Raw genomic sequence first — 55,092 nt, 5'->3', positions numbered from 1 at the left:
AAATTATCTCAAAAAGATTTTCTTAGCTCGCGCAGGATTAGAAGTAAGCGAAGCGGTTCGACATCCCGAGCAACGCGGGGGTGAACGTGCTTTAGCACGGCCCGCAGGGTGAGGCTGTGAAGCAGGCGAATCATCCAGCACGACAATCATCATCGTCTAGTTGGTGGGCAAACTTTCAGGAAGGGGACTGCGTACCTACAGCTCATACGCCGCTCTTGAAATATTACACTTTACCCCTATTTCAAAAGCATGAAATTTTTATGACAGTGGGGTATACTTCGTCCCCCGTTTTAGCTGTCGTTTATCCAGGTCAGTACGTTATGACAGTCGCATTTCGCGTAGAACAAGTAGATTATCCATTTCCTGCCAAACCTGCTCAGTTATCAGAGCAGCGTAAATCTGAGTTAAAAACAAAGATTAAAGCGCTGCTGAAGGAACAAAACGCAGTGATGGTCGCGCACTATTATACCGACCCCGAAATTCAGGCCTTAGCAGAAGAGACGGGCGGTTGTGTAGCTGATTCGCTGGAAATGGCAAGATTTGGCCGCGACGCTGATGAGCAAAAGCTTATCGTTGCCGGCGTAAAGTTCATGGGCGAAACGGCAAAGATTCTCAGCCCTGAGAAAACAGTGTTTATGCCCACGCTTGAAGCGACGTGCTCATTGGACTTAGGCTGTCCTGTAGACGAGTTTTCAGCGTTTTGCGATGCGCACCCTGACCACACCGTAGTGGTGTATGCAAATACCTCTGCAGCGGTTAAGGCACGCGCTGATTGGGTAGTTACCTCAAGCATCGCGCTGGAAATTGTTGAGCATCTGGACGAGCAGGGTAAACCAATCATCTGGGGGCCGGATCGTCACCTGGGGTCGTATATTGCCAAACAAACCGGCGCAGATATGCTGATGTGGCAGGGTGAGTGTATTGTGCACGACGAATTTTCCGCGCAGAAGCTTCAGGATATGAAGGCCATCTACCCTGATGCTGCAGTTTTGGTCCATCCAGAGTCACCCGCCTCAGTGGTTGAGATGGCAGATGCAGTAGGCTCAACCAGCCAACTAATCAAAGCTTCGCAGGAGATGAGCAACGACACGTTTATTGTTGCTACTGACAAAGGCATTTTTTATAAAATGCAGCAACTGACACCGGGCAAGACATTTATTGAAGCGCCAACGGGTGGAAATGGCGCAACGTGTAAGAGCTGCGCGCATTGCCCGTGGATGGCAATGAACGGTCTGGAAGCGATATATAATTCACTGACACAAGGCACAGACGAGCACGAAATTTTTGTCGATGATGCGTTACGGGAAAAAGCATTGATTCCACTGGATCGTATGCTGGACTTTTCTGCGTCACTAAAAGCCAAACAGGCTTCTGCGTAATAAATCACCTGTCAGGGCTTTTTTTCTTAAGAAGCCTTGATTCATCAGGCAACATTACCTACTATACGCGCGCTTTGAGTAAATATTTAAAGCATTTTGGAGAGATGGCTGAGTGGCTGAAGGCGCACGCCTGGAAAGTGTGTATACGTTTATAGCGTATCGAGGGTTCGAATCCCTCTCTCTCCGCCAGATTCAAATAAAAAAGCCCTGCCTCGTGCAGGGCTTTTTTATTTGTGTTTAACAGAGTAGGGATGAAAACCCCGGGTTCGACAAAACGGCAGGACAGCCGTTTTGCACAGCCGCAGGCTGCCCGCAGGGCGAGCGCCATGGAAGGCACGAGTGAATCCCTCTCTCCGCCAGATACAAAGGAACCGCCCTAGAGGCGGTTCCTTTGTGTCTGTTGAGTAAGTAAGAATGAGAAGCCGAGTCTAAGGGTTCGACAAAACGGCAGGACAGCCGTTTTGCACAGCCGCAGGCTGCCCACAGAGCGAGCACCGTGAAAGGCGCCAGTGAAACCCTCTCTTCGCCAGATACAAAAGGCAGCGATAGCCTTCACCGCAAAATCTGAAACGCGAAAACGATAGTTGCCGTTACATGATTCACCCAACCAGATGTCACGTGCTTGTAAGATGAAGTAATCGCTGCTGGTTAGTTCGGCCGCGTGTTTCGAATACTCGGGTCAAGTAAATAGGTGGTGCCGTTGACAGTGAATCGTATGATGTAATCGTGCAGAACACCTTCCGGGGTACCATCCACATTTTTATTACGCACGACCAATAATTTGCTGGCTACAGAGTGCACCTGAAATTCTCTGGCATTTTGCGCACTGGATGCGTGCCCTCGCCAGAGCGAATTAAAAGATTCGATACCCGCTTGGACATTGTCAGCATACGCTTTCATAATTTCTTGCTTTTGTGCGACTTCGTTTTGCTCAAATACTTTCAAATCAAAGTCAGCGTAGCCGTCAGGAAAATGAAAGCGTATAAACTTTTTGTCTTCTGTAAACTCAATAATATCGATAGGCTGGTTATCCCGGTACAATGTGAGCTTATCCGGTGCATCCTCATCAGCTTTAAATTCAACGTCAACAGCATTAGGATTGGCGTGCGCTGCAGTAGCTAATAGCACACCGGCGAATACCAGAAAGGCCCATGCATAGGTAAGTTTCATTGATTATTCCTCTGAGTTTGTAGTTAAGCCGTAAAAATTTCTTCGTTTTGTTAAAGCTTATTGTGTTGGTCTATCGTTCACGCCCCTGTGTGGGTTGCCCCGCGTGTTAGCTACCGGCGTGCGCAGTTATACCCTCGTCAGGTGGTAGAATAGTAAGTGCATCAACTGACATAGTGTGGTCTCCATGTCATAGTGAGTTAAGCGCCAGCGCGGTTTGTATATCCGTTTGCAGCGCAGCAAGTTCCGGATACTGCCAGATAAGCTCCGGTGTTTTTGAAACCAGTTTCTCCAATTGTTGGTGATCTTGCTCTGATAATGCTTTTTCAAATAAGGCTATTAATGCGCCCGGACCCTGCAAATTATCCGGTATATCAACGTCCGGCAGCTTAAGAAAACTGCCAACTCGAAAGCGCCAGAGTCTGGCCGCCGGATCACTGGCTGATAACAGCACTTTTTCAAACGGTTGCGCTTTTGAATGTTTACCCTGTGCCCTGAGTAAGCGCCAGTACCAGTAATGGCGATGGTAATAGGTTGCTGTCCAGTAGTTACCTCCCTGTTCAGGGTGTCGTGCATCAACAGTAAAACTGTCGTTGAAGCTTTGCTCGGCAAGGGCTAACTGGTTGCCAAGCAAATACACCTCGCCCAGATAAGCGTGGATAGAGGCTAAAATTTCTCTCCAACGCGTATTGTCCTGATCGTGGCGCACCAACTCCTCAACGGTTTCTCTTTGTGCCTGGAAAATGGTAACGGCGCTATCAAGGTTGCCACTGTAAACTTCTACTTTCGCCAGGCGGTTGTTCGCCAACACGACATTGATGCGGGCACGGTAACTTTTTTCCAGACGCGCAATTTGCTCAAAAAGCTGCTTTTCACTGCGGTAAAAGCTTAGTGCCTGCGTTAATTTGAGTTGTTTTTGGTGGGCAGACCCGAGCCAGGAGTAAACATCGGCAAGGGTTGCGATGGCATCAAGGTTTTCAGGCGCTATCGATACAACCTGCACGGTAACTTCTGCGGCTTTAAGAAAATACGCGATAGCGCCATCAATATCGCCGCGGCTGTCTGCCAGCGTACCGAGGTTAGAATTTGCATAGGCGACCTCCATTAAGGCGGTAGTGCGCGATGGGGCAAGATCCCTGAGCCTGAGTGCGGCGTCGCGGTATGCCAGAAACTGCTGTTCTGCCTTATCCAGATCATTTGCCACCCAGTTTGCATAACCTAACCAGAACTCTGCCTGCGCTTGTTCATAAATATAATCAAACGTATCCGGCGATTGTGCGGTCAGTTTTCTGGCCTGGACCAGGCTTTGTTCAAATGCCTGAGTGGCTTTATCATATTGCGCGCTATCCATGTACACACTGCCTATCTGATACAGCGCTTTAGTTCGGTTTAATAAACTTGCGTCGCTGGTCTGTGTCTCCTCCAGCTCAGCAAAATAGGTCAGGGCTTTTTCACCGACCGATTGCATCACATCCAGCCGCCCCAGTTTGTCCAGCTCGGTATGAAGATCACCAATTAAAAACTCAATGAGATCCTGGCTTTTGGCCAGACTGCGCTCAGCGGATTGCTGACTTTGTCTGGCGGAAAAGGACGCGCTTGTGGCGTATAAGGTGGTGGCAATAAGGGCACCGATTGCCGCGTAACGAGCTATTCGGGCGCGTCGGGCGCGACGCTCAGAGGCCTTGATAAAATCGATCTGGTCAGTGGTCAGGGTCAGGTCGCTGTTAAGCAGGGTTTTACTGTCATCAAGCGGTTTGCCGGCGTTGAGCAGCAGGGCAGGGTCACGATTAGCCTTACGCCAGCGCGTTACCTGATCGGACATCTGATTGCGAAGATTAAGCAGCCACCGGTTAACCTGCAGCCAGCGGGCCAGTCTGGGCCAATGAATATACAAGGATTCGTGAGCCAGTGTAACGATCTCTATTCCATCGGGATTTCTTTCGCTTACTAGTAGTCTGGCTTGCAAAAACGTATCCACTAACTGGCGTGACTTCGCATCGTTTCGTAGTTGGTCACAGGTTGCCCATTTTCTCAAATAGCGCCCGTCTTGGTCACAGCTGGTCAGTTGATTGAACACATGAGCAAAGCGTTTTTGCACCGGCTTGCTGAGCCTTCTGAAAACGGCCTCAGCATGGCTGGCTATCGCTCCTTCAATGCCCCCCAGTAACTTATAATGTTGAAATGTCAGCATCCCGCCGGGTGTGCGCATGTCATAAAGCTGAGTAAGAGTAAACTCAAGCAGCGGCAGGCTTTCAGGCGACTGCGCGGCACGATCCGCGATGACTTCATCCAGCGGGGGCTGACCTTTTCCACCTTCTTCAAAGTGTAAGTGCGCGGCCATTGCCGGCGTGGTAATCATCTGGCGAATGTTGTAGAGCGCCGGCGGCGACAAGTCGTACTGACCACCATGTTGCTTCAGACGAAGAAAATCCGGGGTGGCGCCAAGGTGGTGATAACAGTCACTGCGCAATGTAGCGATAACAAAAATATCTAATTCTTCCACCAGTGCGGCAATCAGCTCGGCAAAGCGCTTCTGATGAGCGTCGCAAATAGCCGCTGATGTATAAAGCTCTTCCAGTTGATCAATGAGAATAACCAGTGTGCAAGAAGGGTGATGTGTATTCAGTGCGTCGCGGATTTGCGCAATGAACGCCGCCTTGTTGTCTCTGGACAGTGTTGCGGTGGCACTTATCTGATTTTTGGGAACAAGTTGTTGTGCGCTATTGGCAGCTAATGCTGATACCAGAGCACGAAAAGGATCCCCCTCAATATCCGCCGGACGCATCACACCGCGAAGTACTGGTCCGCTACCCGGTAACAGATCAGGATTATAAAACGCCGGTAAAATGCCGGCTCGGGCCAGACTTGATTTTCCCGCACCACTCATGCCGACAATCAGCAGAAACGGCTGGTGCATGGCTGCTTTAAACTTAAGCTTTTCCAGCGACTCTGCTATTGCATCATCGCGTCCGCAAAACACATTCGCATGTTCAAAGCGAAAGGCTTTAAGCCCCTGGAACGGGTTACCGCTGTACCATCCCCGTGCATTGAGCATTTCTGTTTCGGTGGGCGTGGGCAGAAAATCATCAAGCCAGCGATGCAGGTGTTTTTCCAGTAAACATTCAAATTCACCGATGGTTTTATACTGATGATACGCGTTACTCAAGCGCTGCTCATTGTCAGTGAAGTGTCGATTAAAAAACGCATTCACTGGGGTTGCATTCTGACCAGCACGGTCGGTGCGGCGATACACCATCATTGCCGGTTTGCCCTGAGTTTGCTGGGCGTTACGGGCTGATACAAACTCATACTCAGTGCCGGTTAACGGGCCTTTTAATGGCGCAGGAATGGCTGAGTCAGGTAACAATGTACCTGTGCGTTGCCATAAGATAAGTATAAATAAATCAACATTGGCGGGGTCGGGCAGTTGCGGCTGAAATGATTCTCTGGCCTCCAGTGGCTGCTCTTCCCACAGCATCAGATTGAGCTTGCTGCGATGACCGAATATTTTTCGTAGCCGCTCAACGACCCGTGCTGTTAAAGCGCGCTCGAGCACCACGTCCCCTGGCGAGGATACAAAAATATTGCAGGTGGGCATAGGAGGTATATTCGACTATGATAATATTTACAGTCTAGTTCAAAAATCAACCAGTCACATGGGCTTTCGCGCTTAACAGGCGTTTGTCATCTGGCAGTATGGCTGTGACTACTAGCTGTCAGTCCACGCCTCTTCGACCAGTGAGCGGAAAATCTTTTTATGAACACTGATTATGTCTGATCGTGCTGTCACTTCTGTTTATCAACAGTTTGTTGATTCGCCTCTAGTGCCGATGACCTTGAGAGTAGGCGTTGCCGGCCATCGCGAACATGCCAGTATCAGCCAGGATAACGATATCCTGATCAGGCAAATTACAACGCTTTATAGCCTGATCAACACACAGCTGAAGCGCTGCCATACGCATGCCCATGCACAGACACTATACGCAAAAGCAGAGCCTGTACTCAGGCTTATCTCTTCCATGGCCGATGGCGCTGACCGACTGTTACTGGAGCCTTCGCTGGTCAAAGAGGATTACGAACTCGCCTGCGTATTACCCTTTGATGCCCGTGAATATGCCAAAGACTTTGATGCCGATAGTCAGCGTATCTATTTTGAGTTGTTGCAAAAAGCGCATTACGGGACACCTGAATCGAAAGTGCTCGAGTTAGACGGAAGACGCGAAGAGGCTGATATCGCTTATCGGGACTGCGCTGAGGTGCTGGTAAAAAATTGTGACGTACTGATCGCGCTATACGATGGCAAGGACAAGGCAGGCTATGGTACTGCCTGGACAACTACACTCGCATTATCTGAAAAGATACCCGTCATCTGGATTGATACTGAGTATGCTTGCCAGCTGTATTTTATGCATCGGGAAAATGGCAAAACCATCACTGAACCTTTTACCGAGACCGCTCTGCATAAATGGCTGGGCCATATTCTGCTATTTGATACATTGCTCTGCGCGCCTGACGACGTGCGAAAAAATGACCTTACCTGGCGAATTTTACAGCGCTTTAATGTATTTGCCAGCGAACCGGGCTTATCGCTAAGGCCTGAAATAGTGCCAGATTTTAATGATCGCGGCCCTGTGACTATGACACGTGGCCGCAAAAGCCTTCTCCATAATGGTTTTGCATGTTTGAGGCGCATGCTCATTTCATCAGACAGTATTAAGCAAGAAGTCCGTCGACACGAAGCGCAATTACCGCAATCAGCAAAGCTGGCCGACGATGGCGATTCACCTCAGGCCGAAAACTTTCACACACCCGCCAGCCACGCTTATTTTGCGGCCTATTTGCGTGCAGATCGCCTTGCCAGTTTTTATGCTTCCATGCACCGCAGCACATTTCTGTATATTTATCTTTTCGGTGCGGCAGCGTTAATGGTGGCAGCACTGGCTATCGCTTTTTCCGATCCGGTGCTATACGGACAGACCGCGCTTATCTGTGCACTGATAGAAATGGTGCTATTACTACTGATTTATATCCTTTATAAACGTGACCACTACACCCGGTTACACGACCGCTGGCTTGAATACCGCTGTATTGCCGAGTTTCTGCGACCGACATTATTCTTGTCACTTTTCAGCAGTCACTTTCCCATGCGCCGGTTCAGGGACAGTGAAGAGGTATTAGGGAGAAACCTTCTTGGCCACGGTGGGCCTGAGCGCTGTTGGGCATACCTTTACACAGAAACCGTTTTACGCTGGACAGGTTTCTCCGGACGCAAGATGGAGCAGACATATTTGTCTGATGCGTTGAGGTTTACACAGAAGCACTGGATACACGAGCAGTATCACTACCATACACGCAATGCTATCGCTACAAAGCAAATGGGCAGGCGACTGGCTAAAATCAGTGAAGGCATGTTTGTCGCAACCATCATCGTTGTCGCCACGAAGATTTTGCTAACATACTACTTGCCGGAATATTACACCATCTCGAAACTGTGTGGTTTGCTGGCCGCCTGGTTGCCTGTGATTGGTACCACGGCATTTGCAATTCGTAATCACGCTGAATTTGAAATATCCGCGCAGCGAAGCCTCAGCGCCCGGGAGGTGTTGCTTGGTTACCATTGCAACATCTCTGCACTGGGCAGCGGGGCATTCACCGCTAAAGAGATTGAGACTTTGCTGCGTGAGTTGACCGCACAATCGATAACCGAAACTGCCGACTGGCTGGAAATTTATGAGGTAAAAGATACAGAAACCGCATAAACCGTCTTTAGCCGGGCTGGGTAGTTTAGTTGTAGGATGGGTCGTGACGAAGGGTAAGGCTGAACGTTTGTGCGGTTTTCCTTCATGCTGATCGGCATTACCGCCGGCCACACCAGACAGTGATGCAGCGCCCTAATTCACGCCAAACCGGAAGTTAGTAAAACGGATAGTTGTCATTGCTGTTTAGCACTGTTATTTGCATACCGCTAATGGTTTAGGCTCGTCGTTATCCTGTACCCTGAATTTAAATGCCGCGTGTTTTTTTACGCTTTTATCTGTGGCAAACATTGCGACAACCGGACAGGTTTGATGCTTACCGGTAAGCGAAATATCACCGTTTTCAGCATTTTCTCTGACGATATCAATAGAAGGTACATCCGGTGTTCGATCGCTGCCCGTCATATACGCCTCAGCCAGCTTAACTGCGTCATCGACACAAAGTAACTTACTTTTAAATTCATCTGAGTTGTCTTGTCTGAGTACAAGATTCAGGGAAGGGGACTGCTCACCATACGGACCGAACAGTAAAAATGTAGAAGGGGCCAAATCCACATTTTTAAAGCCGGATGATTGTTCTTTGTCGAGTTTGCCCAGCAGGGTTTTCCTATCGGGCTGACCCAGTTCCGAGATGACTTTTCCCGAACAAAAGTCTATCGCGGCGCTAAACCCTTCTGCTATTTTTTCCATAAATCGCTGCTCACCCTTTTTAGCCAGCTTTTCATCGGCTATTGTGTCAGGAGACTGGCCAATCAGGGTTGCGGCCCCAGCCAGCGCTGAGCCCCACATACTATCCTTGTCGATGTCCACATCACCTGCTGCCTTAAAATTTACCTTCGGTGGTTGTTGTGGTTTGAACCATAAAGCCAGGCGTTTTGTCTGGGGCGCGTAGTGCGTAATGACCTTGCCGGTCAAATCAACATCAACCTTGAATCTGGCGAATTCATCGGTGCTGAAATCGGCGCCCAGCACCTCTTTTTTTCTGTCCAGCCAGCGCCAGCCATTAATGCCAAGTGACAATGTCATGCTGTTTTGCTGGCTATCATCATAGCTGACCTGACATGAATGTATCCAAAGCGTGCCGCTATAAACCTTTTCCTCATTTTGGTTTTTTTGTTGTAAGCCCCGAAACCGATTCTGCAAACGATCACATATCTTTTTGCCTGCAACGTCTGTCACTGCAGCAGATAAGTTGCTGGTATCGGCCTGAGCCGTGTGCGCATATATACCAGACAATGATACGCATAATATTGAAACGAAAAATTTCATTTATTCACCTGACGCTTCAAGCGTGTAATAGCCTGATAGCCGTTAGAGTTATGAGGAGTCAGCGCAAGAGCAAACAGCGGGTTTCTTATGCCTACGGTGAAAGGCGTGTTGAAAGTTCAGACGTAACTGTCAAATACGCCTGTCATATTGAAAATGAAAGGTAAAAACACCTCGTGTAACCTCTGAGCGATGAAACAGCTGGCAAAGGCCTGATGCGGTGGCTTTGCCAGACAGAGAGCGTTTCATTGGTCAAAAACAAACAACGTTTTACTGTGTTGTGATGACCATCCCACCTTGTGGGCGAAGCGTAAATGTGTAATTACCATCGTTACTGATGGTCGCTTTTTGTAGTTTGGTATCGCCTTTGGCGGTATCGTAATATACCGTTACAGGCTTGCCTGACAGCATTGGCAAATTGACATCAATCGATTTCTTTTTGTCTTCACCGTTAACAGCTGCAATATACCAGGTATCGTTTTTCTTACGTGCTAGTACCGCGTAGTCCCCGGGGGTGCCGGCTATAAATTTAGTTTCATCCCACACAGTTGGCATTTTTTTCAGTAGCTCAAGCACGTAATCGGGTTGCTCATGATAATTATTAGGCGTTAAGCCAAAATGCTGAACCGGAGAGAAATAAAGAATTCCCGTAGCGAGTTCAAAGGTATCGGTGGTTTTCCTGATAGTCCCTGACTTCTGTTCCTTAGAAAGCCGGTCATTGAGAAAGACAGGCGCGAAATCCATTGATGCGACGGTATTACGTGTAAAGGGCAGGATGGTCGCATTAAACGCATGCTTATCCAGTGCATCCTGTTCAAACACCAAGTTTTCAGATGCCAACACCGCTTCCGATGTGACAAAATTGGGATACATTCTTTCCCAACCACGTGGCAATGTACTACCGTGGACGGTTATCGTCAGGCCATAATCATTGGCGTCGGTGAAAATATCTTCGTATAACTGAATGGTTTGTTGTTTGTCGCCGCCAAAAAAATCGACCTTAAGCCCTTTTACGCCAATCGCTTTCAACCATGCCATTTCTTCTCTTCTGGCCGGGCTGGTATTCATCTTATCCTGTGGAGTTTGGGGGGCATCATTCCACCATCCGTTCGAGTTGTACCAGAGAATAATGCCAACGCCCTTATCACTGGCGTAATCCACAAGCTTCTCTATCTTATCCCGACCGATTCGCTGGTCCCACCAATTGTCAATCAGTACATATTCAAAATTCAGTTTGGCGGCAAGGTCGATATACTTGAGCTGATCCTGATAATTTATGCTGTCATCCTGCCAGACAATCCAACTCCAGGTTGCTCTGCCCATCTCATAATCCTGAGAGGCGGCATAGCGCGGCTCGACCAAATCATATGACACCGTCGTTTCTACGATTGGGGCAAGTGTACTGCCCAGTGTAATAGTACGCCATGGCGTCACAGCAGGCATCGACATAGCAGCATACGTGCCTCCGATACCGGAATTTTCCCCCTCCTGAGGAAAGGCAAGTGGAAATACACCTTGCTTGTTACTCTCGCCCAGGCGCGAACCCACATAGGTACTGTCCACACCCGTCTCCGAGATTAAAAGCCAGCCATGTTGTGCGTTCTTAAACAGGGCCGGAAATGTATATCCTACGCCGTTTGCAGAAGAATCAGTGACGGGCGCGTCAAAGGTATAAGGCTCTTCATAGCTGGGTTTTGTTTGCATCCAGCCGGTCTCGGGTAAAGCTTGTGGTGTGATAAAGGTGGTCGCTTCATCGGGCAGATTAAAGGTGGTTGCCTCGCCCAGCACTTTGACCCTCGTCAGCGTCTCCGGACCGGATAATCTGTACCGAAACGCCACGTCCCGATTACTGACCCGGTATTCAATCTCTAACTGGATATCATCTTTACCAGTGAAAGTTATCACTGCACCGTTTGCCTGATAATGCACGTTACTCACCTTGCCGTGCATTAGCTCGTAATGCTCATCTTGCTGCGTGTTTTGGTGGGAAACGTAGGTCAGATTGTCTGAGAAATCACCTAACGATGTCTTCAGCCCCAGTGATGATGGCTCCAAAAAAGTGTGGTTATCCAGTTTTACCGTATAATGTGGTCCGTCACCGGCGTTGTCTATTACCACCTCAATATTGCCGTCCGGACTGGTCACGATAACGGGCAGAGCCGCCTGAACACCGGATGCTGTCAACGTTAATAGAATGCCAGCTATTGCTTTTCTCATGTTTGTCCCTTATAGAAAATATCAGTATCGGGTTGTCTTATGCTGTTAAAAAGAAGCCGTTATTCCGACGGTGTATCGAGGGCCGGTCTCCTCAAGAAGCAGAATCTGATTGCTGTAGCGGCCTTCTTTTCTGGTTTTTTCATCAGTGACATTAATGCCTTCTAGAAAGACCTGCATATCCTCGTTGATGTTATAACTGACACGTACATCGACTTGATCGTATTCAGCCACGTAGGTCGGTTCGCCGCCAAAGCCACGTGCTGTTTGCAGGAATCGATCGCGACGGTTCCATGCCACCCGCGCCTGATAAGGGCCTTTGTCATAAAATGCAATGAGGTTGTAGGTATCGCCTAATCCCACCAACGCGAAAGTCTGGGTGGTATCACCCACATCCAGTTCGGCGTTGCTGTCTACCATAGTGGCATTGGCGGTAACGCCAAACCCACTCAAGAATCCAGGCAGAGAATCGAAGGTATATTGCGCACCCAATTCGATACCGTCCACGGTTGCTTCTTCTGCGTTGTCTACCAGACTAACCTCAAAGACAGGATCACCTTCAAACAGATTTTCAGAATCGGCAATTGGAAAGCTTCTGTTTTCGACCGTACTAACCAAAAAGTTTTCCACATCTTTCCTGAAATAGCCGGCAGTCAGATAGCCACTTTCGCTGTAATACCATTCCAGGGTAACGTCGAGATTATCTGCCACAAAAGGACGCAGATCGGGGTTACCGCTGTTGGCCGACAGGTTACCGGGCCGGGTTGCGCCGAGTGTTGTTCTGGGAGACAGTGAGCCCAGCGGTGGCCGCGTCATTGTTCTGGATAGCGCTATCCGTCCTACCAGCTCATCGGTAATATTGAGTTTAAAATTGGTACTTGGCAGAAAGTAGTCATACGTGTTGGTCTGGGAAACTTCTTCTTCGCCAGAAAGGACGGGCGTATATAAATCTGCAGCGGCAAATGTCAAATCCTGCAGAATCTGCGACACCCCGATGGCAGTCGTTTCTGTATGAACATAACGGGCCCCGACATTCCAGGTCCACGGCATACCACTCCATTCGCCTTCAAATACGGCATTGATGTAGCCAGCCATTATTTCTTCTTCAACCTGTGATGAGGTGGGTCTTACCGCCAAATCAAAACCGCCGGACTGTTCCAGTAATGCAGCCGTGCTGCCTGCTTCGAGCCCCAGCGCATTGTCTCTGGCTGTCATCGCCTCGTCGGACTCCAGGTAATTGATAAACTCATCAATATCAAAAGATACCCAGCTGGAAGGAAGATTTCCTATCCCCCCTAAAAAATCATTGCTGATCCCTGTTTGTGAGAATAGCGAATCAGGAACATCTACCTGAAAGCCACAGTAAGCACACAGCACGTTGTCCGGCGAAAGCCTGATGGTTAGCGATTGATCTTGTTTTGAGTACTGTGCGCCAAACGTGACTTCCACCAAATGCTCTTTATTCGCAGCCCAGGTTGCATCCACGCGTTGCTGAAACACTTCATCCTCAAAATCCTGTCCGCCGCCAAACACTCCGCCGCCAGTACCACGCAATGTAAAATGCGCTCTGGCCAGGCTTGGATCGCTTAATGCCTCATCGCTCACGCCACTTACAGTTGGGTAGCCATTGTCGTCGTAAGAAACAGTACTGAAGTTTTCGTCTTGTATCCCGATCCCCGCGACAACGACGTCAGTATTTTCCGCTCCGCCAGAATCAGCCTTTGACCAGGATGTATCAAATGATAAATTGAATTGATCATTGATCCACCAATCAGCGTTGAAGCCCACCGCATATAGGTTCGTAGGACGATTGAGTTGTGCCTCGGTAGCGTCGGCATTTCTGTTTTCGGTAACGCTGGTCGCTACATTATTAGAATCGAACGTGGCGTCAGATATCAGCGTTGGAGTGAAGTATATTCCGACGTTACTGGTGTGTGATTCAACTTCAAAGTCACTGTACATCGCATCCAGAGTAAACTCTACATCCTGTGAAGGACGATACTGGAAAGTGGAGCTAAAGGTGGTGCGTTCGCGATTTTCATGAATCGGGCTAATATTCAGGTTTTGCGGGAAGAAAAACTGCTCATCTGCACCGTATCCCTGTTCTGCAAGGCTACCGGCAATATTCGTCATATCGTCACGGTTGAGGACCAGATATCCGTCAGTAAGAAGGCGGTTTATCCGGTTTTGACGCTTTTGCTGTGTCAATGAAACTAACACGCCCACCGTATCATCGTTAAATGTGTCACTGACCATGCCAAAAAACTGAGGGCTGGTTTCATCTGATAGCGCCTCGTACTGTGCTTTTATCGATGATACAGCCTTGAAACCGTCATAATCTAACGGACGCGGTGTTCTCATCACGACCGTAGATCCAATACCTCCCTCATCCAAATGTACAGGTTGGGACTTATAAACTTCTACACCAGATACTAGTTCGGCAGGCAGCACATCAAAATTAAAGGAGCGGGCACCTGTATCCGATGCCAGTCTTCTGCCATTAAGTAACACCGTATTAAACTCAGGGCCAAAGCCACGCACTGTTATTGACTGACCCTCACCACCGCTACGGTCAATAGCAACACCTGAAATACGCTGTAATGATTCTGCCAGGTTGGTATCAGGAAACTGACCAATGTCTTCTGACGAGATGGCATCAACAATCTGGTTTGAGTTTCTTTTCAATGAAACAGAGCGTTGTAAGCTTCCTCTGATACCACTTACCTGAATAACCTCAACATCCTGTTCTTGCGCGTCGCTCGACTCCTGTGCATGGACGGTCAGACTACCCAGGCTAAGCGCGATTGAAAGTGCGGTGAGCGAAAGCCGCGAAGAGGATACAGAAGGGTGGGTAGCGTGCAATTTAGATTTCATAGTAAGACCTATTCTTTCAGATTATCTTTCGAAAGCTGAGCAACAGAATTATTGAATAAAACACGACGCTGGTCAGAAGTTGATGACGCATATAACAAAAATACAATATTATTGTAATATAATTAACGTTACGTTAACTTAATGTTTACTGTCAATAGAAAGTTGAAAAAGAAAACTACTCAGAGGTGAACGCGATATATTACTTTCGTCAGGGCAGTATTTCGTTACATTCTAAATTTGAGCACTCGGGTCAGCGCTGGTAGCGTTATGCTGATATCTGGAATCAAGGACACGCTATGTTAAAGAATCTGTTAGCCCGGGTGGGCATTGGTAAGGCCACAGTTGATGCAATTTTAAAGTCTGATCAATTACGTGCCGGTGAGATGTTTGATATTGAGGTACTGATCAAAGGGGGCGAAGTTGAACAACACATCAACGGCCTGGAGTTTGCGATTATGGCAGATGCTAAAGCCGAGGCAGACGTGGGCGACAGTGAAGTCAAATACAACAAAAGTGTGGTGTTGCAGCACTGGAACCAGCGCTTCGATCTGACTGTCCAGCCGGGAGAAACACTGACCAATGAATTTTCACTGCAGCTGCATCCTGAAGTGCCTGCCACCGAGCTGTTCGGGCAGCGTATAGGCAAAGTCTGGTTGCAAACCGGGCTGGATATTAAAAGCGGGATGGATGGCAGCGACAAAGATCCGTTAACCATTTTACCCTCAGACACCCAGATGGCGGTGCTACAGTTTATCAGTAACAGTGGTTACCGGTTGTTTAAATCAGATATTGAAGCGGGCCACGTCAGGGCACGTGAATTTGTTTCGCATTTACCCTGTTATCAGGAATATGAGTTTAAACCTGAGTCGCGTTCATTATTTGGTGCCAGAGAACTGGAAGTTACCTTTGTCGACAATGGCAGTGAAACCGGGGTGCTGATTGAAAAAGATCGTGCGTTTCTGGGTGATGGTTACCAGTCAACATCTATCCCTAATCACTGTAAAACGGTTGATGCTGTGCGGCCTTATATCGAGCGCCTGCTGGGATAATAAAAAAAGCCCGGCGGGCGCCGGGCTTTATACCTGTGATTACTCTTTCAGGCCTCGACGCTTGAGTAGCGCATCAACCTCAGGCTTTTGTCCTCTGAACTCGATATAATTTTCCATCAGGTCCTCACTGTTACCTTTGGAAAGCACTTCCTGTCGGTAGTTTTTGCCATTCTCGCGGCTCAGACCACCGTTATCATCCATATAGGCAAACGCATCAGCAGCCAGTACTTCGGTCCACAGGTATGCATAATAAGACGCCGAATAGCCGCCTGCGAACGTGTGGCTGAAATAATTAGACTTATAACGCGGTTTAACCGGCGCGTAGTCGATATCATGGGCTGCCAGTGCTTTTTGTTCAAACTGCGGAACATTACTGACATTATCGTCAGCGCTTAGCATGTGCCACTCCATATCCAGCAATGCGGCGGCAAGGTATTCCGTGGTATTGAAACCCTGGTTGAATTTTACCGCTTTGAGCATTTTATCCAGCAGCGCCTGGGGAATAGGCTCGCCGGTTTCGTAATGATTCGCGTAATTTGCCAGCACTTCCGGGTCGATAGCCCAGTCTTCGTGAAACTGCGAAGGAAACTCCACAAAATCGCGTGCAGTAGCCGTACCCGCCAGACTGGGGTATTTCACCTGCGAGAACAGGCCGTGAGCAGCATGTCCGAATTCATGGAACAGGGTGCTGACTTCATCATAGGAAAGTAACGTTGGCTCTCCGGGGGCGGGTTTAACAATATTCAGCTCGTTGTAAACCACTGGCTTCAGATTATTCTGGAAACTCTGGGTAACGAATTCGCTCATCCAGGCACCACCGGCCTTACCTTCACGCGCATAAGGGTCAAAGAAGAACAGCCCGATGCTTGAATCATCGCTGTTAAATACTTCGAACACTCTGGCATCATCCACATACACAGGCAAGTCGTTGCGCTCTTCAAAACGAATACCATACAATTTGTTCATCGCGAAGAAGAGACCATCTTCCAGCACGCTGTTCAGCTCGAAATAGGGTTTTACCTGGCTGTCGTCGAAGTCGTATTTATCTTTACGTACTTTTTCAGCGTAAAACGCCCAGTCCCAGGGCTTCACAGAACCCTGCACACCTTCTTCATGCATGATGGCTTCAATATCAGCCGCTTCGCGCTTAGCCCGCGCCACCGCTTTAGGGGCCAGGTCATCGAGAATCTCAAATACATTTTCAGGTGTTTGGGCCATCTGGTCGTCAATTTTGTATGACGCCCAGTTTTCAAAACCCAGTAATTGCGCTTTTTGCGCGCGCAATTTTGTCAGTTTTAAAATGATGGGGGCATTCACATCCATCGCGCGGTTCGCGGAGGTTTTCCAGATATGCTTGCGCAATTCGCGGTTTTCCAGGCTGGCCAGGATCGGCTGGCGTGTGGTGTTGACCAGTGAAATCAGATAGCCCTGTTTACCTGCGCTCTCGGCTGCTGATTTCAGATTCGCTTTTTCTTTATCTGATAACCCGGCAAGTTTTGACTCATCTTTGATAACGATGGTGTCATTTTTAAATGATGCCAGAATATTTTGCGAAAACTGTGTTTCTAATGTTGAAATCTGCTCGTTCAGACTGCGCATTGTCGATTTATCTGCGTCAGACAGATTAGCACCGGCACGAACAAATTTATTGTAATAAAAATCTGTCAGACGCTGGTCAATATCACTCAGTGATGACTTATTGTCGTGAACGGCTTTCACGCGTTTGAACAACGCATCATTTAAATAAATGTTGTCTTCGTGTGCAGTCAGGCGCGGTGTCATTTCAGACTCGATACGGCGCACTTCATCGCTGGAGGCGATGCTGGAAAGGTTAAAAAACAGGTTGGATGTACGCTTTATCAGCTCACCACTGTTCTCCAGCGCCAGTATTGTATTTTCAAAAGAAGCAGGTTGAGGGCTGTTTGCAATGGCTTTAACTTCCGCACTTTGCTCCTGCATACCTTTTTCAAACGCCGGTTCATAATCTGTAATTTTAATTTTGTCGAACTCAGGCGTCTGGTAGGGCAGGGTGCTTTTTCTCATCAGCACGTTATCTGTATTGGCTTGCTGGCTTTCAGCCATTACTTTAGCGGTATTGGTGTCCTGGCTACTGGTACATGCCGACAGTGCTATCGCAGCGGCAATAGCGGTCACTATCATTTTTTTTTGCATTCATCTCTCCATATCACTGACTTTATGGTCAGTTGTTCTGTTGTAGGCGGATTACTTTAGCACGCAGACTATGCTGCTCAATCAGACTAGCCGTAGTAATCGGTGTCTTTATCCTGTCTTAGTGGCGTGAGGATGTAAATAACTATGATATTCGGTACTTGCTGTAAGGTGCAGTAGATTGTAACCGGGTGTGTCCAGCTAAGATAAGCGGGAGTAAGGCTGATGAACAATGCCATCAGCCTGTGACGAAGGGGAAAGTATTAGCTGTTCGCGAACTTTGTCAGGGCGTCACCGCTTAATCGATAACCCAGCCATTCACTTTTAGGTTTCGCTCCGATGGACTCATAGAAGTCGATAGCCGGTTTGTTCCAGTCCAGTACGCTCCATTCGAAACGACCACAGTTGTGTTCAATAGCATGTTGCGCCAGGAATTTTAATAGCGCGGTGCCCGCACCTTTACCACGCTCATCGGTACTGACAAACAAGTCTTCCAGATACAGGCCATTTTGTCCCTGCCAGGTTGAATAGTTATAAAAATACACAGCGAAGCCCACAGGATGCCCGTCATCACTTTCACAAATCAGGCAGTGCGATGTGGCGTTGTCCCCGAACAACGTGTTCCTGATATCCTGTTCGCTGGCTTCAACTTCATCTTCGGCCTTTTCATAACGGGCCAGCTCTATAATGAAATTGAGAATCAGCGAGGCGTCGGCCTGCTCGGCAGGCCGGATTGTGTAGTTATTCATGTTTTACGATTTCCTTACAGTTTTAATAACCAAAGCCTACCATTTTACAAACCAGAAAAGCAGCGCGATGCGGCTAAGTAAATAAAAGCCCCCTTAAGTGAAAGGGGGCTTTTTAATGTCACCACAGCCTAATGAGAAGATAAGCGACGGTTACCAGCAGAGTTTTCAGGAGTGCTGCGTTGATGGCGCAGTATCTTGTTCTCCATTGTTATGTTTTCTACGCAGCCGGTTTATCAGTCGTTTCATCACGCCTTTTACATCTTCAAGTATCATGTACAGGCAGGGCACCAGAATCAGCGTGACCAGGGTTGCGTACATTACCGCAAAACCCAGCGCTGCAGCCATGGGTATAACAAAAGCGGCCTGCAGGCTGGTCTCAAACAGGATGGGGAGTACACCCGCAAAGGTCGTAATAGAGGTCAGCGTAATGGCTCTGAAACGGGCCGTACTGGCACGGGTAACCGATTCTGCGATACTAAACCCTTCACGGCGGGCCTGATTGACATAATCGGTCATCACCAGCGAGTCGTTGATAACGACACCGGCCGCCGCAATAATGCCAAAAAATGACATCATCGACAGATCGAGCCCTAACAGGAAGTGCCCCCATATGGCGCCGGTCATGCTAAATGGAATAACTGACATGATAATCAGCGGTTGCCCGTAGCTTTTCAGCGGAACCGCGAGTAACACGTAGACCATGATCATCGCAGCATAAAAGAACATCTGTTGTTCATTACGCTGTGCCTGTTGCTCTTCAATATCGCCGCCCAGTTGCGTTAAGACTGAAGGATAATCTTCTTTGAGCTTCGGCATGTGGGTTTTGTTAACGTCTTCAATCACCGCATCCGGCTCGACGGCCTCTTCATCAATAGACCCCCAGACATATACACTGCGATAGCCTTCCTCTCGGCGTATATAGCTGATGCCTGGTGATTCGACCAGATTGACCACATCACCGAGCATGACATCCTGGCCGGCCGGGGTTTTGATCACCGAATATTTCAGTTCAGAAAACTGTTCACGAGTCAGCTGCGGGTAGCGCACCATCACGCGTACTTCCTCATCGCCGCGGATAACACGCTGCGCCTCGCCTCCGTAAAACCCTGCGCCTACCTGATTGGCAATGTCAGACAGCGTTATACCAAGATCGTAAGCTACAGGACGCAGCGTCATCTGAACTTCTTTACTGTCAGGATCGATCGTTGAGCTGATATCGTACAGCCCTTTCTGCTGCTGCAACATGGCAATAAAGGCCCGGCCGGCAGCATTAAGTTCATCAATGTCCGCGCCGTAAAGTAAGAAGCCAAATTCGCCGTCGTCGCCACCACTGTTAACATCATCAGCGACGCTGAAGGATTTCATGCCGGGAATTTCGGGCATGGCTTCACGCCAGCGTCTGGCTAATTCAAATGTATCAAAGGGGCGGGCATCTTCATCCACCAGAGGCGCGACAACCCGTCCGGATGTTCTTTCCTGATTGAAAGCCAGAATATCGCGCACCATGTTGGCGCCGGTTTCCTGTTTGATCCTGGCGTCCACGTCCCAGATTGTCTGTTCAATAATTTTCAGCGCATCAATCACCGCTCTGTCGGAAGCGGTTTCGTTCATTTCAATGCGTATTTGCGGAAAGTCGTGCGGCACTTTGGGGTTGGGCACGCTGCGCACATAATTAGCCATGATGAGGCCGACACTGATCATCAATACCACAAAAAACAATGCCAACACACTGTAGCGCCAGCGGGTGGCTTTCTCCACGAGCCGTTTATAGGGGCCGTGCACAAAGCCGTTAAAACGATGATTAAAACGCGCGCGCCATGAATCCTGTTTCACAGGCGGGAATTTGGTATGTGCAATATGCGCAGGCAGAATAAGCTTTGACTCTATAAGGCTGAATGCCAGGCAAAGGATAACAACTACCGCGATGTTGTAGAAAAACGCACCTTCCGGGCCACTACTTAGTGTGAAGGGGGCAAATACCGCAATGGTGGTCAGTACCCCGAAAGTGGCGGGAGTCGCAACACGTTTGGCACCCCGGATCACATTATCTACACCACCGCCCTTACTCTCTACTTCTGTATACGCGCTTTCACCAATGACAATAGCATCATCGACAACAATCCCCAGCACCATGATAAAAGCAAACAGTGAGAGAATGTTTACAGTCACACCAAATAAAGGCATGAGCATGAAGGCACCAAGAAAGCAGATGGGCAGGCCAAGCATAACCCAGAACGCTAGCCTGAATCGCAGGAACAGTGTCAGAAGAAGTGCTACTAACAGTGCCCCTTCAGCCAGGTTCATCAGCATCATCTCCAGACGGGCGTTCAGATAATAGGTCATATCCACCAGAACTTTGAGCTCTATGCCGTCTGGCAATGTTTTATTTTTGCTCTCGATATAGTTTTTTACCGTTTCTGCCACCGGCACCATATCCTGCGTGCGGGTGGCCTTTACTGCCATATAGATGGAGTTTTTGCCCGAATAACTGAAATACCATTCACCTTCAGTGAAGCCATCGGTGATAGTGGCAACATCAGAAAGCAGTACTTTGGCGCCATTCTGACCGATCTTAACCGGGATCTGCGCAAAATCGCTGCCACGATAGTATTGATTTTCCACCCGAACAGAAATCAGGCCCGCTTCAGTACGTAATTGTCCGGCGGAAATATTGGCCGAATAATCGCGGATCGCGCGGCTGACATCTGCAATCGTAAGATTGTATTTGCGCAACATATCCGGAAGTATTTCAATGGCAATCTCATCATCCGGATCGCCGACATCAACCAGTGACACAGAACCTAGCTGCAGCAGCTCATCTTCAATTTCTTTGGCCAGCGGCTTCAGCTCGCTAAGCGGGACATCACCCACCAGCGGCATCTCAATCACATTTTGCTCAAATTCCTGCTGCGAAATATTGACCGGCTCCATGCCCGCAGGAAAAGTAGCAATGCCATCAACCCGAAATTTTACCTTGTCCAGAACGTCGGTCAACTCGGCTTTCTTATCAATCTCCAGCGTTACCGTGCCTGAGTTTCGAAAGGCCCGTGATACCACCTGTTCAATCTCGGTGACATCTTTAATAGCTTCTTCCACTTTGATAAGGATACTTTCTTCAATTTCCTGGGGAGAAGCGCCCGGATACTGGGCAGAAATGGTGATGTAATTGAGCTCTATATTAGGGAACATTTGCCGCTGGATACTCATAAAGCTGATAAGTCCCATCAGCAAAATGAATCCCATTAACAAATTGGCCGCCACGGAGTTTCTGGCAAACCAGGCGATAAGGCCGCGATGCGTGTCAACTGGCATAGTCATGATGCTGGCCCTCTACTGCTTTTGCGCGACAAGGTGATCGCTATCCCGGGCAACTCTGACTTCCATCCCCGGCTGCGGATACTCCGGCAGTGTCATAACCACATTTGCGTTGGCAAGATCGGCGCGGATATAAAAATGTTTACCACTTTCATGCACCACCTCAACCTTTTTTGGGACCAGTTTTTGGTCACTGTCCATCAACCAGATACGGTTGTTGGTCACCAATTCCTGGGGGATACGGTAGACATCTTTGAGTGTGCGTCCTTTAAACGAAATATTGACGTAACTGCCAAATTTTACTTTCTGCGTGTTGCTATCAATGCCGTAAGGGTCGTCAATGCGAAGCACCAGGTGAGACAGGCGTGTGGCAGCATCTACCACACCGGAGTCGCGGTGGATATAGCCCTCAATAACGGACGCCTGGCGGGCATCCGTAGACACTTTTACGGCAAGTCGGCTAAGGTTTTCGGGTAACAAATGTCTGTCGAAGCCGGCGATGGGGAAGGTGACTTCTGCCGTTTCAATATTATGGATGGTGGCGGCCAGCGTGCCCGGCGACACATAATCGCCCACACCAATTTCGCGCGACACTACCAGTGCATCGTAGGGCGCTTTTACCTCGCAATTTTCCAGATCCCGCTGCGCTATTTTAAGCATTGCTTCAGCAGATTTCACTGATGCCTGTGCGCTTAGCAGCTGTGGTTTGCGCAAATAAAGCTCGGTGACCTGGGTGTCAGGCATCAGCCTGGCTTCCTGTTCGGCGACCCTTGCCTGTGCCTTTTCCTGAATAAGCTGTGCCTGGGCGGCACTCAGATTAGCTTCTGCCTGCAGCAAAGCAGCTTCGTAAGCATCTTTTTCAATGGTAAAGAGTGTATCGCCGCGACGGACCAGTCCGCCATGAATAAACCCCTCACTCCACTGAATCACCTCACCAGCCACCTGGGCGGCCAGTTGTGTTGTTTCCAGTGGTGTGACTTCTCCATAAGATGTCAGTGTTACGGTATGATTCTGGGGAGAAAGTGTATCCACGGTGACCAAAGGCCGTGTGTCTACCTGTTCACTGCTTTTTTCTTCTGGTGCGGTAGCCACAACGCCATAGGTGGCCGCTATACCAACAAGAATAACCCCTACCGGGGCGAGTACTTTTAACCATTTCATGTTGTATCGCTTCTATCGAAGGTTTGTCCCTATACTACTCCTGAATGATAAGACAAACCTTGTACAAATGTAACGATATATTAAACAGCACTTAACACGAATGTGGTTTACTGATTTTGTGGTTCTTCAGATATTTTCAGCTGAGCGGTTTCGTTTGCCATCTCTGCAGCCAGTTGTGCAATAAGTTCGCGCATTTGCTCCACGGTATGCTCAAAACCATCCTGCTGCTGGTCAGCGCGCAGGAAAAACCGCTTGCTGACCGGCTCGCCATCATCAGGAAACAGCCAGTACTGACCTTTCAGCACCACAAATCCCTTGTGTGTGGCAATAAAGTCGTCGATGACCAGCGTTACACCGGTGGTTTGGGCTTTGTCGTAGATATTCTGGGAGAAAACCTCAATGCCCTGGTCTTGCCATAAATTGGCCGACAGGGTCTGCAAAAAATCGCCAGCCAGTGGTTCTGCCCAGACATGCTGAGATGAAAACAATATCGTAGTGGGGCCGGTTTGCATGGCAAGACCACGTTGCTTGAGATAATCAGGTAATTTGATTTTATCAATACGTAATCTGCCGGTAATCTCCTTTGATGCCGCCTCTTCGGTTGCCGGTGAGTGAAGTAAATAGTAGTTCAGCGATACCGGCTCTGAGGCGCACCCGGCTAACAATATAAGACCTGCTATCAGTAAACCTGATTTTATCATTATTCGCGCTCTCCTGATTTCGCTTTAGGCTGACGATCGGTGCCACTGTTGTTGGGAAATATAAAGCTACTGGGACGCTGATTCAGTTGAAGAAGCAGCGGCTGCAGATTTCTCAGCGTTTCCTGCATGGCATCAACTGTTTCCTGGATCTCACCCTGACTCAGACCGCCTTCAGAGTAATTTTTAAGTAGCGTTGAGACATCGGTAAGTACCTGATTCAGGTTACGGTTCAGCGCTTTGGTGTCCAGATCTTCCAAGACTACACCGACATTGTTGCTGGTTTCCTCAAGCGCGTTGGCTGCGGCTTGCATGTCCTCAATGACCTTGCGCGTATCTCCAACCAGTGTATCTAAAGGTAACTGATTAATTTTATCCAGAATAGCATCTGCTTTTTGGGTTATTTGCGTGAACTCATTAGAGACCGTGGGGATAACCTCAAAGCCGTTAATGGTTTTCATGCTGGTCTGACTGATCTTCTGGGCATGATGCAGATCAACATATAAGCCGCCGGTGAGCACATTTCCCATACGCAGTGTGGCGCGCAGGTCGCGCTCGACCCAGCCACGCAAGGTCTGTTTAACAAACTCCAGACTTTCCTGATTATCCTGCTGGCGCACCTTGCCCGGATAAATTTTTATAATCACCGGAATGGGATAATCTTCGTCCAGAATATTACCACCTGCAATATCGGTAGCGTTGATACGACTGACCTCACCAATCTCAATGCCACGATACTCCACCGGTGCACCTACCGTCAGTCCTCTGACGGTTTCGTCAATCAGTAGTACGTACTCAGCGGCGATTTTATAGCGGGTGTTATAAGCTGCAGATTCATCTTCATAAATACTGAAACTGGATTCACCGGTGATGCGCTCGCCAGGCGGCGAGTCTTCAGGGATACCAAAAGTGATGCCGTTGGCAAGTAGCGTCTCCAGACTGCCTGTCTCGATCTCAACACCACTGGAACTTAGATGCAGCTTCACGCCGCTGGCATTCCAGAACCGTGTGTTACTGGTGATCAGTTTATGATACGGCGCTTCAATAAACGCCGAGTAATACACCTGGCGCTCTTCAATATTAAACTCAGATTCTTCAAATTCACCTACCTTAAAGCCTTTGTAGATGATGGGGTCGCCGGTTTTATAGGCGAAACGGTCATCGCTTTTCAACGTCAGGTGAAGGCCGGGCGTGCCCACGGGCGTGGCCGGCGCCCGCTCAAGTGCCACAAATTGTCGTTCTTCATTGCCCTCATCATTGGCTGACATTGCAATATAGCTGCCCGATATAAGAGTATTAAGGCCGGAAACCTCGGAAAAGCTGATGCGTGGGGATACTACCCAAAACTGCGTTTTGTCGGTAAGCAATCGCGCTGCACTAGCTTCCATGCGCGCTGTCACTAATACGCCGTCAAGCCCGGGCTTAAGCTCAATCTTTTTGACCTGTCCTACATCAACATCACGGACTTTGATTGGCGTCTTGTTGACTTCAATACCCGATGCGGATTTTAGCTCAATGGTGATAAGCGGGCCCTGGTCGCGCCACTGTGTGTAGACCATCCACCCTCCTACAAGGATAACGAAAATCGGCACCAGCCATATTTTCGATATGCGGCGGGTTGATTTCACATGCGCCTTTTCAGTCATTTAATGCTTTCCTGTTTATCCATATCAGTCTGCTATCAAAGGTAATAGCCGCTATCATCGTCACAAAAACCACAGCGCAAAATGCCAGAGCGGCGGGGCCGGGGTAGACGGAAATTGTATTGCCAAGGCGAATGAGTCCGACCAGAATCGCAACTACAAACACATCGATCATAGACCAGCGCCCGATTGCTTCGGTGAGCCGGTAAAAGCGGGCTCGGGTACGCTTACCCCTCGAGTGTTGATGCTGAACAGTAAAGTTGAGCCAGCTCAGAATCGCGATTTTTCCTATCGGCACAATCACGCTGGCAATAAGTATCACCAATGCTACCGGATATGAACCAGATTGCCACAAGGTAATGACCCCCCCTATGATTGTGCTTGGCTCATCATTGCCAAATAATTGGGTATGCATAATAGGCAGGGTGTTAGCCGGAATATAAAGCACGGTGGCGGCCAGAAGTAACGCCCAGGTGCGCTGGATGCTTATGGCGGCGGTATCTCTTGTAACCGGTTCCGGTTTGGGCAACCGGCCTTTATACAACCACAACCCCAGCCTGTTTTTGTCAAAGTTTACCAGACTCATCGTCAGGCATCCGGCAAAGCCTATAAAAGCAAAAAAAGACAGGCCAAAACTGACCTCAGCCATACTGGTCACTTTAATCAGGCTCACCAGGGTGCCGACCATAAAGACCTCCGCCATGCTCCACTGACTTAGTATCTTCACGGTTTTATACCATTGGCGGGATGAAGGCGCGCGGCGATTGGCCAGATAACCGGTACAAAGAAATACAATTCCAATCAGAACAATGCAGGGGATGATAAGAATAGCCAGTGCGGTTATTACAGCCAGTGACACGTAATCCTGTTGCACCAGAACATTCAGCGCATCGGAGATATGAATACTGTGTTGCTGACCATTGCTTTTAAAAATCAGGAAATTGAAGGGCAGGCTCAGTACCAAAAACAGCAGTGCTGATAATGCAAACGCAAGACTATGCTGAAAGCCAGCATTACGAAACGACAACAAATCATGATGGCAGGTAGGACATAATGCCTGCTGACAATGGTTCAGCGCAGGTATCGACACATCTGTGTAACACTGCTCACAGGTTATGGTTACGGGCTGCCCCTGGTTATGCATTTATGTTGCTCGATTAAATTGGGTAGGGCGCATTGCACCTTGATGACACTTAATAATAGAGAATATTGTTGTAACCTCCAATAAGATCATTGTGTTAAGTGCGTTCAGTGACGTGAAACAACCGTCAGACCGCCGTTTTCCGCTGTGATTTGTTACTGGTTTGCTTTGTCGGCGCTACAAAAAAAGCCGGTATGACCGGCTTTTGAGATAGGCGTTTTATGTACTCACACTATTTAGCAAAAGTGTGGTAGCTCAGGCATTAGAATGATGCGCTGCCTGGCGTGCGAGGGAAAGGAATTACATCCCTGACATTCTGCATGCCCGTCACATACGCAACCAGACGTTCAAAGCCCAGGCCGAAACCCGCGTGCGGGACAGTACCGTAACGACGCAAATCGCGATACCAGGCATAATCTTCTTTGCTCAGCCCCATCTCTTCTAATCGTGCATCGAACACATCCAGACGCTCTTCACGCTGAGAACCACCGATAATTTCGCCAATACCGGGGGCCAGTACATCCATCGCCGCGACAGTTTTGTTGTCATCATTCAGGCGCATGTAGAACGCTTTAATGTCTTTCGGGTAATTTTGCATAATGATAGGCGCACCAACATGCTCTTCTGCCAGATAACGCTCGTGCTCAGAAGACAGATCCACACCCCACTCAACCGGGAATTCAAATGCTTTTCCTGAGTTTTGTAAGATGTCGATAGCGTCAGTGTAGTCCATGCGAACAAAATCTGATGAGACCAGCTTTTCAAGACGTGATACCACATCTTTATTGATGCGCTGCTCAAAAAACGCCATGTCATCTGCACGTTCTTCCAGTACGGCTTTACACACATACTTAAGCATATCTTCCGATAGTTGCGCGACATCAGCCAGTTCAGCAAACGCCACCTCAGGCTCAATCATCCAGAACTCGGCAAGGTGACGGGAGGTATTGCTGTTTTCAGCACGGAATGTAGGGCCAAAGGTATACACTTTGGACATCGCCGTACAATAGGTTTCAACGTTCAGCTGACCGGATACTGTCAGGTAGGTTTCTTTGCCGAAGAAATCTTCCTTGTAATCAATGTCGCCTTTTTCTGTGCGCGGCAGATTCATCATATCCAATGTCGATACGCGGAACATCTCGCCGGCCCCTTCAGTATCGCTGGCTGTGATCACCGGTGTGCTGATCCAAAAGTAGCCGCGCTCGTGGAAAAAGCGGTGGATGGCCTGAGACAGACAGTTACGCACGCGGGTCACCGCACCTATAACGTTGGTGCGTGGGCGAAGGTGCGCGTATTCGCGCAAATACTCAATAGAGTGGCGTTTTGCCGCCATCGGGTAGGTATCCGGGTTTTCCACCCACCCCAGCACCTCTACAGATTCAGCTTCCAGCTCAAGTGACTGACCTGTTCCCTGAGATTCTTTGACACTAGCCTTAACAGCAACAGAACACCCCGTTGTCAGGCGTTGAACCTCTTCATAATTAGGCAGAGAATTTAACGCGATAACCTGCACAGGATCAAAGCAACTTCCATCGTGCAGTGCAATAAAAGATAGACCAGCCTTAGAGTCTCGGCGTGTTCTTACCCAACCTTTTACTGTCACCGTTTCGCCAACAGCGTACTTGCCGGCAAGCACGTCGACTACGGGCGCATGCGTCATTATGAATTCTCCGTCTTTAAAAATTTTACAAGGTCAGAAATCATCGCACACTCATGATAAGTGTGCCTTTGTTTAATCAAACCGAATGAGTTCCCGTGTTGAATCCGAATGGACCGTCGGGTCAGCGCAATAAAGCGCTTGCGCGAATTTTTGTGCACGCAATGGCACGCTTTGATGAGCCGGTTTAAGACAAAGACAGATTTCTAACGTATTAACAGCCGATAGTATACTTAAACCAAAAACGGATGCCAGAGTTCATTGAATCAATTGAAGTATAAAGATAAAAGTGGTCAGCCGGTCAACAGACGCAGCACCCCCCGTGAGAATGACAGCCTGTATAAAATTGTTATGGTGGTTAATGTCTTAGCCTGGGGGCTGTTGGTTGCTGCCTTTGTGGTGTTTCATTTTGCCAGGCCAGATTTTATCGCCGGCGTGCAGCGTTTCTGGAACATCCCGGGCCAGACCGACTGGTCCCGGGAGCATGTCGGCACGTTATTCTTTCTGGTCAAAGCCTGTCTGATACTGACACTTTCAACCATGTTGCTGCGCATCCGGCGAAACCGGCGCCAGGGCGATAACTACGGTATTAACCTCTACGTATTAACCGTGGTTGGCTTACTGACGCTTCTGGTGATGACACTCTCATTTACCTAACCTAGAAAAGCCGAGTTAATCAGGTACCAGGTATAGACGATGTAAGCGGCAACAAACACTCCACCTTCCAACCGGTTTAACCGACCCTGGCGTCCTTTCAGCCCGATACAAAAGACAAACAGCGCGACCGAGAGAACAAGCATGATAACGATGTCGCGGTAGAAGAAGCTTTGTTCAATAGGCGTAGGATGAATAATACCGGCTAAACCTACCACCGCCAGAGTATTAAACATGTTGGAGCCAATGACGTTACCTAGCGCCAGATCATGTTCTTTTTTGCGAATGGCAACCAGCGAGGATGCCAGTTCGGGCAGGGAAGTACCCACGGCAATAACAGTAAGACCGATGATGGTGTCGCTGACACCAAAGTATTGCGCCACTTCAATAGCGCCCCATACGAGAATTCTTGAACTGGCAACCAGCAAGACCAATCCTGCCAACAGCCAAACCAGATTCATTTTGACAGAGGTAGCGTCGCTGTTAATCTGCTCTTTATATTCCTCAGCCAACGCATCGCTGTCGCCTTTCATTCCCTGCCAGAAACTCCAGCCAAGTAAAAGCACGAACAAGCCCAACAGGGTAAAAGCATCATCTTTTGACAGCGTTAAATCCAGCAGTTGCCAGGCGGCAATAAAAACAATCGCCAGCATAATGGGGAGTTCGCGTCTGATGATCTCTGAGCGCACAGCGATGGGGCTTATAAGCGCTGTGATACCTAACACCAGTGCGATATTGGCGATGTTAGAGCCAAACGCATTACCCAGCGCGATACCGGAATTTCCTTCAAGTGCCGCGAACACTGAAACAATGATTTCCGGCGCCGAGGTGCCAAAGCCAATGATCAGCATACCGATGATAAGAGGCGATACATTAAAATGGCGGGCGACACCGGATGCGCCATCGACGAACTTACCTGCGCTCCATAACAAAACCGGAAGTCCGACCAAAATCGCGACGATTGCTAACTCCATAACACCTCCTAAATATAAACCGGTAACACTGACCTGCAGTGCCTGAATAGCCACATTAACTTGCCAGAATAACTGGCACATTCTATACCAAAGCGATTACCTCGGGGGGAAGTTTTTACGTACCGCCCCACCTTCTGCTACTTTACAGGGGGGACGACCGGACTTTTCCGGCTTATCAGAAATACTTATCGTAACGGTCAAAATTTCCCTCTCTGAATTTGCTTTTCAATTACAGGGCTTACCGTAAACTTCGCGAAAAGCACAATTGTTACTCAATGGGGCTAACAGGTGTGTACGAAAAAAACCAATTAGAGATTATATGCACAAGACACTGATTATTGCCGACAACGTCCAGCTGTTTGACAGTTCTGGATTGAATGTCATTACCTTTGATGATTATCTGGCAAATTTCCCGAAACTCAACGAGCCCAAGACGCGCGTAATTAACCTGTGTGATACCAGCGAGTATCTTAGCCGTGGCTATTACTGCTCACTGCTTGCCCAGGCGCGTAAACACCGGGTGCTGCCGGCGGTCAATACCATTAATGACATGCGAATGGCGTCGGATAGTCACATGCCGCCCAGGGTCACGCTTCCCGATACGCTGGAAGGCACTGACGCTACTGAGCTGCCGACAACATGTTTTGTGGTATTTGGTCAAACTCTTGAGCCGTCGCTGGCCATGGTTGCTCAACGCGCCTTTGCACTTTATCCGTGTCCGATTATGCAGTTAACGATGCATGTTGCCAGTGAGTCCGGGGCGACCATCGGTTACGCCGAATGTCGGGTGGTTGGCTTTAATGCATTGCCAGCGGACATGCACCGGTATGCCATCCAGCAACTGACAGCGTTTGCTGATTCTGCATGGCGCTCCCCGGCTAAAGGTAAAAAAGTGCGCTGGGATATGGCGATTCTGGTTAATCCTGACGAAATCACCCCGCCAAGTGATAAAAAGGCGCTGAAAAGCTTTGTTAAAGCTGCCGAGAATGTGGGGATCCATGCTGAAATTGTGTCGCAGCTTAATCCGGCAGATGTGGGGCATTACGACGCCTTGTTTATTCGCGAGACGACGGCCATAGAGCACAGTACCTATCAATTGGCGCGCGCTGCTGAGCGTGAAGGTCTGGTGGTGATGGACGATTCGCAGTCTATACTTCGCTGTTGTAATAAGGTTTTTTTGCAGGATGCGTTTACTTATCAAAATGTACCGGCACCAAAAAGTCGGTTTGTCAGCCAGGCGGATGAAGATGCCTGCCAGAAACTGATTAGTGAGCTGGGACTGCCGCTGGTGTTAAAACTACCGGAAAGCTCTTTCAGTCGAGGTGTTTACAAAGTTGAAAGTGCCGCTGAGCTTGAGGAAAAGCTGCGTGAAATGCTCGGTGTTTCTGCCCTTGTGCTGGTGCAGGAGTATATCTTTACGGATTATGACTGGCGTATCGGGGTATTGGGCGGCAAGCCAATTTATGCCTGTAAGTATTTTATGGCCAGAAACCATTGGCAGATTTATCACCACGATGGTGATCAAACTGACTCAGGGGATTTTGTCACCATGGCAACATTTGAAGTGCCGCGACCAGTCCTCCAGGCAGCAGTAAAAGCAGCCAAAGTGGTGGGTAATGGTCTTTACGGCGTAGATATCAAGCAGGACGGCCACAATGTGTTTGTTATTGAAGTGAACGACAACCCCAGTCTCGAAGCCGGAATTGAAGATAAATATCTGGGCAAAGCGCTGTATGAGATAATCATGCAGGAGTTTGCTGATCGTTTAGAAAAGAGAGGAAAATAATGGAAGCGGTCATGTCTGGCCATGCTGTTTCACTCAGTAAGGTGGCAGACGCCGATATAGATGCACTGTGGCAGTTGGAGCAGCGGTGCTTTACCTCAGACAGGCTGAGCAAGCGCAGAATGCGGTTTTACATGAGTGCGCCGCATGCCGAATTTGTACTGGCCCGGGCTAACGGTCTGGTGGTCGGATACGCGCTGCTATTGTGCCGGCGTGGCACTTTACTCACCCGGTTATATTCAATAGCGGTGGATCCAGAGGCCAGAGGCCTGGGCATTGCGGCGCAACTGATTGACGAGCTGGAGAGGAGGGCATTATTGCGGGGAAAGCCCTTTATGCGTTTGGAGGTTGCCGTGAACAACAGGGCAGCCATTGCCCTGTATGAAAAACTGGGGTTTCATCAGTTTGGCATTTATAACCATTATTATGAAGACGAAAGCGATGCGTTGAGAATGCAAAAAGCGTTGCGAATGCCAGCCAGTCAAAGCAAGCATGAACTGTATCCCTGGTATCAGCAGTCAACGGAATTTACCTGTGGGCCCGCCGCATTAATGATGGCAATGACATCATTAAATAAACACAGCAACATGTCGCAGCATGAAGAGCTGACAATATGGCGTCAGGCAACCACTATTTATATGACCTCCGGTCATGGTGGCAGTCACCCGGTAGGTCTGGCGCTGTCAGCTCACCAGCGCAATTTTGAAGCTGAGGTCTGGATGAATCAGGCCCTGCCGCTTTTTACCGATGGCGTGAGAAGCGAGCATAAAAAGCAAATCATTGAGCTGGTGGAAACCGATTTTGCCGGACAGGCACGAAAAGAAGGTGTAGCTATCAGGCAGTTTCAATGGCAACTGAGCGATATCGAAACGGCGTTAGATTATGGCAAAGCGGTGGTCTGCCTGATCAGTACTTATGCCTTCGATAAAAGAAAAGCGCCGCACTGGGTTGTAATCACCGGCGTTGATGACCAGTGCGTATATATTCACGATCCGGATCCGGGTGACGATGAACATGTGGAATTTCAACATATTCCGTTGTCGCGGGAGGACTTTCTGCGCCTGGCTACATACGGAAAGCGCAAAATCAGAACTGCAGTAATAATCGGCCCTGCCGCGTAGGCAGGGCTTTTTCACGCTAGTGGTGTGTTTTGCTGCGCATCATGCGCTTGTTAAATTCTTTAAGCGAGTTTACCAAGTCACTGAGTTCGCCACTGCTTCCGCCGTAAACATTGGGCTTGGTAAACCGCGTACCTTTGATTGCCATATCGAAAGGACGGTTAATATCAAACGCTGTAGTACGTTGTTGCAGTCTGGACCATTCACCCAACATTGAAGAGGGAATTGCGTGGCGTTTGGCAACTAATTTGTCTCTTAATTGCAACACCTGACCGATTAATAGCGTGTTGTCATTTTTCATAATACAACCTGTTTTTTCGCGTTTATCAATAGGCCTTTTACTTAATGGTCAATGAGTTCAGCGCGATTGGCTTATCTCTCACGGGCCGCCCAGTAAAGGTCTGACTCATATTGAAAGTTGCAAAATGAATACCGGTTGAAACTTTACTGTCACAAAAATGACATAAGCTGCTGATTAAAAGTGATAAACGCTGCTATCCCGCCTATCTATAAAAAAAGTATGAGGTAATATTTACAATACGGTATTACAGCACTTTGAAAAATTGAAAGACCTATTGTGCAAAACGGATAGACTTTTTGCGAAATCTTTTTACCCCTTTGACACACAAGGCCGGTGTCCAAATCAGCAAATTGGCCAGAATAGCCACAACCAGGCTGAAGATGACGGCAGTCGGTGAAAGTGGCACGGAGGGCGAAAAGTTTTCCGCCACACGCTTGAGCGTAGTGAAACGCGCGGGGGTAAACATATACCACGCCTGTGAGAAGTAATTGCCATTATCCAGCGTCGCTATTCCCTGTTTGATCACAGCCAGTTGCTGGATCTGCTGTGCTTTATTGGTGGCATCTTCGCGCACCACAGGCTCGTTATTCTTTTGTAAATCTTCGATCATTGCATCCGCTGACGCATATCCATATCTGGTTGCCAGTTGCTCATACTCCGCCACACTTTGCGCTGTAGCATCGTGATAGCCGGCGAGATACTGTCGGTAGTGGTCAGCCAGAATAGGCACCTGCAATGCCAGAATAAATATCGTGGCGAAAATAATCTTGTCGAACACATTTACAAGAATTTTCATGCAGGTCCTCGTTAGTCGGTTAACGTAAAGTCAGTGTTGGCTCAGTGCCATATAGATGGCGTCCGTCAATTGTTTGAGCTCATCACCACTTATAATATACGGCGGCATAATATAAACCAGTTTATTAAAAGGGCGTATCCAGACACCGGCTTTGACGAAATGCCGTTGCAGGCGTGCAACATCCACCGGATGATGCGTTTCAACCACCCCAATAGCGCCCAGGATTCTGACATCCCTGACCGCCGCCAGTGACAGACAATCCGGAAGTGTCTGTTTCAGCTGGGCCTCAATATCAGCAACCTGTTTTTGCCAGTGATTCTCACTGATAAGCGCAAGGCTTGCCGAGGCCACCGAGCAGGCCAGCGGGTTCCCCATATACGTTGGCCCGTGCATGAACACCCCGGGCTCGCCCTGACAAACCCCCAACGCGACATCTTCGGTGCACAGCGTAGCAGCAAGTGTCATATAGCCACCCGTTAAGGCTTTTCCTACACACATGATGTCAGGGCTGATGTTGGCATGCTCGCAACCAAAGAGTTTTCCCGTGCGACCAAAGCCAGTGGCAATCTCATCGCAAATCAGTAATACGTTATATTGGTCACACAGCTGACGCGCCCGCTTGAGATATTCGGGATGATAGATGCGCATACCGCCCGCGCCCTGAACAATCGGCTCAATGATTAACGCAGCCAATTCGTTGTGATGAGCATCAAATAACTCCTCCAGCGGCAAAATATCATCTTCGCTGAAGGTTTGGTCATACCGGGTCTGCGGCGCCGGAGCAAAGTGTTGCGGAGTCAGGACATTTGAAAACAGGCTGTGCATCCCGTTCACCGGATCGCAGACTGACATCGCGGCAAAGGTATCACCGTGATAGCCGTTTCGCGGAGTGATCACTTTGTGCTTACCGGCTCTTCCCTGGCATGCCCAGTACTGCAGCGCCATTTTAAGCGCCACTTCTACAGAAACTGAACCGGAGTCGGCCAGAAACACCCGTGCCATGCCCGCGGGGGCCATATCCAGTAATTGTCGGCAGACGTTGACGGCAGGTTCATGGGTTAAACCACCAAACATAACATGTGAGAACTTATCGACCTGAGCATGGGCGGCGGCATTGAGCGCTGGATGGTTGTAACCGTGAATGGCGGCCCACCAACTGGACATCCCATCAATCAGCGTTTCACCGGTAGCAAGGTGAATCGTTGCCCCTGACGCACCCGCCACTTCATAGCATGGGAGCGGATTGACGGCCGACGTATAAGGATGCCAAATATGGCGTTTATCAAATTCGATATTGTTCAAAATGTAACCACTGGTAAATGTTTGGAATTGGTCAGAGTTGACAACTCTGTTGCTGCGCATAGACTAAGCCAGCAATTATCATTAGTAAAGGACAGGCCATGACCGCCGCACCCCAATTTGTCTCGTCGTCGCAGGAAATTCGTAACGACTGGACGACCGCTGAAGTTGAAGCACTTTTTGCCATGCCATTTAACGATTTACTGTTTAAGGCGCAAACCGTGCATCGGGCGTATTTTGACCCCAATGAAGTACAGGTTTCAACATTGTTGTCCATTAAGACCGGCGCCTGTCCGGAAGATTGCAAATACTGTCCCCAGAGCGCCCGATACGACACCGGGCTGGAAAAAGAACGCTTATTGGAAGTCGAAAAAGTTATTGAGCGGGCAAAAGAAGCAAAAGCGGCCGGCTCGACCCGCTTTTGCATGGGCGCAGCCTGGAGAAATCCTAAAGAGCGGGATATGCCGTATGTGACCAAGCTGATCTCAGAGGTCAAAAAACTGGGCCTGGAAACCTGCATGACGTTGGGTATGTTGTCTCGTGAACAGGCGACTGCGCTCAAACAGGCTGGTTTGGATTATTATAATCATAACCTGGATACCTCGCCGGAATATTACGGCGATATCATCACAACGCGCACCTATCAGGACAGGCTGGATACGCTGGATAATGTCCGCCAGGCGGGCATGAATGTATGTTCAGGTGGCATTGTCGGAATGGGGGAAAGTGGCAAAGATCGGGCAGGACTGCTGATCGCCCTGGCAAATCTGCCCCAGCAGCCAGAAAGTGTACCTATTAATATGCTGGTCAAAGTAGAGGGGACGCCGTTAGACAGCGTTGATGATTTGGAGCCGTTTGAGTTTATCCGAACCATCGCGGTTGCGCGGATCATGATGCCAGCATCGCATGTCCGGCTATCGGCAGGTCGCGAAAATATGAATGAGCAAATGCAGGCACTGTGTTTCATGGCCGGCGCAAACTCTATCTTTTATGGCTGCAAGTTGCTGACAACCTCAAATCCTGACACCCATGAAGATGTACAGCTTTTCCGCAAGCTGGGCATCAATACCGAGCGCACCCGCGATTATTCTGATGAGGCGCATGCCCAGACGCTGCAGGAAGAAATAGCTGATCGTGCCACGCCGGACCTGTTTTACGATGCAACCAAGCCGTCGGCAGTCGAGGCATAATGGCCTTTGACTGGATAAGCGACAAGCTGGCGGAGCTGCACAAACAAGGTTACCAACGTCAGCGCGCTACCGTTGATTACGAAAAAGACGGCATCATTAGTATTGGCGGACAACATTATCTGCATTTTGCCAGCAATGATTACCTTGGCATGCGACATGATGAAGGGGTGCAGCAAACCTGGGTAGAAGGCATTGCGCAGTACGGCGCAGGCAGTGGCGCGTCACCACTGGTAACGGGTTACACCACCGCGCACAGTGCTCTGGAATCTTATCTGGCCGAGCACCTGAACCGGGAAGCCGCGCTGTTGTTCAATTCCGGGTTTGCAGCCAACCAGGCGTTGCTTCAGGCGCTCTTTGCACAGCCGGGCAATATCGTTGCAGATAAACTGATGCATGCATCGTTTATTGACGGGGCAATGTCCTCACAGGCTGTATTTAAGCGATTCGCGCATAACGATCCGGAACATCTGAAAGCATTGTTAGAAAACGTTTTACCGACCAACAGTCTGATTGCTACCGAAAGTGTATTCAGTATGGATGGTGATCAGGCACCACTGAAAAAGCTGGCACACATTGCCAGTGAGCATGGCTGTTGGCTTATGGTGGACGATGCCCACGGTTTTGGGGTGTTAGGCGAAAAGGGACTGGGCTGCGCAGAATCTGCAGATTTATCGCAATGTGAGGTGCCTGTACTAATGGGAACATTTGGTAAAGCGGTGGGGACGGCGGGGGCATTTATCGCAGGCTCGCGTCAGCTTATTGAACTGCTGATAAACACGGCCAGACATTATATTTATTCCACAGCCATGCCACCGGCGCAGGCCCTGGCTACCTTGTATTCGCTGGAACAATTGCGCGACGGACGCCGCCAGAAAACGCTCAACGATAATATCCATTATTTTAAAACACGCATGCACGATTCAGGCTTCAAAACAACAGAGTCTCAAACCGCCATTCAGCCAGTGCTGACCGACGGGCCCAAGCAGGCTGTTGCCTTGAGCGAGGCTCTTAAACAACGCGGGATATGGGTGCCGCCAATCCGCTACCCTACGGTGCCCAAAGGAACCGACAGACTTCGGGTTACATTAAGCGCAGTGCACACTCGTCAGGATATTGATGCATTGAGTGATGCGTTGCAGCTAGCTAAAGAGGCCGAGTCATGACACAGGCAGTTCTTAGTGAGGCTGTAGCCAGACAATTCAGCCGCGCTGCGCCGCAGTATGACAGGCTGGCATCAATACAGCAGCACATTGCCGCGCAGGCTATCAGGCAAATACCGGTATCGTCAGGACGCCTGCTGGATATCGGATGCGGCACTGGTCGTAATACCGCTTTGCTGGCGGAGCGTGGCTTTGATGCCAGTGGCGCGGACCTTGCTCGGGGGATGGTGGAGTACGCAAGCCTGAATTATCCGCATTTGTCGTTTTGCGTTGCCGATGCGCAGCATTTGCCGTTTAACAATGACGCGTTTGATGTGGTGTTTTCAAGCATGGCCATGCAGTGGTGTCAGGACATCAATCTGGCTATGTCAGAAGTTGCCCGGATACTCAGACACGCTGGTATTGCCACACTTAGCATTATGACGGACGGGTCGTTCGGCCAGCTCAATGCCAGCCGGCGTGCATCTGGTTTGTCCGCGGTAACCAACATCATGGCTTCTCACGAAAAGTGGCTAACAGCGGCGCAGGAGTCCGGGTTTACGGTGCTGCAGGCTGAAAATATTGCCTACACAGATACTTTCGCAGATATCTTGTCTTTGCTTCGCTCGATAAAATCGGTGGGAGCAGGCGTGCGATGTGATAACGCGTCAGTCTCTGCACTGTCTCGCCGGCAGCTTACGCTGCTAGAAAGCGCGTATCAGCGTTACAAAACACCCGAAGGGTTATTACCGCTCACTTATCGGGTAAGCCATCTGGTTCTGGAGAAACAATAATAATGCAGTCTTTTTTCGTCACAGGCACGGATACCGAAGTTGGCAAAACCTACTTTAGCACCAGACTTCTGGAAGCCCAGGCTAATGCTGGATTGAAGGTCACAGGGTATAAGCCGGTATCAGCAGGCTGTGAACTGATTGACGGTCAGCCTGTCAACGAGGATGCCCTCGCGCTGTGGCAGGCCAGTAATCTGCCAGTGTCGCTAACACAGGTAAATCCGGTGGCGCTGATGCCACCCATTGCACCGCATATTGCTGCTGCACAGGCGGATGTAACAATCTCAAAAGAGGGGCTGGTGGCAGGATATCACGCGCTGGAAGCATGTCAGCCGGATCTATTGATCATGGAAGGGGCAGGGGGCTGGCAATTGCCACTGGGAAATAATCTGTGGATGCCTGATGTGGTCAGTGCCCTCGGATTACCGGTAATCATGGTGGTAGGCATGCGATTAGGGTGTCTTAATCATGCGATGTTGACCGTTCAGGCAGTCGCGCAATCAGGCTTACGGCTCCACGGGTGGGTGGCCAACTCTATGTCAGCCACACCAATGCCGTATTATGCCGAAAACCTGCAAACGCTTGAGGATGCGATAGATGCGCCACTTCTGGCTGAGCTTCCCTACCACGATGCCGAACTCAGCCGGAGCCGGTTAGCTAATATACTGACTTAGATCGGCGGTGGGCTGAATAGCGGTTTTCTCTTCGCCCAGAAAAACAAACCCTTCAACATCACCAAGCAGCGTCAGGCGGCCATCAGTCAGACTAAGCGCAGTGCCCTCGGGTATGGCAATAATGGGCGTTTGGGGATGTAGCGTTGTGAACTCTGCCAGGCGCTGATCCCGCGTTTCGCCATTGTGACCCGGCGGCGCGTAATTGCTGTAGTGCGGGTTCAACTGACACTGAATAACGCCCAACGCATCAAAGGATGCCGGCTCAACAATAGGCATGTCGTTGGTTGTGCGTATGGACTGACCGCAGATGTTTGAGCCTGCACTCCAGCCAATGTAGGGAGTGCCGTCTGCGATAACTGCTTTTAACGGGTCGAGTAAATTCTGTTTGTACAGAGTGTGCAATAAGTTGAAGGTGTTGCCGCCGCCCACCAGAATGGCCTGGTTATTGGCTTTTGCACTGTTAAGTGCCGCAGCAGGATTCTCGAACGTATGTAAGCCCGTGATGGAAAACTCCGGCAAGGCTTCCTTCACTTTCTGGGTGTAGGCGTCCCAGGTCATGGTGACGCCGGCAAACGGTATGAAAAGAATGTCACGTTGATCACCCAGATGGCCGAACATGAAAGATTTTGCGTGTTCCAGATAATCTTCACTACCGGCGCGCGAACTGCTCAACATCAGCACGTGTGCAGACATACTATAAGGCTCCATTAAAAAGGTTAGGTTACCGTATTTAGCGCTGTTCTTGTATAGCTTAAAAGATTAAAGCCATGTGAGAAAAAGCCGAGAAATGACCCATTTGGGCACGCTCAACCGTAAATCTGACAACAGCGTGGTTTTCGATAGCGTTAAGCTACGCGTTTTTCATCAGAGATACGAGGATATACCATGAAAAAAATAGCAAGTCTTTTAGCCGGTGCTGCGTTTCTGGCGTCCGGCGCAGTTCATGCGCAGTCCGGTGAATGCGAGGCGACTATCGAAAGTAATGATGCTATGCAGTACAACAAAAAGGAAATGACCGTACCGTCTTCCTGCGAAGAATTCACGGTAAAGCTGGTTCACACCGGACAAATGGAAAAGTCAGTCATGGGTCATAACTGGGTGCTGACTGAGTCAGACGAGGCGCAGGCTACAGCGACAGATGGCATGGCCGCGGGAATCGATAACGGTTACCTGAAGCCGGATGATGAGCGTATTATCGCTGCGACCGAACTAATTGGCGGTGGCGAAGAAAGTTCAGTGACGTTTTCTGTCAGCGATTTGAAAAAATCCGGTGATTACACGTTCTTCTGTTCGTTCCCGGGTCATATCAGCATGATGAAAGGAACACTAAAAGTAGAGTAACGGTCACGCAGAGAAAATCTCACGACACCTTACTAACCATAAAGGGCAGAGTACCAATTCTGCCCTTTTCGCTTTTTGATGCACTGCTTATCACCGTACCCGATATTTATGATAGCGCGAATCTGTGGCAAGCTAGCGCCCGCGAATGAATAACTCACCAATTCCTGCTTGACCGGGAATAAACCTGAAAATGACTGGAAGTAAAAGGATAACGCTTTGAATAAAACCTCGGTACTTTTTGTATGCCTGGGCAATATCTGCCGATCACCCACAGCAGAGGCCGTGTTCCGTAAAAAGGCCAGCGAGGCGGGCTTATCCGTTGACATCGATTCTGCGGGTACCCACGGCTATCACATTGGTAATCCGCCGGATAAACGTTCGCAAGCTGCCGGTGTGGCAAAAGGTTACGATTTTTCTGGAATCACCTGCCGCAAAGTGGATGCATCAGATTTTGAGAAATTTGATTACATTCTGGCGATGGATAAAAGTAATTTCGAGAACCTGAAAAAAGTCAGTGAGCCTTTACACCATGCAAAAGTCAGCCTTTTTCTGGACTTTGCAGACAGTAAATATGACGAGGTTCCCGATCCTTACTATGGGGGGAAGAAAGGCTTTGAACTGGTGCTGGAACTTATTGAAGAGGCCAGCGACGGATTAATTAAGGACATTAAGAAAAAACAGTGAAGCAGCACTCGCGAGGCGTCCTGGCGGTACTGTTCATACTTTGCCTGCTGACCAGCATGGCAATACTGGGGCAGGATCTGTTGGTCTCAGAGATGTCGGCCAGTATGGTCTGGCATATTATCATTCAACTCCAGCTTCCACTGGTGCTTACTGCTATTCTGGTCGGCGCAGGCCTGTCTGTCAGCGCTGCGACCTTGCAGGTTACCCTGCATAACCCTCTTGCAGATCCGGGGATAATTGGTATCTCAAGTGGCGCCAGCCTGATGGCCGCACTGGTGTTACTGACACTAAAGCTCGACCATATTAACTATTTTTATTTTCTACCATTGGCATGCTTTGGTGGTGCGCTGCTCTCTACATGGCTGATTTATATAGTGGCACGCAGACTGCGTGCATCTACCACGGCCGTAATTTTGGCGGGGATCGCCATATCGACCATCGCCGGTGCAATTATGGCCTGGTTATATATTCTGGCCGATGCGCAGGCGTTAAGAAACCTGACATTTTGGCTCATGGGTAGCCTGTATCAGACCGACTGGTGGATACTGGCCGTTGCCGGACCGTTGATTGTTGGGGGGATTGCTTATCAATTATCGCAGGCCAGTGCACTGAACTGGCTGTATGGCGGCTCGACGCTGGCAGCGGCAGCCGGCGCTGAGCCCGCGCGCCTGGTGCGTAATAATCTGATTGTTTGCGCGCTATGTGTTGGCGCCGCGGTGTCGGTGGCAGGCTCAATCGCCTTTGTGGGCTTGTTAGTACCGCATTTTCTCAGGATGGTCATCGGGTTTGATAACCGCCTGCTACTGCCTGCCAGTGCGCTATGCGGTGCGCTGGTGTTGCTGTTAGTCGCTTTATTCAGCGAACTCGTAAGCTGGATGACACTACCGGTTTCAATGGTAACCGCAACCATTGGCGGCCCGCTTTTGCTTATTGCCCTTTACAAAGGCCAGTGGAGAATGTCGTGATTACGCTCAATGAAATTGGCATTGATAAGCGGCTACACGGAATCAGTGCTGAGATTGACCGGGGTATGTGTTGTCACATTCTGGGCGAGAACGGGGCGGGCAAATCAACATTGCTGCAGGTCTGTGCCGGGCTCCTTGAACCCGGCCGTGGTGAGTGCCGGATTAACGAGCAGCCAGTAACCGCAATGCCCGCACCACGCCTGGCGGGGTTTCGGGGCTTTCATGAGCAAAACAGTACGGCAGCGTTCGATATCCCGGCGCACAGTTATATTCAATTTTATGCCGGGCGCAAGCCGCCACATGACAAACTGATAGCGGCATTGGATATTGGGCGCTTGCTTGCGCGTCCGGTCAGTCAGTTGTCCGGGGGGGAAAAGCAGCGGGTTAATCTTGTCAGGTGTATTGCGCAGGTCTGGGAGGCGGTTGAGAAGGGGCAGGCAGTATTGTGTCTTGATGAGCCCCTGCAGGGGCTGGATGTCAGGCATCAGCAATCCTTGCTACTGTTTTTGCGCGAGCTTTGTCAACTGGGTAACACGGTCATTATGTCTTGTCATGATATCAACATCAGCGCCCGGTTTGCCGATACGACACTGCTGTTAAAAAACGGGCGCTGTCTGGCCAGCGGTCCCGTGCACCAGACATTCTCAATAGATCTGCTGGAAACCTGCTTTGGCATCAAATTCGTCATAACAAATAACCAAAATGCTTTACAAATACATCCTCAATGGCCTTCTGCATAATTGATTATGTGATAAGCTGACCCAACCGGGTCGGTCTGTTTCCGACAACGATACAATGATTCTCATCAGTATGATGGCCCGGTTGGATAAACCCTAAAAAATGCACTAGTTGAGGAGCCCGCGTGGATAATTGGCAACCCGATAGCTGGAGATCAAAACCGATCCTGCAGCAACCAGAATATGAAGATAGCGCCCAGGTAGCCAGCGTTGAAGAAACGTTAAGTAAGTATCCGCCGCTGGTGTTTGCCGCTGAAACCCGTGAACTGCGCCGCCAGCTTGGTGAAGTAAGTATGGGCAAAGGCTTTTTGCTGCAAGGCGGCGACTGTGCTGAATCTTTTGATGAATTCAACGCGCCGAAAATTCGTGACACGTTCAAAGTCATTCTGCAAATGGCGATTGTATTGACATTTGCCGGTCGCTGTCCGGTGACCAAAGTGGCGCGTATGGCCGGTCAGTATGCAAAGCCGCGTTCTTCCAACGAAGAGACGATTAACGGGGTAACATTGCCCAGTTATCGCGGCGATATCATTAACAATTTTGAATTCACAGCAGCGGCGCGTCGCCCCGATCCTGCCCGACTGCTTGAGGCCTATCATCGCAGTGCGGCCACACTGAACTTATTGCGCGCATTTGCACAAGGTGGTTTGGCAGATCTGCACGAGGTTAACCGCTGGAATATGGCCTTTGTCGAGAATAATCCGCTCAAGGAACGTTACCAGGACATTGCCCGCCGGATCCAGGATACGCTGCAGTTTATGGATACTATCGGCATTAATGCGACTAACACGCCGGCGTTGCATGAAACCTCTCTGTTTACCTCACACGAGGCGCTGTTACTAAATTATGAGCAGGCATTAACCCGGGTAGATACACTTACCGGCAAGCCGTATGACTGTTCTGCTCACATGGTTTGGATTGGTGAGCGCACCCGACAACTCGACCATGCGCATGTAGAGTTTTTCAGAGGTATTCATAATCCAATTGGTGTGAAAGTCGGACCGGGAATGGATGAGGATGAATTGATTCGCTTAACTGATACATTAAATCCGGAAAATGATCCCGGCCGGCTGACGTTTATTACCCGGATGGGCGAGGGGAATCTTGAAAAAAATCTGCCACGTTTACTACGCCGGGTGAAACAGGAAGGCCGTAATGTTGTGTGGAGCTCAGACCCCATGCACGGTAATACCATCAAAGCGAGCAATGGCTACAAAACGCGTAACTTTGATGCCATTCTGGGTGAAATCCGTCAGTTTTTCGCGGCACATGCTGCTGAAGGGACCCATGCTGGTGGCATCCATCTTGAGATGACCGGACAGCATGTGACTGAGTGTACCGGAGGGGCATACCAGATCAGTGATGACGATTTGGCGCAGGCTTATAAAACCCAGTGTGATCCGCGCCTTAATGCTGATCAGGTGCTGGAGATGGCATTTCTTGTTGCCGACCACTTGCGTAGCTGATTATCGGCTGTTACGCCATTTCGCTGGCGATGTATGTCGTCAGCGCTTCTTCCCGCTCAGCCTCGGTTAATACCCCGGTAAAAATCGTTTTTCGTCTTAATGCTTTTGTTCGGGAATCATTTGCCAGCAGTAGTTGGCAAAATACATCCGGATTATCCCGGGCCTCCAGAATTCCCTGCCACAGTAAATAACTGCCATAGCTGATCATCCCTTCTTCATAGCGCTGATTCAGGTTGACCTGAATAGCAATGAAGTAGTCAGGCTGTGACAGACATTTTTCAGCCATTACCTGATGCAGATGATGAATCTGCCTGTCGATGATGACCTGCTTTTGACGTTTGGGGCGGGTAAACATGGTACTCACCAATTACAAAAATAACACATGTATAAGTGTACAGTTGTTAGTAAGCGTATTGCAAGTTCAAGAGGGAAGTTAATTAATCAGCATCCAGTAGCGGGGCAACGACCCGCTCCAGACCGTTAAGCTTGATTTCATACATCAGCGCCAGTTGCTCGCCGAGCTTCCCGGCTGGAAAACCTTGCTGATAAAACCAGACCAGATAAGGTTCGGGTAAGTGATATAAGCGTCTGCCTGCATATTTGCCAAACGGCATAACCTGATTGATTGCATCGCGAATGTGCTCCGGATTCACTGCGTGTTCTCCTGCTGAGCCATCCACAACCTGAAGTAGCGGCCCTGACGCGTTAATAATTCGCTATGTGTTCCCTGCTCAACAATCTGTCCGTCGTGCAATACCAGAATGTTATCCGCATCGGTAATGGTAGAGAGCCGGTGTGCAATAACCAGGCTGGTATGGGCGCGAGCTGCCTCTTTCAGTGCCTGTAAAATGGCGCTTTCGCTCTGGCTGTCTAAAGAGGAGGTGGCTTCGTCGAAAATCATCACCGCAGGATGTTTCAGTAAAGCCCTGGCGATAGCCACACGTTGTTTTTCACCACCGGAAAGTTTCAGGCCCCGCTCACCCACCTGTGTCATTATGCCATTTGGCAAACTACTGACAAAATCTGACAAGTGAGCTAGACGAATAACGTCTTCTACCTCAGCATCACTGGCGTCAGGTTTACCGTAGCGGATATTCTCCAGCAGTGAGTCATTGAACAATACGGTATCCTGCGGCACGATGCCAAGGGAGTCCCGCAGACTAGCCTGGGTTACCGATGCAATAGATTGACCGTCGATACTGATTTGACCGCTATCAGGCTCATATAGCCGGAATAACAACTTTGCCAGTGTTGATTTGCCTGCACCACTGCTTCCCACTACCGCGACCTTCTGACCCGGCGCTATATCGAAGCTAATACCGCGTAAGATTTGACGTTTCGGCTCATAGCTAAAGCATACATCGGTAAACTTCACAGAGCTCCGAGTAATTTGCAGCTTACCGGCGTCCGGTTTATCAGTAACGGCAGGCGTAATTTCCAGTAAGTTGAAAAGGTTATGAATATTAGCCATTGCTCCGCGGATTTCACGGTAAACAAAACCCAGAAAATTCAGCGGAATAAAAAGCTGCATAGTGAAAGCATTAATGAGTACAAAGTCGCCCAGGGTCATGTCACCATTAAGCACGCCCAGCGTGGCGTTGATCATCATCGCTGTGACGGCCAGTGCTATCACCAAGGCCTGTCCGCCATTAAGCGCAAAAAGAGACAAACGATTGCGCCGACGGCTTTGTTCCCATGTCGCCAGCGAGGTATCGTACTGGTGGGCTTCATAACTGGCGTTATTGAAATATTTTACGGTTTCGAAATTAAGCAAACTGTCGATGGCGCGGGTATTAGACTGGGAATCTGCCTGATTCATTTCGTGGACATAGCGGGTCCGCCAGTTGGTCGCTTTCACTGAGAAGCCGACGTAAACAATCACAGCAGTGACAATTATCCCGGCATACGACGCGCCATACTGGGTCAGCAGGAGCGTCACGACGATTATGATTTCCAGGCAGGTGGGCAGAATATTAAACACCAGAAAGCGAAGCAGAAAACTGATTCCGCTGGTGCCTCGCTCAATATCGCGGGATAAGCCACCGGTTTGTCTGCTCAGGTGAAACCCAACATCCAAATCATGCAAATGCTGAAACACTTTCAGGCCCAGCCGACGCATCGCCCGCTCAGTGACCCGGCCGAATAATGTGTCGCGCACCTCGCCTAAAATGGTATTTAGAAAGCGCAGGGTGCCGTACGCCACAACCAGCGCAATCGGGACCGCTACCGCCACCGTGCTTAAATCATCTACGTCCAGGCTGTCGACAGTGTATTTTAACGCATAAGGAAGGCCGACACTGGCGACTTTAGCCAGTATCAGGCAAAACAGGGCGAGCGCCACACGTCCGCGAAATTCCAGCAGATAGGGTAAAAGCTGCTTAACAGTTTGCCAGCGCACTGGCGTATCGGCGGGAATATCGAATCGCGAGCGTCGCATGATTATCCGTTAGTGGCAAAGTAGACGCGCTCATGCTAACGCACAAGTTAGTAGCGCGCCACTTATCACATTGTCCCTGCAAGGTTTTGTTCGTTGATAAGAGAAAAAACAGCTCGTTTGAATGAGGGATATAGCAGGCGGTTGCCATGTGCAGAAAGATGATCACCGTCAAAATAACGGGTTTTATCTTCATCGTAAACCGGACACCGCGTGCTGTTACACAGGGTAGGAAGCGGATCCCACACCAGCAAGCGGGGAACCGACGCTTTCAGTGATTGAAGATTCTCCATCACCGGCTTGCGCATTTGCTCCATTTGTTCACGGTCTTGCCACGGACCACCCTCACACGTGGGATTTGTGCGGTTAAACCAGTCGCTGCAGCGAAACGGAATATAGGAAAACACCGGTTTTGGAGCATCGGTCAGTATATTGTTGGTAACCTGGTTCATGCGCTTCACAATACGAATACTTTCCGCTTTTGCCTGTTCGCGCTTTTTCAGCGCACTTTCACTGCGAATTTGTGACTTCAACTCATCTTTACTGCGTGGGTACATGCGGTACTGATTGGTTAATCGATACGCCTTCAGCGTGGCAAAAAAAACAATATCATTGGGACCGGCTTCTTTTTCGATATCCGACAGCCACTTTTCCAGTTTCTGCGCACAGCGACTTTGTGCGGTCATCACCGGCTCGCGCATATTGACGGCGCCACAGCCACCCTGACTATGAATTTGCGTATTGATACCGGTCTCATCGGCAAGCATGCGCAGCATCGTGGCGTAAGCGCCGGCATGGGAGTCACCAATGACATAAATGGTTCTGTCAGCCAGTGCGTTGCCTTTCTGTACGTCAGAGGAATGCGAGTAGTAGGGGTACCATACATACCGGTTACTGGTTACGCTCTGGCTTAATCGCTTTTGGTGATCAAAGGCGTAAGAGGCCCCGGCAAAACTAACTAAAATTACAGCCAGACCAGCGCCAATAGTACTTGCAGGGCGCATGGCAGTGACCTGCGGTGTGTGACTCAGGCGTTGCTCAATGACATGGTAGGAGAACATCGCCATGGCAAAGGTAATGATAAACGCCAGCATCCATTCTACCGGGCTCTGAAGCCCCACAGACCAGCGGAAAAAGGTATAAACCGGCCAGTGCCATAAATACAGTGAGTAAGATATTTTTCCTATATAGCGAACAAAAGGTAGCGAGAATAGCCGGGTCAACATTCCGGTTTGCCCGGCGCAGACAAAGTAGTGGATAACAATTACCGTCCCGGCCACAGGCAGAAGCGCCCACGGAAAGGGAAACGCGCTCTTACTGGCAAAGATAAAGCCGAGGAGAATGCAGGTAATGCCAGTGAAAGCGGCCGACAGGCTATGTCCGCCCTCGCGAAAGCGTTTGCTGGCGTGCCATTGACACAGCATTGCTCCGGCTGCCAGTTCCCAGAAGCGGCTGGTCAGCAAATAATAGGCTGCATTGGTATCTGACTGGCTGTAGTTCACCGACAGGGCAAATGAGATAATCGCCAGCCCGGCCAGCGCCAGCCGCGTTTTACCTTTCAGGTAAAAGTAAAATAATACCGGGAAAATTACATAAAACTGTTCTTCAACGCCCAGACTCCATGTATGGACAAAGGGATTAAATTCTACCGATGGCGAGAAATACGTATCACTGTTTGCGGCGAGGGCGATATTGCTCCACCCGAGAAATGCAGCAAGACCGGTATCTGATATGGATTTGCTCAACCACGCCTGCGGAATAAACAAGACAACGATGGCGGAAGTGATAACCAAACAAAAAAGCAGTGCAGGGAAAATGCGTACTACCCGGCGTCTGTAGAAAGCGACAATATAGCTGTAAAATTGGGTGTGAGGATGGTTTACCAGAGAGCGTGCAACGACGTATCCTGAGATAACAAAAAAGATATCGACACCGGTAAATCCGCCGGGTAGCAACGATGCATCAAGATGAAACAACATAACTGATAAAACCGCCAGCGCTCGCAGCCCATCTATGCTGGGAATATATCTGCTCTTCATAACAAAGCAGTCTTTACTGATAAATGGCTGGCTGAATTATTCATTACATCTCCCCGGGGCCTGATGACTGATTGACACGGATGGAAGCAGAATCAGTGCCAGCGGAGCAGATATCACGGCAACACGATTTATTCAGACGCAACCAGCATGCAGTAATCTTCTGGACGCATCCCGCGTACAAGGTAGAAACAGGGAAATCTCTTCGGGGTTTTCTTTTGCCACACGGTGAATTTGTGGCACAGTAGTTCAATGCATCAATATGGGGTATTACTTTGTTAGAAGATAGTTACGGTCGGCGTTTTCACTACCTCAGATTATCGATAACCGAAGCCTGTAACTTTCGTTGTCAGTACTGTCTGCCGGATGGCTATGATGGTCCCCCCAATAGTGCTTTTTTGCAGCTAGGCGAAATTCAGACGTTAATTACCGCTTTTGCTCAGATGGGCACGTCCAAAGTACGTATCACAGGTGGTGAGCCAAGTCTGCGTCGCGATTTTTGCGATGTAATCCATCACGCTGCAACCACTCCCGGGATCCGCAGGGTCGCTACAACCACTCATGGTGCCCGTCTTTATAAAGATGCCCGGAAATGGGCTGATGCTGGCCTGGATCAAGTTAATGTCAGTATCGATAGTCTCGACCCGAACCAGTTTGCTTCAATTACCGGACAGGATAAGCTGCAACAAATTCTAAAGGGCATCGATATCGCGGTAGAGGCCGGTATCAAGGTTAAAATAAACACTGTGTTGTTGCAGGACTTCAATGCTAACCGGCTTACGCGCTTTTTATCCTGGCTGAAGGATACGCCTGTAACACTGCGCTTTATCGAACTGATGGAAACCGGTGATCATCATGACTTTTTTTCCCGACAGCACGTGTCAGGGGAGCCTATCCGCCAGCGTCTAATTTCTGAAGGCTGGCAACCGTTACTAAGGGCAAAAGATGCCGGACCGGCACAGGAATTTTACCATCCGGATTTTGCCGGGCAGGTTGGTCTTATCATGCCCTACAGTAAAGATTTTTGTAAAAGTTGTAATCGACTTCGCGTTGCGGCTAATGGTAAGTTACATTTATGCCTGTTCAGTGAACAGGGTCTGGAACTTCGCCCCTATTTAGCTGAAGGGGATGTCGAAGGAGTGAAACAGTTCATTACTGATTCTCTGGCTGATAAGAAAGTTTCACATTTTTTGCAGGAAGGACATACCGGCGCGACAAAACATCTGGCCATGCTGGGGGGGTAATTACCTGCACTAGAATAACCACATCTATTTGCAGAGGTGTAGCATGGAATTTGCTGATACCGAAAGGCTGAAGTTTTCTTATATCACTGCTGATGAAGCTGACTTTCTTTGGGAGCTTGATCAGGATGAAGAAGTCATGAAGCATCTCAATGGCGGTGTTAAAACCACCCGCGATGAGATAGAAACCGTCTTTTTACCACGTCTTGCTGCATATGCTAACCCGGCGCTTGGCTGGGGGCTGTGGAAAGTTATTTTAAAAGATACTGACGAGGCAATTGGCTGGATCCTGGTGCGCCCGTTCGGCTTTTTTACCTCACATCCGGAAGCTGACAACATTGAGCTGGGTTGGCGATTCAAGCGTGCGTTTTGGGGAAAAGGCTTTGCATCAGAGGCCGCGAGAGGGATAAGAGATGGTCTGGCGAGCACCGGGATCACTAAATTTTCAGCCGTTACGCTGCCTGATAATGCCAACTCAATAGCAATCATGAAAAAGCTGGGTATGACCTATAGCCACAGCCAGTTTTATGAAGACAGCGTGTTTAGCGAAGATGTGGTGGTATATTCACAAGAGATCTAGCGGTTTGGAATTTACTGACTGAGTGTTGCTGCCATCGCTACCTGCAAGCGTTGATAACGTATGTGCTGTTCCTCATTGAGTGTACTGCTCTCGATGGCTGACTGACACTCGTCAATCCACCTTTTGAGCTTTACCCAGGAGACGGTGGCTGCGTTAGCATTGTGCGTTAGTTGATGAAGGGTTGCCTGAAGCAGATTCAGCGCAATCGCAGGGTTTTTAGGCATCAGTCTGAAGGCCTGCTGCAATATCACAAGTGCTTCAGAAAATTGCTGCTCCCTGAAGGCCCTTACGGCCCTGTCATTAAGTGCCCGTGAAGGAAAGGCAATGTCTTCCTTATCATGTTTTTGCTGTGCAATATAAGCACTGATAATCTCATCGTTGTGTCCGTGTTGCGAGCGCTTTTCCAGAAAATTCAAAATTTTTAGTGCATGCTGTCGTAAGCCCACCTCATGCAGCGCTTTTGCCTTATCAATCAGTGTTTCATCAGATTGTAACGGCCAACGTGCAACCTCAAGGGTAGTGAGAAGCTGCCGCGCATTGCTGACCTCATTCTCCAGATATAATAAGCGGGCCCGGATAACAATAAGATCTTCTCGATCCACATCGGCAGTAAACTGCTCTTCAAGCTGTCTTGTCAGATGCCGGCTTCGCTCAATCAACGTCCGGGTTTGTGAGGCATCGGTTGTCATTGCCAGGTCAATACAGGCCCGAGCGCATAATAAATAGTACTGAGGATCATGCAGATTGTTGCGTTGAGTGCAATGTAACAGGTTCTGCGCGGCGTTTACTGTACCTTCAAAATCTTTGGATAAGCGCGCTATACGAACGGTATCGTGATGGCGGGTTACATTGTTGGGTGAAAGTTCACATGCAAGGGTGGTGGCCTCAAAGGCGCTGTCGTAGTCTTTTAATCGAAGGTGTAAAAGCGACAGAAGATCATAGGCAATAATGGCCGTCGAGGGGTGTAACGTGAGCGAGAGGATTTGCTTTTCTGCATCCGGGAACGCTTCCAGCTCAATCAGACAGCCAATCAGCCCTGTGCGGGCCCAGGTGAAAGTCTGCAGGGCAAGAACAGATTCGTAGAATGTTTTCGCCCCCTCAAGCTTGCCGCTTCTGGCAAGCAGTTCACCTTTCAGCTTTAAAGCCAGTGGATAGATATCCTGGGATGGTTGCCCACCCAGCAAGGTTTCAAGGTCTGCCAGCGCCTCAACATAACGTCCTGATGCTGCAGACTGGAAAACAGGGCGTAAAGCCTGCTTTCTGTGCAATAGCCGGGTTAGACGCTCTGTAGCCAGGTGATTGGTAAATGGCGTAATTAAAAAATCATCAGGCTGAATATCAAGCATAGCATTGACCATTTCGGCATCTGCTTTATCAGAAATCATCAGTATCCCCGCGTCCGGCGGGATCTGGTTTGTCTGTTTAAGTTGCAGGCAAATTGCAAAAACCGGATCTGACGCTGCCGACTGGCAGACGCAAATTATCAGGTGGCAATGATTTGCGGCCAAAAACTGACTGGCATCTTGCTGGTTGGAAGCGATCGCAGCGTCAGGAAGCTGTAAATCAGCCAGTAGCGCCTTAAGTACTCTGACGTGACGCTGTGTATGACTGATAATCAGTGCGCGTTGACTGGCCGTTCTATCCATAGTTGTTGCCGATAATTTTTGGTTATTACCACTATATCGGCACAATCGCTTAATGCATTATTTTTTGGGTTTTAAACGGGCAAATATCGCTCATGATTACAGTGGATGATAGGGTGATCACATTTCTGAAATAGTATCAGCCGGTCAATGCAGCGACTTTTCTAAGCTGTAGAAGTCTCAATGGCGTCTTCATAAACTTAAAAGACGGACTGACACAGAGGCGCTTAAGTATTTCAGCGAAAAGGCGATTGTGACTGATGCCGGAAGTAATGTGTCGAGGATGCGATTCTACGGTCTCTGGGAAAACCGTGATGGACGCTACTGTGAGTCGCAACGACGTGTTGAACCAGTGAGCCTCGCCGATGTTTTGCAAGGAGTGATGGATATCACTGCAATTTGATTCGACGTGTTAAAAAAAGGAAATAGTGGACGCTACTGTAGCCCGAAACGACGTATTGAGCCTGAGACCCATTGCTGATGTTTTGCAAGACGTGGTGGATACTAATACAACTTGAGAGGAGCTGCTGAACAAAGGGAATGGTGGACGCTACTGGACTTGAACCAGTGACCCTCGCCTTGTAAGGGCGATGCTCTCCCAACTGAGCTAAGCGTCCGAATATTTGATTGTCCGCCCTTATAGAAAGAGTGGTGGACGTTACTGCGACTTGCAACGAAGTGTTGAACCAGTGAGCATCGCCAACCCTTTTTAAAAGAGTGGTGGACGTTACTGGACTTGAACCAGTGACCCTCGCCTTGTAAGGGCGATGCTCTCCCAACTGAGCTAAACGTCCATAATCATTTGAAGTTAGTCTTATAGAGAATAAGTGGTGGACGCTACTGGACTTGAACCAGTGACCCTCGCCTTGTAAGGGCGATGCTCTCCCAACTGAGCTAAGCGTCCTCTAACTTCTTACCTGCCTTGCTGGGCAAGTGGGGCGGTATTATAGAGTCGCCATTGGAACTGTCAACAATAAAATTCTTGTGATTGAACTGATTGCGTGAAAAGTCATCAACTTGCAGGTTTTGCTACTGTTTAATCACGTAATCTGCCACCGCTGAGTAAACCGCAGAATACCTAAACGAGTATTTTGACTTTCTCATAACGCTGGTAGAATGCGCCCATATTTTTGATTTTACTATAGAGAGTCACTATGTCGGTCGTAACCAGATTTGCGCCAAGCCCCACCGGATACCTTCATGTGGGTGGAGCCCGAACAGCACTTTATTCATGGCTTTATGCAAAAAGCCAGGGCGGGGAATTTGTCCTGCGTATTGAAGATACAGATATAGAACGTTCTACCGAACAGGCAAAACAAGCAATTTTGGATGGTATGCAATGGCTGGGATTGTCGTGGGACAAAGGTCCTTATCTGCAAACTGAGCGCTTCGATCGTTATAAAGAACTGGTTCAAAAGCTGCTGGACGAGGGAAAGGCCTACAAATGTTTCATGAGCTCGGAAGAGTTGGACAAAATCCGTGAAGCGCAAAAAGAACGTGGTGAGAAGCCCCGGTACCCCGGTACATGGCGCGACAGAACCGATCATCCTGAAGGTGAAGCGTTCGTTGTTCGGTTTAAAAACCCGCTGGAAGGCAAAGTCATTATTAATGACCATATTCGCGGTAAAATTGAGATCAGTAATACTGAATTAGATGATCTGATCATTCAGCGTAGTGATGGTACACCAACCTATAATTTCTGTGTTGTCGTCGATGACTGGGATATGGGCATTACCCACGTTGTTCGCGGTGAAGACCATATTAATAATACGCCACGCCAAATCAATATTCTTGAGGCCCTGGGTGCGCCGGTTCCTGAATACGCCCATGTCTCTATGATTCTGGGGGACGATGGTAAAAAATTATCCAAACGCCATGGTGCAGTGAGTGTTATGCAATATCGCGATGATGGCTTTTTACCTCAGGCCGTCATTAATTATCTGGTTCGTCTTGGCTGGGCGCACGGTGATCAGGAAATATTTACGCTGGATGAAATGATTGAACACTTTAGCCTTGATGCGATTGGTCAGTCAGCATCAGCGTTTAATACCGAAAAGCTGATTTGGCTCAATCAGCATTACATGAAGTCGTTACCCGCAAGTGAAGTTGCGGCCCATGCTAAGTGGCATTTTGGCGAGCAGGGCATTGCTTTGGAAAACGGTCCGACACTTGAAGCTGTTATTGCTATACAGGCGGACAGAGTTAAAACGTTAAAAGAGATGGCACAAATAAGTCGTTACTTTTACGAGGACTTTTCAGAATTCGACGAAAAAGCAGCAAAAAAACATCTTCGTCCGGTAGCGAAACAGCCGCTAGAGACAGTGAAAGATAAGTTGCTGGCGGTTGAAGAGTGGAACCCTGAAAATATTCAGCAGGCTATTAATGAGACCGCAGAAGTACTTGAAATAGGTATGGGAAAAGTAGGTATGCCATTGCGTGTAGCGACAACTGGAAGCGGTAATTCTCCTTCTCTGGATGTAACTTTGAATTTGATTTCTAAGGAAAAAGTTGGCCAGAGAATAGACAAAGCGCTTACTTTTGTAGCAAACAGAGAGAATTCATAAAAAATCTCTAAAAAGCCGTTGACAGGGCAGTGGGGTATGCCTAAAATGCGCCCCGCTGTCACGGAACAGCATCGGTTTTACGATGTGTTGATAGTTTTGGGGCCATAGCTCAGCTGGGAGAGCGCTTGCATGGCATGCAAGAGGTCGGCGGTTCGATCCCGCCTGGCTCCACCAAATTTCTACTCATAGTTTTACTGTGAGTCAGGTTGAAGATTGAAAGTCTTCAGCCACATTTTCTGAAAGGATGAGGTTGCTGGTTCGCTGGTTTATCTTATCTTCCTGAAAATATCGAAAGCTTTGCTTTTGAAACCGTCTTAGGTTTAAGGTCGCTCATTCACTAACGTGAATTCGCCTTGCTGAATATCCAGAAAGCGTTGCTTTCGAAAGAAGATTTTCAGTCCCCTTCGTCTAGAGGCCTAGGACACCGCCCTTTCACGGCGGTAA

The 55,092-nt window shown here is 49.1% G+C and carries 41 protein-coding genes and 5 tRNA genes; 20 read left to right on the top strand and 26 right to left on the bottom strand.

All coding sequences use genetic code 11. The features are described 5' to 3' along the window. Nucleotides 1-320 precede the first annotated feature (320 nt). Both nadA and HHX48_RS05125 read left to right on the top strand, forming a co-directional pair. Nucleotides 321-1,379 (top strand): quinolinate synthase NadA, encoded by a 1,059-nt coding sequence (gene nadA / locus HHX48_RS05130; protein WP_191022872.1) that lies wholly within the window; start codon nt 321-323, stop codon nt 1,377-1,379. A gap of 98 nt (nt 1,380-1,477) precedes the next feature. Beyond that, nucleotides 1,478-1,568 (top strand) — tRNA-Ser (locus HHX48_RS05125). Nucleotides 1,569-2,027: 459 nt separating this feature from the next. On the opposite strand, the gene HHX48_RS05120 is transcribed toward HHX48_RS05125, so the two are convergent. Both HHX48_RS05120 and HHX48_RS19030 read right to left on the bottom strand, forming a co-directional pair. Continuing rightward, complete coding sequence (locus tag HHX48_RS05120; protein ID WP_191022870.1) at nt 2,028-2,549, bottom strand: hypothetical protein; 522 nt, start codon at nt 2,547-2,549, stop codon at nt 2,028-2,030. Nucleotides 2,550-2,736: 187 nt separating this feature from the next. After that, on the bottom strand, nt 2,737-6,102 hold the full coding sequence (locus HHX48_RS19030) for an nSTAND1 domain-containing NTPase (RefSeq protein WP_191022868.1): 3,366 nt from the start codon (nt 6,100-6,102) through the stop codon (nt 2,737-2,739). Between the two features lie 214 nt (nt 6,103-6,316). Between HHX48_RS19030 and HHX48_RS05110 the strand changes: the two genes are divergently transcribed. Continuing rightward, nucleotides 6,317-8,305, top strand: a complete 1,989-nt coding sequence (locus HHX48_RS05110; protein ID WP_191022866.1) for a hypothetical protein — start codon at nt 6,317-6,319, stop codon at nt 8,303-8,305. Nucleotides 8,306-8,497: 192 nt separating this feature from the next. Here the strand turns inward: HHX48_RS05110 and HHX48_RS05105 are convergent, their stop codons facing one another. The 3 genes from HHX48_RS05105 to HHX48_RS05095 all read right to left on the bottom strand — a co-directional run bounded on the left by HHX48_RS05105 (nt 8,498) and on the right by HHX48_RS05095 (nt 14,656). Next, entirely contained in the window at nt 8,498-9,571 is a 1,074-nt protein-coding gene (locus HHX48_RS05105; protein ID WP_191022864.1) for a hypothetical protein, read from the bottom strand. 267 nt (nt 9,572-9,838) lie between these two features. After that, entirely contained in the window at nt 9,839-11,785 is a 1,947-nt protein-coding gene (locus HHX48_RS05100; protein WP_191022862.1) for a glycoside hydrolase family 97 protein, read from the bottom strand. Between the two features lie 45 nt (nt 11,786-11,830). Further along, nucleotides 11,831-14,656 (bottom strand): TonB-dependent receptor, encoded by a 2,826-nt coding sequence (locus HHX48_RS05095; RefSeq protein WP_191022860.1) that lies wholly within the window; start codon nt 14,654-14,656, stop codon nt 11,831-11,833. A gap of 296 nt (nt 14,657-14,952) precedes the next feature. Between HHX48_RS05095 and HHX48_RS05090 the strand changes: the two genes are divergently transcribed. Next, nucleotides 14,953-15,705: a sporulation protein gene (locus HHX48_RS05090; protein ID WP_191022858.1), complete on the top strand. Its 753-nt coding sequence runs from the start codon at nt 14,953-14,955 to the stop codon at nt 15,703-15,705. A gap of 39 nt (nt 15,706-15,744) precedes the next feature. Here HHX48_RS05090 and HHX48_RS05085 read toward each other — a convergent pair whose 3' ends face one another. The 8 genes from HHX48_RS05085 to asnS form a co-directional block, all read right to left on the bottom strand. Further along, nucleotides 15,745-17,877 carry a M3 family metallopeptidase gene (locus HHX48_RS05085; RefSeq protein WP_191022856.1) on the bottom strand — a complete coding sequence of 711 codons (2,133 nt, stop codon included), beginning with the start codon at nt 17,875-17,877 and terminating at the stop codon, nt 15,745-15,747. 260 nt (nt 17,878-18,137) lie between these two features. Then, entirely contained in the window at nt 18,138-18,623 is a 486-nt protein-coding gene (locus HHX48_RS05080) for a GNAT family N-acetyltransferase (RefSeq protein ID WP_191022854.1), read from the bottom strand. 165 nt (nt 18,624-18,788) lie between these two features. Beyond that, a complete protein-coding gene (locus HHX48_RS05075; protein ID WP_191022852.1) occupies nt 18,789-21,941 on the bottom strand; it encodes an efflux RND transporter permease subunit in 3,153 nt (1,050 codons plus the stop codon). A gap of 12 nt (nt 21,942-21,953) precedes the next feature. Continuing rightward, entirely contained in the window at nt 21,954-23,099 is a 1,146-nt protein-coding gene (locus HHX48_RS05070) for an efflux RND transporter periplasmic adaptor subunit (protein ID WP_191022850.1), read from the bottom strand. Nucleotides 23,100-23,206: 107 nt separating this feature from the next. Further along, nucleotides 23,207-23,800 carry a PqiC family protein gene (locus HHX48_RS05065; RefSeq protein ID WP_191022848.1) on the bottom strand — a complete coding sequence of 198 codons (594 nt, stop codon included), beginning with the start codon at nt 23,798-23,800 and terminating at the stop codon, nt 23,207-23,209. Continuing rightward, entirely contained in the window at nt 23,800-25,443 is a 1,644-nt protein-coding gene (pqiB, locus tag HHX48_RS05060) for an intermembrane transport protein PqiB (protein WP_191022846.1), read from the bottom strand. The genes HHX48_RS05065 and pqiB overlap by 1 nt, the downstream gene beginning before the upstream one ends. After that, the gene (locus HHX48_RS05055) at nt 25,436-26,584 is read right to left on the bottom strand and encodes a paraquat-inducible protein A (RefSeq protein WP_191022844.1); all 1,149 of its coding nucleotides are present in this window, start codon (nt 26,582-26,584) and stop codon (nt 25,436-25,438) included. Before HHX48_RS05055 ends, pqiB begins: the two co-directional genes overlap by 8 nt. 259 nt (nt 26,585-26,843) lie before the next feature. Beyond that, entirely contained in the window at nt 26,844-28,241 is a 1,398-nt protein-coding gene (gene asnS / locus HHX48_RS05050; RefSeq protein ID WP_191022842.1) for an asparagine--tRNA ligase, read from the bottom strand. Nucleotides 28,242-28,499: 258 nt separating this feature from the next. On the opposite strand from asnS, the gene HHX48_RS05045 reads away from it, so the two are divergent. Continuing rightward, nucleotides 28,500-28,895: a hypothetical protein gene (locus HHX48_RS05045; protein WP_191022840.1), complete on the top strand. Its 396-nt coding sequence runs from the start codon at nt 28,500-28,502 to the stop codon at nt 28,893-28,895. Here the strand turns inward: HHX48_RS05045 and HHX48_RS05040 are convergent. Further along, nucleotides 28,892-29,866, bottom strand: a complete 975-nt coding sequence (locus tag HHX48_RS05040; protein ID WP_191022838.1) for a calcium/sodium antiporter — start codon at nt 29,864-29,866, stop codon at nt 28,892-28,894. The genes HHX48_RS05045 and HHX48_RS05040 overlap by 4 nt on opposite strands. Nucleotides 29,867-30,185: 319 nt before the next feature. On the opposite strand from HHX48_RS05040, the gene HHX48_RS05035 reads away from it, so the two are divergent. Further along, nucleotides 30,186-31,652, top strand: a complete 1,467-nt coding sequence (locus tag HHX48_RS05035) for a RimK family protein (RefSeq protein ID WP_191022836.1) — start codon at nt 30,186-30,188, stop codon at nt 31,650-31,652. After that, on the top strand, nt 31,652-32,770 hold the full coding sequence (locus HHX48_RS05030; RefSeq protein ID WP_223858068.1) for a GNAT family N-acetyltransferase/peptidase C39 family protein: 1,119 nt from the start codon (nt 31,652-31,654) through the stop codon (nt 32,768-32,770). The genes HHX48_RS05035 and HHX48_RS05030 overlap by 1 nt, the downstream gene beginning before the upstream one ends. Before the next feature lie 16 nt (nt 32,771-32,786). On the opposite strand, the gene HHX48_RS05025 is transcribed toward HHX48_RS05030, so the two are convergent. The 3 genes from HHX48_RS05025 to bioA form a co-directional block, all read right to left on the bottom strand. Then, a complete protein-coding gene (locus tag HHX48_RS05025) occupies nt 32,787-33,068 on the bottom strand; it encodes a hypothetical protein (RefSeq protein WP_191022834.1) in 282 nt (93 codons plus the stop codon). 271 nt (nt 33,069-33,339) lie between these two features. Beyond that, entirely contained in the window at nt 33,340-33,864 is a 525-nt protein-coding gene (locus HHX48_RS05020) for a DUF2937 family protein (protein ID WP_191022833.1), read from the bottom strand. Nucleotides 33,865-33,894: 30 nt separating this feature from the next. Continuing rightward, nucleotides 33,895-35,166 (bottom strand): adenosylmethionine--8-amino-7-oxononanoate transaminase, encoded by a 1,272-nt coding sequence (gene bioA / locus HHX48_RS05015; RefSeq protein ID WP_397541066.1) that lies wholly within the window; start codon nt 35,164-35,166, stop codon nt 33,895-33,897. Between the two features lie 98 nt (nt 35,167-35,264). Here bioA and bioB point away from each other — a divergent pair, with 98 nt between their 5' ends. From bioB to bioD, 4 genes are read left to right on the top strand one after another with little or no spacing between them, the layout of a single operon-like run. Continuing rightward, nucleotides 35,265-36,353, top strand: coding sequence for a biotin synthase BioB (gene bioB / locus HHX48_RS05010; protein ID WP_191022829.1), 1,089 nt, complete (start codon nt 35,265-35,267; stop codon nt 36,351-36,353). Next, nucleotides 36,353-37,516, top strand: coding sequence for an 8-amino-7-oxononanoate synthase (gene bioF, locus HHX48_RS05005; protein ID WP_191022827.1), 1,164 nt, complete (start codon nt 36,353-36,355; stop codon nt 37,514-37,516). The genes bioB and bioF overlap by 1 nt, the downstream gene beginning before the upstream one ends. Continuing rightward, nucleotides 37,513-38,286: a methyltransferase domain-containing protein gene (locus HHX48_RS05000; RefSeq protein WP_191022825.1), complete on the top strand. Its 774-nt coding sequence runs from the start codon at nt 37,513-37,515 to the stop codon at nt 38,284-38,286. Before bioF ends, HHX48_RS05000 begins: the two co-directional genes overlap by 4 nt. Nucleotides 38,287-38,288: 2 nt before the next feature. Further along, nucleotides 38,289-38,957, top strand: coding sequence for a dethiobiotin synthase (gene bioD, locus HHX48_RS04995; protein WP_191022823.1), 669 nt, complete (start codon nt 38,289-38,291; stop codon nt 38,955-38,957). Here the strand turns inward: bioD and pepE are convergent. Continuing rightward, a complete protein-coding gene (gene pepE, locus HHX48_RS04990; RefSeq protein WP_191022821.1) occupies nt 38,937-39,650 on the bottom strand; it encodes a dipeptidase PepE in 714 nt (237 codons plus the stop codon). The genes bioD and pepE overlap by 21 nt on opposite strands. Before the next feature lie 192 nt (nt 39,651-39,842). Here pepE and azu point away from each other — a divergent pair, with 192 nt between their 5' ends. The 5 genes from azu to HHX48_RS04965 all read left to right on the top strand — a co-directional run bounded on the left by azu (nt 39,843) and on the right by HHX48_RS04965 (nt 44,150). Next, nucleotides 39,843-40,298, top strand: a complete 456-nt coding sequence (gene azu / locus HHX48_RS04985) for an azurin (protein WP_191022819.1) — start codon at nt 39,843-39,845, stop codon at nt 40,296-40,298. A 216-nt stretch (nt 40,299-40,514) separates the two neighbouring features. Then, nucleotides 40,515-40,982, top strand: coding sequence for a low molecular weight protein-tyrosine-phosphatase (locus HHX48_RS04980; RefSeq protein WP_191022817.1), 468 nt, complete (start codon nt 40,515-40,517; stop codon nt 40,980-40,982). Between the two features lie 29 nt (nt 40,983-41,011). Next, nucleotides 41,012-41,947 (top strand): FecCD family ABC transporter permease, encoded by a 936-nt coding sequence (locus HHX48_RS04975; RefSeq protein WP_263406920.1) that lies wholly within the window; start codon nt 41,012-41,014, stop codon nt 41,945-41,947. Continuing rightward, nucleotides 41,944-42,687, top strand: coding sequence for an ATP-binding cassette domain-containing protein (locus tag HHX48_RS04970; RefSeq protein WP_191022815.1), 744 nt, complete (start codon nt 41,944-41,946; stop codon nt 42,685-42,687). The genes HHX48_RS04975 and HHX48_RS04970 overlap by 4 nt, the downstream gene beginning before the upstream one ends. Nucleotides 42,688-42,809: 122 nt before the next feature. Beyond that, nucleotides 42,810-44,150 (top strand): class II 3-deoxy-7-phosphoheptulonate synthase, encoded by a 1,341-nt coding sequence (locus tag HHX48_RS04965; protein WP_191022813.1) that lies wholly within the window; start codon nt 42,810-42,812, stop codon nt 44,148-44,150. 10 nt (nt 44,151-44,160) lie between these two features. Here the strand turns inward: HHX48_RS04965 and HHX48_RS04960 are convergent, their stop codons facing one another. From HHX48_RS04960 to HHX48_RS04945, 4 genes are all read right to left on the bottom strand, one after another. Next, a complete protein-coding gene (locus tag HHX48_RS04960) occupies nt 44,161-44,505 on the bottom strand; it encodes a hypothetical protein (RefSeq protein WP_191022811.1) in 345 nt (114 codons plus the stop codon). Nucleotides 44,506-44,587: 82 nt separating this feature from the next. Continuing rightward, nucleotides 44,588-44,803 carry a DUF3820 family protein gene (locus HHX48_RS04955; protein ID WP_191022809.1) on the bottom strand — a complete coding sequence of 72 codons (216 nt, stop codon included), beginning with the start codon at nt 44,801-44,803 and terminating at the stop codon, nt 44,588-44,590. Next, complete coding sequence (locus tag HHX48_RS04950) at nt 44,800-46,587, bottom strand: ABCB family ABC transporter ATP-binding protein/permease (RefSeq protein WP_191022807.1); 1,788 nt, start codon at nt 46,585-46,587, stop codon at nt 44,800-44,802. The genes HHX48_RS04955 and HHX48_RS04950 overlap by 4 nt, the downstream gene beginning before the upstream one ends. Before the next feature lie 65 nt (nt 46,588-46,652). Further along, entirely contained in the window at nt 46,653-48,623 is a 1,971-nt protein-coding gene (locus HHX48_RS04945) for an acyltransferase family protein (RefSeq protein ID WP_191022805.1), read from the bottom strand. Between the two features lie 272 nt (nt 48,624-48,895). Here HHX48_RS04945 and moaA point away from each other — a divergent pair, with 272 nt between their 5' ends. Both moaA and HHX48_RS04935 read left to right on the top strand, forming a co-directional pair. Further along, complete coding sequence (gene moaA, locus HHX48_RS04940) at nt 48,896-49,864, top strand: GTP 3',8-cyclase MoaA (RefSeq protein ID WP_191022803.1); 969 nt, start codon at nt 48,896-48,898, stop codon at nt 49,862-49,864. Nucleotides 49,865-49,907: 43 nt separating this feature from the next. Continuing rightward, on the top strand, nt 49,908-50,441 hold the full coding sequence (locus HHX48_RS04935) for a GNAT family N-acetyltransferase (RefSeq protein ID WP_191022801.1): 534 nt from the start codon (nt 49,908-49,910) through the stop codon (nt 50,439-50,441). Nucleotides 50,442-50,452: 11 nt separating this feature from the next. Here HHX48_RS04935 and HHX48_RS04930 read toward each other — a convergent pair whose 3' ends face one another. The 4 genes from HHX48_RS04930 to HHX48_RS04915 form a co-directional block, all read right to left on the bottom strand. Next, nucleotides 50,453-52,087, bottom strand: coding sequence for a hypothetical protein (locus HHX48_RS04930; protein WP_191022799.1), 1,635 nt, complete (start codon nt 52,085-52,087; stop codon nt 50,453-50,455). A 538-nt stretch (nt 52,088-52,625) separates the two neighbouring features. Next, nucleotides 52,626-52,701 (bottom strand) — tRNA-Val (locus HHX48_RS04925). Between the two features lie 101 nt (nt 52,702-52,802). Then, nucleotides 52,803-52,878: transfer RNA gene (locus HHX48_RS04920), tRNA-Val, on the bottom strand. 34 nt (nt 52,879-52,912) lie between these two features. Further along, nucleotides 52,913-52,988 (bottom strand) — tRNA-Val (locus tag HHX48_RS04915). Between the two features lie 250 nt (nt 52,989-53,238). Between HHX48_RS04915 and gltX the strand changes: the two genes are divergently transcribed. Beyond that, entirely contained in the window at nt 53,239-54,648 is a 1,410-nt protein-coding gene (gene gltX / locus HHX48_RS04910) for a glutamate--tRNA ligase (protein WP_191022797.1), read from the top strand. A 98-nt stretch (nt 54,649-54,746) separates the two neighbouring features. Then, nucleotides 54,747-54,822 (top strand) — tRNA-Ala (locus HHX48_RS04905). The last annotated feature ends 270 nt before the right edge of the window (nt 54,823-55,092 follow it).

The sequence above is a fragment of the Salinimonas profundi genome, from assembly GCF_014750655.1.
Lineage (GTDB): Bacteria > Pseudomonadota > Gammaproteobacteria > Enterobacterales > Alteromonadaceae > Alteromonas > Alteromonas profundi_A.
Note: the sequence above shows the minus strand (reverse complement) of the source record. Positions and strands in the feature narration are given on the sequence as shown.

Bases quoted from the DNA above. Each gene is read 5' to 3' on its own strand.
- nadA (WP_191022872.1), top strand. From the start codon at position 321: ATGACAGTCGCATTTCGCGTAGAACAAGTAGATTATCCATTTCCTGCC.
- HHX48_RS05120 (WP_191022870.1), bottom strand. From the start codon at position 2,549: ATGAAACTTACCTATGCATGGGCCTTTCTGGTATTCGCCGGTGTGCTA.
- HHX48_RS05110 (WP_191022866.1), top strand. From the start codon at position 6,317: ATGTCTGATCGTGCTGTCACTTCTGTTTATCAACAGTTTGTTGATTCG.
- HHX48_RS05105 (WP_191022864.1), bottom strand. From the start codon at position 9,571: ATGAAATTTTTCGTTTCAATATTATGCGTATCATTGTCTGGTATATAT.
- HHX48_RS05100 (WP_191022862.1), bottom strand. From the start codon at position 11,785: ATGAGAAAAGCAATAGCTGGCATTCTATTAACGTTGACAGCATCCGGT.
- HHX48_RS05095 (WP_191022860.1), bottom strand. From the start codon at position 14,656: ATGAAATCTAAATTGCACGCTACCCACCCTTCTGTATCCTCTTCGCGG.
- HHX48_RS05090 (WP_191022858.1), top strand. From the start codon at position 14,953: ATGTTAAAGAATCTGTTAGCCCGGGTGGGCATTGGTAAGGCCACAGTT.
- HHX48_RS05085 (WP_191022856.1), bottom strand. From the start codon at position 17,877: ATGCAAAAAAAAATGATAGTGACCGCTATTGCCGCTGCGATAGCACTG.
- HHX48_RS05080 (WP_191022854.1), bottom strand. From the start codon at position 18,623: ATGAATAACTACACAATCCGGCCTGCCGAGCAGGCCGACGCCTCGCTG.
- HHX48_RS05075 (WP_191022852.1), bottom strand. From the start codon at position 21,941: ATGACTATGCCAGTTGACACGCATCGCGGCCTTATCGCCTGGTTTGCC.
- HHX48_RS05070 (WP_191022850.1), bottom strand. From the start codon at position 23,099: ATGAAATGGTTAAAAGTACTCGCCCCGGTAGGGGTTATTCTTGTTGGT.
- HHX48_RS05065 (WP_191022848.1), bottom strand. From the start codon at position 23,800: ATGATAAAATCAGGTTTACTGATAGCAGGTCTTATATTGTTAGCCGGG.
- pqiB (WP_191022846.1), bottom strand. From the start codon at position 25,443: ATGACTGAAAAGGCGCATGTGAAATCAACCCGCCGCATATCGAAAATA.
- HHX48_RS05055 (WP_191022844.1), bottom strand. From the start codon at position 26,584: ATGCATAACCAGGGGCAGCCCGTAACCATAACCTGTGAGCAGTGTTAC.
- asnS (WP_191022842.1), bottom strand. From the start codon at position 28,241: ATGACGCATGCGCCCGTAGTCGACGTGCTTGCCGGCAAGTACGCTGTT.
- HHX48_RS05040 (WP_191022838.1), bottom strand. From the start codon at position 29,866: ATGGAGTTAGCAATCGTCGCGATTTTGGTCGGACTTCCGGTTTTGTTA.
- HHX48_RS05035 (WP_191022836.1), top strand. From the start codon at position 30,186: ATGCACAAGACACTGATTATTGCCGACAACGTCCAGCTGTTTGACAGT.
- HHX48_RS05030 (WP_223858068.1), top strand. From the start codon at position 31,652: ATGGAAGCGGTCATGTCTGGCCATGCTGTTTCACTCAGTAAGGTGGCA.
- HHX48_RS05025 (WP_191022834.1), bottom strand. From the start codon at position 33,068: ATGAAAAATGACAACACGCTATTAATCGGTCAGGTGTTGCAATTAAGA.
- HHX48_RS05020 (WP_191022833.1), bottom strand. From the start codon at position 33,864: ATGAAAATTCTTGTAAATGTGTTCGACAAGATTATTTTCGCCACGATA.
- bioB (WP_191022829.1), top strand. From the start codon at position 35,265: ATGACCGCCGCACCCCAATTTGTCTCGTCGTCGCAGGAAATTCGTAAC.
- bioF (WP_191022827.1), top strand. From the start codon at position 36,353: ATGGCCTTTGACTGGATAAGCGACAAGCTGGCGGAGCTGCACAAACAA.
- HHX48_RS05000 (WP_191022825.1), top strand. From the start codon at position 37,513: ATGACACAGGCAGTTCTTAGTGAGGCTGTAGCCAGACAATTCAGCCGC.
- bioD (WP_191022823.1), top strand. From the start codon at position 38,289: ATGCAGTCTTTTTTCGTCACAGGCACGGATACCGAAGTTGGCAAAACC.
- pepE (WP_191022821.1), bottom strand. From the start codon at position 39,650: ATGTCTGCACACGTGCTGATGTTGAGCAGTTCGCGCGCCGGTAGTGAA.
- azu (WP_191022819.1), top strand. From the start codon at position 39,843: ATGAAAAAAATAGCAAGTCTTTTAGCCGGTGCTGCGTTTCTGGCGTCC.
- HHX48_RS04960 (WP_191022811.1), bottom strand. From the start codon at position 44,505: ATGTTTACCCGCCCCAAACGTCAAAAGCAGGTCATCATCGACAGGCAG.
- HHX48_RS04950 (WP_191022807.1), bottom strand. From the start codon at position 46,587: ATGCGACGCTCGCGATTCGATATTCCCGCCGATACGCCAGTGCGCTGG.
- HHX48_RS04945 (WP_191022805.1), bottom strand. From the start codon at position 48,623: ATGAAGAGCAGATATATTCCCAGCATAGATGGGCTGCGAGCGCTGGCG.
- HHX48_RS04935 (WP_191022801.1), top strand. From the start codon at position 49,908: ATGGAATTTGCTGATACCGAAAGGCTGAAGTTTTCTTATATCACTGCT.
- HHX48_RS04930 (WP_191022799.1), bottom strand. From the start codon at position 52,087: ATGGATAGAACGGCCAGTCAACGCGCACTGATTATCAGTCATACACAG.
- gltX (WP_191022797.1), top strand. From the start codon at position 53,239: ATGTCGGTCGTAACCAGATTTGCGCCAAGCCCCACCGGATACCTTCAT.